This is a genomic window from Corynebacterium sp. KPL2734, from assembly GCF_040225595.1.
Taxonomy (GTDB): Bacteria; Actinomycetota; Actinomycetes; order Mycobacteriales; family Mycobacteriaceae; genus Corynebacterium; species Corynebacterium rhinophilum.
Genome location: NZ_JBEHFO010000003.1, coordinates 1 through 56548, shown reverse-complemented (window position 1 = coordinate 56548; position 56548 = coordinate 1). Strand labels below are relative to the sequence as shown.

Genomic DNA, 56548 nt, shown 5'->3' with positions numbered 1-56548 from the left:
GATTGGACGAAGCCGGGGCCGACCGCGACGCCATCGGGAAGCGAGCCCTGGTAAACAACCTCGCCGTCCTCGGATTCGCCGCGGAAGACGGTGTACATATCCGTCGAGATAATCATGAACGCCGTAGCGGAGCAGACGAAGAGGGTGTCGATGTACACGGCGAAGGACTGCACGAAACCCTGCTTAGCCGGGTGGGAGACCTCAGCGGCGGCAGCAGACTGCGGGCCGGTACCCTGACCAGCCTCGTTGGAGTAAATACCGCGCTTAACGCCCCACATGATGGCCACGCCCAGCATGCCGGAGAACCCAGCCTCGAGGTTGAAGGCAGACTTAAAGATGAGGCCAAAGACCTCTGGAATCTGCGAGTAGTTAATGAGCATCACGACGATGGAAATGCCGATGTAGATGACGGCCATAAACGGCACGACGAGGGTGGCGAAGTTAGCGATGCGCTTGACACCACCGATAATGATGATGGCCAAAATGCCAGCCAGGACAACCGCGGCCCAGGTGGAGTTAACGCCCCACGCGGTCTCAGCCGCAGCAGCAACGGCGTTAGCCTGGATGCCGGGCAGGAAGTAGCTGGTCGCCAGAATCATGGCGATGGCAAAGAGGATGCCATAGACCATCATGAATGGCGCGGCCTTGGTGTGCTTATACGCCTTTTCGATGTAGTAGGCCGGGCCACCGCGGTACTCGCCGGTGTCCTGGTCCTTTTCTTTATAAATCTGCGCCAGGGTGCACTCGATGAAGGAGGTGGACGAGCCCAAGAGGGCCACCGCCCACATCCAGAACACCGCACCAGGGCCACCGAAGGCAATGGCCGTGGACACGCCGGCGATATTACCCACGCCCACGCGGCCGGATAGCGAGACCATCAGCGATTGGAAGGAAGAAACACCGTCGTCGGATTTTTCGCCCTTAGAAATTTGTCGCAGCATATCTGGAATGCATCGGACCTGCAGGCCCCGCGTTACCACGGTGAAATAAACACCCGCACCCAAGCACAAAAAGACGAGGGCGGGCGACCAAATTATGGAATTGAGGGCATCGAGAAAGTTTGCCATCGAGAAACTCCTTAGTGATTCGCACCTCCCTTGTGAAGCACGATATAGAAAGTATGCCGTAAATCACTTCCCTGTGTCGGTAAAACGATAGGTAAATTTTTCTTGTCGCTTTGTGGGATGCAGATCGGGGCGCGCGGAGGGCCCTGTCGGCCGGGGTTAGAATGGAACGCATGTCTTCTCCCGAAATCGCCGCAAAATATGATCGCCTCGTGTGGATAGACCTGGAAATGACCGGCCTCGACCCAGAACGCCACGTCATCGTCGAGGTGGCCGCCGTCATCACGGACGGCAATCTCAACATCCTTGGCAAGGGCATCGATCTTGTCGTCCACGCCACCGAAGAGGAACTATCCCAGATGGATTCCTTCGTCACCGAGATGCACGCGAACTCCGGCCTCGATAAGGAAATCCGCCAGTCCACCACGACCATCCGCGAGGCCGAGGACGCGGTACTAGCGCTTATTAATGAGCACTGCGAGCACCCCGCTCCCCTAGCAGGCAATTCCATCGCCACCGACCGCACCTTCATCCGCGCCTATATGCCGCGGCTGGATGAGGCGCTGCATTACCGCATGATCGACGTCTCCACCATCAAGGAGCTCGCTCGGCGCTGGCACCCGCGGGCCTACTACAACCAGCCCGATAAGGGCATGGCCCACCGCGCGCTGCAAGACATCATCGAGTCCATCCGCGAGCTGGATTTTTATCGCCGCAGCGTCTTTCGCACCGACGAAGGCCCAACCTCCACCGAAGCCGAGGACCTCAAGGCCGAAACCACCGCCGATTACCAGGCGTTTTTGTAATTTACGCGGCGTGAGTTAACCTATATTTCGTTGCTTTCGCGCAACGATGGTGGCTGTAGTTCAGCTGGTAGAGCACCAGGTTGTGATCCTGGTTGTCGCGGGTTCGAGTCCCGTCAGCCACCCCAACGTCCCGAGCCTCGCGCTCGGGATTTTTTATATCTCCACCACCATTTCCTCCGAGCGGGCCCTGCCAGCGAGATCGGGCATATCTCCGGTAATCAGGAACTCCTCGACGCCCAGCCGCTTGCCGATGCCCCTCAGTTCCTCCCCCACGTCCTCCACCGTCCCCCAAACATCGTGGCTCAAGGACTCGTCGATGCGGCTCTGTTGCTGACTCGTCAGCCCCTCCAGGTCCAATTCGCGGGCCGGGCGAAGCGGCGCGAATTCCCCGGTGGACTGGGCCATGACCTTTGCATAGGACTCTGGCAGCAAAAGGTCGCGCGCTTGGTCCGCGGTATCGGCTACGGCGATATTGAGGGAGGAGATGATAGGTGGGGCATCGGCAAGCGCATGCTCGCGGTAGAGCCGCGCCGCCTTTTCCTGCATCTCTACAGGCCCGCCCAGGATGACGCCCAAGCCCAGCCGCGCGGCCACCGCAACCGACCGGAAGCCCGCAAGGATATAGATGGGCGTGCCCGCATACTCGGGCCGCACCGTCACCGCTTCCTCGCCGCGCAGGTACCGCAGCAAAGTCTCGACCTCGTTCTCGAACTGCGGCTTGAGATCTAGCGGATCGCCCTGGCGCAGCGCCTTGCGCACCGGCTCCGTAAAGCCCACCGAGGAGCCCAACCCAATATCAATCCTGCCCGGGTATAGAGCTTCCAAAAGGTTGATTTGTTCCGCGACCAGAAACGGCGGGTGGTTGAGCACCATGATGCCTGCGGTACCCACGCGAATGCGCTGCGTGTGCGCCGCCACGTGCGCAGCCAACATGCCCGGCTGGCCCGCGGGGATGCCCGGCACCCCGTGGTGCTCGGCGAGGAAAAACCTGTGAAAACCCAGCCGCTCCACATGCTGCGCATGCTCGGCTACCCCATCGAGTGTGCCTGCCGCTCCGCGGTCCAAAATAGAAAAGCGCATGGCCACCACTGTAGCCATGCGCCTAAAAATTGTACGGATTATTGATTAGCGTCCGCGTTGCCCTTGGACCATTCCTCCCAGGACATATTCCAATCGCCCAAGCCGTCCATAGGGTTGAGCGTTTCGCTATAAGTATTAAATACGTGGACGATATCGCCGCGCTTGACGGTATTCTGGAACCACTGAGCGGCCTCTGGCGTGACGTTGATGCAGCCGTGGGAGGTATTGGAATTACCCTGCGCCCACACGGACCACGGTGCAGCGTGCACGTAGATGCCCGAATAAGACATTTGGGTAGCCCAGTCCACCTCGGTGCTGTACCCGCCCGCCTCGTGCGGCAACCCGAAGGTCTCAGAATCCATCAGCAGCGACTGGTGTTGATCACCAATGACGTAACGCCCATTCGGGGTGTCAAATTGGTAATCGCGCCCCAGCGATACCGGAATGGTGCGCAAGAGCTCCTTGTTCTTGTAGACCTTCATGGTCTTGGTGGCATTATCCACCAGCGTGACGGTGCGATCCCCGATGGTGAAATCCGTCCCGGTATTTTCCCCACCGTAGATGCCGCCACCGAGATCCTTGCCATACTGATCGACCTTGACCTCAACCTTGGTGCCCGGCTCCCAATACTCCTTGGGGCGCCACCGCACCTCCTGGTTGTTCACCCAGTAGAACGCGCCTTCCACCTCTGGGTTGGTCTTGACCGTAATTGTGTCCTCTGCCGCCTTGCGGTCGGTGATATAAGTACCGAAATTGACGCCGATTACCTGGCCCACGCCCACCTCGGAGCCCGGGATAGGCGTCATCGCCACCTGGGCGACGCCCGCGGCCTGCGAGGTGGAAAAACTCAGGTTCTTCTTATTGCCGTCCTTATCGGAGGCAACGATGGAATAGGTGTGGTTATAGCCAAGATCCTCGGCCGTGGTCCACTTCTTGCCATCCTCAGAGAGTTTTTCTTCAACTTCCACGCCCAGCTCATTGGTCATAGTCACGCTCTTGAGCTCGGTGGTGGATTCCACGGTGACGGGCTTGGATGGATCGACGTCTTCTGCTCCATCCTTCACGGAGGCGGAAAGCTTAGACTTTTCTTTCTGCTCAGATTTCTCTGCTGAGCTCGAGGTAGTTTCCTGCTCCTCCGGGCGGTTTTCAGCGGCGGAATTAACGGAGCACGAGGCTACTACCAGGGAAATGCACGCAATGCTCGCAGCAGCAATGCGGCGGGAATTAGGGAGGGAGATAATCACTAAGTAGACCTTAGAAATACAGTAGTTCTTTCAAGACCAATCCAGCCTATCGTCTTGCCACTCCAAATACCAGAACCAAGCTCACCATTATCCAAACTGTTATATTCCCCCAGAAATGCACTATGAGCAGGCGATTTTACAGTTTTTCAACCGGGGTGCTAGAGTTTCTACTCGTTGCACAGAGAGCCACACGGCAGGATGTCAACACTGCGCCATTAGCTCAATTGGCAGAGCAACTGACTCTTAATCAGTGGGTTCGGGGTTCGATTCCCTGATGGCGCACAACTGCAAAATCGCGAGGCACGCACCTCGCGATTTTCTCGTTTTCAAAACTAGCAGTTCAAGGCTAGCAAAAAGGCCGAGCACTTCGCTCGGCCTTTGCTTATTTCACACGTTGGGGCGCGACGACGGGAACGCCGCGGTGCTCCACGATGTCCGCCTCTACCCCATAGACACTTTCCACCAGCTCGCGCGTGAGCACGTCTCCAGGCGTGCCCTGGGCACGAATACAGCCCGATTTGAGCACCACCAGCTGATCACACATGCGCGCAGCTAGATTGATGTCGTGGATGGCCACCAGCCCCAGGCTACCCTCGCGCTTCGCCTTCTCACGCACTTCCTCGAGGACGAAGAACTGGCGATGTAAGTCGAGCGCGGACGTCGGCTCATCCAAGAGCATCAGCCCCGGATTGCCCACCAGCATTTGCGCCACGGCCACGAGCTGACGCTGGCCGCCAGATAACTCGTTGAGGTAGCGCGAAGCAATGGCATCCAGCCCCATCGCGTGCAGCACCTCGCCGGTACGGGTAATGGGATCCTCGCATGCTTCCCGACGCGCCGCAATCAACACCGTTTCAAACGCCCGCAACGCCGCGGTACTGGGCAAATCCTGCGGGACGTAGCCAATCAGCTGGCGGCGGCGCTTGCCCCGCGGGCTCTCGCCACCCACCAGAAAATCCACCTCGCCCTTGTACCCGCGGTGCACGCCGGCCAAGGACTTAATCAGCGTGGTCTTGCCTGATGCGTTGGGACCTAAGAGGCCAACCAGTTGACCGCCTTGCAGCGTATCCACGTCTACCGCTTCGAGCACGGTGTGCTTGCCGTAGGCTGCGCTAATACCGCGCAGGGTGAGTTCTACGTCCACAGCGCCCTCCTTCGAGTCATCACGATGGCAATAAAGAACGGCACTCCCAAGAGCGAAGTCACAATGCCGATCGGAATAGCCAGCCCAGGCTTAATCATCAGGCTCGCCGCGTGCGCCGCGCACATCACGGCCGCACCGGCAGCCATGGAAGCAGGCACGAAGTAGCGCTGATCCTCGCCCACCAGCATGCGGGCGATGTGCGGGCCCACGAGGCCGATAAAGCCGATGATGCCGGCGAAGGCCACCGTCGTTGCCGCCACGAGGGAGACTACGATGAGCACCACCACGCGCAGCCGCGCGGTATTAATGCCCATGGCGGCGGCGCGGGCATCGCCAAGCCGCAAGGCGGTAAGCCGCCAAGACAGCGCCCACAAAATGGGCAGGGCAACCAGCAGCACGCCCGCCAGCACGCCGTTGGCGACCCAGTTGGCGCGCGTAAGCGAACCCATGGACCAAAAGACGATCTGCTGCAGCGCCTCGGCCGAAGACTGGTATTGGATGAGCGCGAGCATGGCCTGGAAGAAGAAGACCAAACCAATGCCAAGCAGCACCATCGTCTCTGCCTTCGCACCGCGGATAATGGCAGCCACGACGATGATCGCTGTCGCCACCGCCGCCGACAGCCACGCCACCAACGCCAGGTTGAACTGCGGCTGGGTCAGCAGCTGCCACTTCAGCACGATGGAACTTGCGCCACCGAAAGCCGCCGCGGCGGAAATTCCGAGGGTAAACGGCTCCGCCAACGGGTTATTCAAAATGGTCTGCATCTCCGCACCGGCCAGCGAGAGGCTGACGCCGATGAGCAGGGCCATGACGGCCATCGGCAAGCGCAGCTTCCACAGCACCGTATGCGTCTGGTCATCCAGGCTCGAGGGATTCACAATGCCCCTGATGACCTCGCCGGGACTGATGTCGATGGCGCCGACGAAGTTGCTGACCACAAACGCCACCGCCGCGATGAGGCACAGGCCCGCGACGATGCTAATGCGCTGCCAGGTGAGCTTTTTGTGTTGCTGCGTAAGGGCAGCTACCTCCGCGCTTACCATTAATTCGTGCTAAAGAAGGTTCCCTCGCCAGCAACCGGCGAGTACTTTTCTTGCGCTTGCATCCACTCCTTGTCGACGTCCATATCCTCATACGCCTCCGGGTTGATCCACTTCGCGATCTGCAGCAGCGCTAGGTAGTTGAACGGCGAGTTGTAGAACTGGTGCCACATACCGTGCAGCTTGTGCTCCTTGACCGCGCGGAGGTTCTCAAAGCCCGGCTGGTTGCTCGGCAGCTTAGCGATGCTTGCCTCCGCCTCATCTTCGCCGATGCCATAGCCCACCGCGGCGTAGCCGACGGGGTTGCCCTCATCGTCCTTCTTCTCGGACCAGTCGCCGCCGGTCGCAATCACCATGTCTGGGTCCGATTCGAGGACCTTTTCTGGGGTCACGGCACCGACCTCGCCCGGGATGACGCCGTCGGCTACGTTTTCGCCGCCGGCTTCGTTGACCAGCTGCGCGATATTGGAGTTATTCCAGGAGCCACAGCAGTCCATGACGCCGGCCGCGCGCCAGACGAAGGTCTTGGGCTTATCCTTTACCTTGTCCGCGCGCTCCTTGACCAGGTCCACGGTCTTTTGCCACTCTTTGTTGAATTCCTCGGCGCGCTCTTCTTTGCCGAAGATCTCACCGAAGATTTCCATGGACTTGGTGGTGTTTTCCAGCGGCTTGGCGCGGAAATCGGTCACGGCGTACTTGAGGCCCGCCTGGTCCATCTTTTCGGTCAGGCCCGCCTCTTGCGAGGCGTCATACTGGTCCTTGGACAGCACGATGAGGTCCGGGTCCAGGCTCACCAGGTTTTCCACGGTGACATCGCCCTTGCTGATGGCGCCGACTTCCGGCAGTTCAGTGACCTTGGGCAGCTTTTCTTCCAAGATGTTGTAGTAGTCCGGCACGTTCTTCTTCAGGTCAGATCCGATGCCCACGACCTTATCCAGCGGATCCTCGGTATTGAGGATGCCGGTGGCGAAGAGGGAGCGACCCTCGCCCAACAGGACGCGCTCGGGGGCCTTGTCGAGTTCTACGTCGCGGCCCGCGAGATCGGTGAAGGACAGGGCAGCATCGTCGCTACCGCCGCTATTATTAGTAGTTTCTTCGGCGGTACTGCAGCCTACAAGTGCGGTGGCGGAGGCCGCCACCACGGCCATTACCTTGGGGAATCTATATGCCATTTTGAGTCCTTGGTTAGTCGGAATCCTCGAATTGAGGATAAGTGCGAGCTTATCCTAGCCTAACCAAGTAAGGTGAATCAAACCTAAACTGCCTCCTCGGCGATTGCGTAATCTTCCGGCTCGCCCTTGGGCACCTCAGTGCCGTCCGCCATGGTGCGGTTCTCCAATTCGCCGTCCGGATCCACGATGGCGATATCGAAACCAGCCTCGCGGATGCGCCTGAGGCCTTCCTTCAGCATGCGCCGGCCCATCCGGTTGGATCCGGTGATATGGGATAACTCCAACACCACCGTGCCCTCACCGAATTCACATTCGGTGAGCTGATGCAAGATGGTCTCCGCCGCGTTGAAATTGATGAGCCCCTGCAGGAAGATCACCGTGAGATCGTCCTCGGTCTCCATCCTGCGCACGGGGTGCACGCCGTAACGCTCATCCGTGGACATCAAGTGCAGCCCCATATCCTTTGAGAGCAGGGTCAAGGCATCCACCCCGCGGACGGAATTGCCCTCTTTATTAAGCCGCGGCGAAAACGTCGCTACCCCCAATTGGCCAGGCAGCGTACCCAGCAGGCCGCCCGAAACGCCGGATTTCGCTGGGATGCCAACCTCGGCCATCCATCGCCCAGCGCCGTCGTACATGCCCGCAGAGCTCATGACAGAAAGCGTCAAGCGGCAGACATCGGCATCGAGGATCTTCTCCCCCGTTACCGGCTGCGTGCCACCATTAGCCAGGGTGGCAGACATCACGGCGAGGTCGCGCACCGTGACCTTAATCGAGCACTGCTCCACGTAGGTCGAGACCGCATCATGGGCCTCGTCCTGGATGATGTCGTAATTGCGCAGCATGTGCGCCAAAGACAGGTTCCTATCGGAGACCTGCAGCTCGGAATCGCGCACCTTTTCATCAAGTTTCAGCTCGCGGCCCGCCAGCCTTGAAAAGTAGGTGCGCAGCTGTTCCACGCGCTCGGCTGGATCCGAATCCACGCCATTAATTAGCTGCGTTACCGCGATCGCGCCCGCATTAATCATCGGATTCACCGGCCGGTGATCATCGCGGTTGAGCGAAAGCTCATTGAAGGCCTCGCCGGAAGGTTCCATGCCGACGATCTCGCGCACCGCATCCAAACCCAGTTCCTGCAGCGCTAAGGCGTATGCAAAAGGCTTCGACACGGACTGCAGGGTGAATTCCACCTCTGCATCGCCGGCGGAATACACATGCCCCGTCGTGGTGCAGATGGCCACGCCGAGATAGTCCGGTTCCGCCTTCGCGAGCTCGGGAATATAGTCCGCCACCGCGCCGCTGCGATTTCCTCGCACCCGAGTCAAAATTTCCTGCAAATAAAAAGGAATTGGAGTTTTCATCGCGACCTAGCATACGAAAAAAGCCCCCACGGCGCGCGTGGGGGGGGTAAGGCGGGGAAAATTAGTGGCGCTCAGACAGCAGGCGCTGCAATTCCTTCAGGTCGCTCTTGCGACGACGCGAGCGGAACACGGAAAAGGCAATCAGCCCAACGACGGCAGCGCCGACGCCACCTAGTACCAGCTGTACGTTGCGGTCCTGCAACTTTTCGGTGGCGGCATCCTTGGCGTCATCGACGAGGTTTTGCGGCTTGCTGCGATCCGCAATTTCATCCAGGGTGCTAGCCAGCTGGCGCCGGGTGCGTTCGATATCGCGTTGAATATCTTCAATATTGCGTGCCACGGAATTCTCCTCTTAGCTTAAGTTTCGCTCTTAACGAGCTTATCTTACCGTGCAGGGCCTCCACCGCGCAGGCCGGGGAGCACGTAAAGTGGGGTCCATGACTGAAACTCGTTTGAACGTAGGAGATACCGCCCCCGCTTTTGCGCTTGCCGATGCCACCGGCAACACCGTTTCCCTTTCCGATTACGCAGGCCAGCGCGTGCTGGTGTACTTCTACCCGCGCGCCAATACGCCAGGCTGCACCAAGGAAGCCTGCGATTTTCGCGATTCCCTAGAAGAGCTCAATGAGCTCAATATCGCGGTGGTAGGCATCTCCCCCGATAAGCCCGAGGCGCTGGCGAAGTTCCGCGATGACCACGATCTCAACTTCCCGCTGCTTTCTGATCCGGATAAGTCCGTCATGACCGCGTATGGCGCCTTCGGGGAGAAGAAGAACTACGGCAAGGTGGTCCAAGGCGTTATCCGTTCCACCTTCCTCGTGGAGCCGGATGGCACCATCGGCCAGACCCACTACAACGTGAAGGCCACTGGGCACGTCGCGCGCGTGATGAAGGGCCTCGAGTAAGCCGGTGGAGGAAATCCTCGTCCCGCGGCGTCGGCCAGCGCAGGCGCGCAGCCGGGAGCGCTTTGAGCGCATTGTGCAGGCGGCGCGCGCCGTGCTTGTCGATGTCGGCTTCGAATCCTTCACCTTCGATGAGGTCGCCCACCGTGCTGGTGTCCCCATCGGCACGCTGTATCAGTTCTTTGCCAATAAATACGTGCTTATCTGCGAGCTCGACCGGCAAGATACCGCCACCAGCCTGGCCGAAATCGAGCGCTTTTCGCGCCTCGTGCCGGCCCCGCAGTGGCCGGATGTCTTGGATGAATTCATCGACCACTTGGCGCGGATGTGGCGCGAGGATCCTTCCCGGCGCGCCGTTTGGCACGCCATCCAATCCACCCCGGCGACGCGGGCCACGGCCGCCGATACCGAGCTGCAGCTCTTGGAGCCGCTCGCCGAGATCCTCCGCCCGCTGGCCACCGAGCACAGCGATGCGCAACGCATTGAACTGGCGCGCTTCCTTATCCACACCGTGGTCTCGCTGCTTAATTACGCCATTTCGGGCGATCCCGACAAGTTCAATTCCGTGGTCATGGAGCTAAAGCGCATGCTGATTTCGTATCTCTTCGCGGTGGCCGCGGGATAACTTTGTAGACGTTTATACAAGTTATCCACAGGCCGGTGCCGCGCCCGATTGGCGCCGCGGCAGCGCGCGCCTAGATTTGCAGGCATGAACGCACTGCAGGCCTATGCCACCCAGATTTCCTCGGCGATGGATATCCTCGCCGAGGCCCACGGCATGCCTGAAAGCGCCCTCATCGAGCTCGGCCTGCCGGATGTCGAGGCCCGCGAACTGCTCAGTCTAGCGGAGGTTTATTTCGGCACCACTTCCTTTAGCCGCAAGCAGCGCCTTGCCGCCGCAGGCGCGCGCCACCACGATTTGGTGACGCTGAAACTCATCGAGAAGTATGCCGCCCGCGCGGCCACCAAACGTGCCGCGTGGAACCTGCGCGTGGAGCTGTGCCGACAGCACGGACCGGCCTCTGAGATCATTCGTCTTGCTAAAAAGCGCCTGCGCGAATGGCGCCCGCGCCGCCGGCCGCCGCGCGAGGGCGTACAGCTCCTGCGCCGCCCGGAAGGCCCGTGGACGATGCGCATTACCGCGCCCTCGTCCTTCCTCGCGGATCTCGATTCCGCCCTCGACCCCGAAAACCCACTGGCATCCTTCCGCGAACTCCTCCGCGGCGAGGGCGCTGCCACGGTGCAGACCACGACGAACGTGATTATCCCGCTCAACGCGCTGGATCAGATTTTGGATGGCGATAGCGACGAGGTCACGCTTCGGCTGACCAACGGTGCAACCATTACCGGTGCGCAGCTCGTAGAGCGCACCTTCAGCGAACACGGCCTAGCCACGCTCATCCATCCGGTGAAAGGCCCAGTCAACCTGTATCGGACCTCGCGCTTTGCCTCGGAAAAGCAGCGGCTGATGGCCGCCGCCGAAAACCCCACCTGCCCGTGGCCGCCGTGCAATCACCCGGCGGATAAGTCTCAGATCCACCACCTGCAGGCGTGGAAGCACGGTGGGATGACCAACGCGGACAACCTCACGGTGTGCTGCCCGTACCACAACGGGGTGAACCAAGACGATCCCAATGCCCCTCCCCTGCGCGGTCGCCTTGCCCGGGTAAACGGCAAGGTCCGCTGGGTCCGCTAGCGCTGCCTCATCGAGGTAGCGCTACTCGGCGTGCGCAAGCAGCTCCGCGCACACATCAGCGGGAAAGTGCGCCCCAGCCATCAGGGTGAAGTCCTCCCGGCCGAGCGCACCCGCCCCCTCTGGCACGCTACCCCACAACCGGCAGCCCGTGACCGCTGGAAGCTCGTCCACGTTCAGCCTCGTCGCCAAGTCCGGCTTCTCGGGCAAACTGCCACCGATAAGCCCCAGCACGTTAATCCCGCGCCGCTGTGCTTCCCGGACGGTGAGCTCGGCGGCGTTGAGGCTGCCGAGGCCGAGGGAGGTGACGATGAGGAGGTTGGTGGCGACATCGGCAAGCGTGTAGTCGTCTGCCAAACGCACCAGCAGCCCGCCGGCGCCTTCCACCAGCACCACACGGCCTGGTGAGTCCAACCCTGCGATCCAGTCCCGGAGCTCCTCTTTGCTCGGCGGAGTCATGCCCGCCCGGCGCGCCGAGAGGTTCGGTGCTAGCGGTTCGGGAAAGCGCGCCATCTCCGTGATCTCGACCCCGGCCAGGTCCCGCACCGTCGCCGCATCGCCGCTCTTGTCCGACTCGCCGGTCTGCAGGGGCTTGGCATAGACGACCTCGCGCCCGCTCTGGGCAAAGGCGCTGGCGAGCGCCGCCGTGGCCACCGTCTTTCCCACGTCGGTATTGGTGCCGGTGACAAAGATAATCATCGCTTTCCTCCTACCACCGCCGCGCGCACCCCGCGGCAAATCTGCGCGACCTCGTCCTCGGTGCAGATAAACGGCGGCATGGTGTAGATGAGGCGGCCAAACGGGCGCAGCCACACGCCCTGCTCCACCGCCGCATCCGTGGCGCCTGCCATGTCGACGTCGCGCTCCATCTCCACCACGCCAATAGCGCCCAGCACCCGCACGTCCGCCACGCCCGGCTCGTCCTCCAACCCGGCAAGCCCGGCGCGCAGCTGCTTCTCGATGCCCGCAACCTGCCCCCGCCACCTGCCCTCCAGGATCATGGAGGTCGCCTCGGCAGATACCGCGCAGGCCAGCGGGTTAGCCATAAAGGTCGGTCCGTGCATAAGCGCGCGGGGGTGCATATCCTCGGCTACCCGGGCAGTGGCAAGCGTGGCGGCCATCGTCATGAAACCACCGGTCATCGCCTTGCCCACGCACATGATATCTGGCACCACTCCCGCCGCCTGGGTGGTAAAGAGGTCCCCGGTGCGCCCAAACCCCGTGGCGATTTCATCCGCGATCAGGACGATTCCGTGGCGGTCACAGATTTCGCGCGCCCCGCGCACCAACTCGTGATCGTGGAAACGCATGCCGCCGGCGCCTTGGACGACGGGCTCGATGATCAAGGCCGCGACCTCGTTCGTAATGCAGCCTTCCAACTCCCGCAGGTAATCCGCGCGCATCTTCTCGCTCGCCCCGCGCGTGGGCGGTGCCGGGGCGAAAATCTGCTGCGCCAGGGTGCCGGTCCACATCGAGTGCATGCCGCCATCGGGATCGCACACGCTCATCGCGGCAAACGTATCGCCGTGATAGCCCGAGCGCCACGTCAACATCTTCGTGCGCTCTGGGTGGCCGATCCCCTGCTGGTATTGCAGGGCCATCTTGATGGCGACCTCCACCGAGACCGATCCCGAATCCGCATAAAAGACCTGCGCGAAGTCGTGGCGCGTGAGCTCCATGAGATTGGCCGTCAGCCGCGCAGCCGGTTCGTGCGTAAGCCCGCCGAACATCACGTGGCTCATGCGGTCGATCTGTTCCTTGGCAGCGGCGGTGAGCCGCGGGTGGCTGTGGCCATGGGCGGCGGCCCACCAGGAGGACATGGCGTCGATGAGCTGGGTGCCATCGGCAAGCGTGAGGTGGACGCCCGTGGCAGACTCGACCACGCGCGTGGGCGCGCCGGGTTCGGCGTAGGGGTGCCAGATGTGGTGGGCATCGATTGTCGCTATGTCTTTAGTAGAAATATCCACCAAATTAGATCTAGCACACACTCTCGGCCGCTATAGTCCTTTTTATGAAAGTTCTTGAACAGCGTTCAATTCGCCGCTTACCCGTGGTTTTGCCGGCAATTGCGGGCATCGAAATGTAGGAGCGCTTCAGCTTTTATGGCGTGCAAGCCATCCTCGCGTACTACCTCTACTCCACTTCCGGTGGGCTCGGCATGGAGCAAACTCAGGCCACCGCGCTCGTCGGCGCGTACGGCAGCCTGCTCTACCTCTTTACGTTTGTGGGCGGCTGGGTTAGCGACCGACTCTTGGGCGCCGAGCGCACCCTACTTACCGGCGCCGGGCTGTTGGTGTGCGGGCACTTTGCCCTCTCGCTCGCCCCCGGCACCGCGGGGCTCATCATCGGGCTTTTGCCGCTCGCTCTCGGCTCGGGGCTGCTCAAGACCGCCGCGATTACGATTCTGGGCGCCGCTTTTCCCGCCGAGGCCGGCGCGCGCGACGGGGCCTTCCAGATTTTCTACCTCGGCATCAATGTCGGCGCGCTCTTTGGCCCCATGCTCACTGGGTGGCTGGCCGAGGAATACGGCTACCACGCCGGATTCTTCGCCGCAGCGGTGCTCATGTGCTGCGGCTGCGCCACCTACGGCGCACTGCGGAAAAAGATAAACGTTCCGTCGCGCCCACCACACCCCACCCAGGCCCCGGGTAAGGCGGGGCTGATCGCGCTGGCGGCGCTTGTAGCCGGCGTGCTGCTCGTCATCACCGTCTCCCCAGGCACGCTGACCGTGCTGCTTCTTATCGCCACGGTAGCGGCCGCGGCCAGGCTTTTTGCCAGCATGCTGCGATCCCCGCAGGTCACCGCGGATGAGCGGCGCCGCATCCTGGATTTCATTCCGCTCTTCGCCTGCTCGACAGCCTACTGGACCCTGCAACCACAAATCTACGGCGTGCTTGCGGTCTATTCGGATCAGCGCCTCAACCGAACCATCGGCGGATTCGAGATCCCACCGGCTTGGACGCAATCGCTCAACCCGCTATTTATCCTGCTGCTCTCGCTGCCCTTGGCCGCGGGCATGACGCGCTGGGCCAACTCGCGGCGCGCGCTCATGGGGTGCGGCATCATCTTCGCCGGTGCCGGCATGTTCCTCCTGCTGCCATTCGTGGGCGGCGGAGAAAATTCCACGCCGTTTTTGGTACTAGCGGGCACCATCTTTTTGATGTCACTCGGTGAGCTCTTCATCGGCCCAGTGGGCATGGCCGCATCCGCCGCCCACGCACCGCGGGCCTATGCCACCCGCTTTTCCGCGCTGTACTTCCTCACCATGGCCATAGGCACCTCGCTGGCCGGATCGATGTCGCAGCTGTACGATCCCACCTCGGCATCCGCCGAAACGACCTACCTCCTCATCATGGGCGGCGTCCCCATCATCTTGGGGCTAATGCTCCTCCTGCGGCGCAGGTAGGCCCTTAATGCCCGGCGGACTCATCCAGCGCGCGGTCCGCCATCAGCACGTCACGCATGCCGCTGAACAGATCGCCCATTCCCTGCGGGTTGGACGGCATGTAGAGCACGGAGGCTTGGCCGTTATTCGAGACATCCACCATCGCGTCAAGGTACTGCGACACCAGCATGAGGACCTCGGGAGATTCCTGCACCCCGGCATCGCGTAGTAGCTCGTATTGCTGAGCGATGCCCTCGACGATCTCCTTGCGCTGCTCTGCAACGCCCCTACCCTGCAGCTTCTTCGCTTCTGCAGCACCCTCGGCTTCTTTGACCACGCGGATCTTTTCCGCCTCCGCCTGGGCGATGGCCGCCTCGCGCTCGCGCTGCGCCGCGTTAATGGAGTTCATGGACTCGCGCACCCGGGAATCCGGGCGGATATCGGTCACTAGCGTATTGACGAAGTTCCAGCCGTATTCGGCCATATTATCCCGCAGTGAGGCCGCCACGTTCTGCGCGATGGTGTCCTTAGAGGAAAAGGACTCGTCCAAGCCCATATTCGCCACCGACGAGCGCACATTATCTTGCACATAGGCCACGATCTGCTGCTCGTGGTTGGAGAGCATATAAAAGGCCTCGCGTTCGCGGCCTTCTACCACCTCGTACTGCACCGCGACCGGAATTTGGACGAAGACATTGTCCTTCGTCTTGGTTTCCACCATTACGTCCAGTTGGCGCACCTGCAGCGAAATCTTATCGCGCACGCGGTCAATCCAAGGCATCTTGAAGTGCAACCCCGCGTGGGCGACTGTCTGGAATTTACCCAACCGTTCCAAGATGGCCGCCTCGCGGGTACGCACGATGTAGTAGCCATCAAATACGGTGGCGAGAACCAGCAAGATGATGATTCCGATGATGATTAAGCTAAACATTCCCTCTCCCTAACTACGAGTGTGAAATTAATTTTCGCACAGGCAGAAAGCATTCGCTAGTGGTCATCGATAAGCGCAAAGAGCTTGCCCATCACCTCCGCGCCGTTCTCGCCGATACCATTGTGCTGGTACTCATTTGTCACCCACGGGCGCACATCGCCCAAATGTGCCGCGGTGGCCAAGGATTCCTCCAGCGGAACGAAGATATCGTCGAGGTAGATGGCGGCGGCGGAGGTGGGGGCATCGGCAAGCGCATAAGGCGCCGTAAATTCCCGCTCCGCCAGCCCCTGCGCTCCCTCCTTGAAGGCCTGCAGCGCCGGATCCTCATCAAACTGCCACGGGAAAATGTGCTCACCGGTCAGCCAGGTGCCGGACTCGGCAAATTCCGGGAACTCCTCCCGCACGCGGTGCGCCGACCACTGCGTCGCCGCCTGCCCGCCGCTGCCGGCATAAATGGACTCGTGGATAGCCGCATAAAGCGGCGCCTCCGCAAAGCTCACGCGCTCGCCGATGCCCCACAGGAAATCATCCCGCAGCACCTTCTCTCCCCGCACGGTGCGGAAGGGCTCTTCCAGGAGGTAGGCCAATCCGTCGAAGCCCGTGCCCCGCCCCAAATCGGTGCCGATGGTGCGAAAGCGCAGCGAGGACAGCCGCTCGCCGGTGTGCAGGCGCTCGTCGGAATTATCCAGGTGGGCGATAATTTCCTCCATGCGGTGCTGTACCCAGGGGAACTCGCGGAAGAAACGCTCCTGGCGGGCTTTGAGCTTGCTAAAAGTCGCGCGGTAAAGGTGATCTGCGCCCTGCAGCGTGGGGATGCCGCCGGTGAAAAACGCGTGCTTGACGGACTCGGGCGCCTGAGACAGGTACGCGGTGATGCAAAAGCCGCCGAAAGACTGGCCAAATAGGGACCAAGTCTCCAACCCCAGGTGTTCGCGCAGGCGCTCGGCATCGCGCACGATATTGTCCTGGCGCAGCAGGGCCAGGTGTTCTGCGCTGCGCTCTTCTGCGGGGCTCAGCCTATCGATGCGGTGCGAACGCCCCGTGCCGCGCTGGTCGAGGAGGATGACGCGATAGCGCTCGAGCGCCTTGCCGATAAGCCCCGTCGGTTTGACTGGCCGCGGGGCCGGAAAGCCAGGGCCACCTTGCAGATACAACAGCGCCGGCAGGTCCTCGCCGCCGGGCGGGATTATTTCGCGGGCGTAGAGAGCAAAAGTCCCGCGCGGATTGTCATAATCCCACGGGACTTCCAGGGTGTGTTCAATAATATCGTGGCCGAACCGGCGGCAGTGAGTCATGCCCACCCAGGTTAGTAAACCTCTAGGCCCTTCGCGCGGAAAACGTCACGGACTCTTTCCACGTCTTCCGGCTTCGGCGGCTTGGTATCTGCCAAGTGGTAGGTCATATCGAGCCCCTCCCACTTGTCCTTACCCATATTGTGGAAGGGCAAGACCTCGACGCGTTCTACATTGGACTTCCACCGCGCCACGATGGAAGCGACGTTTTCGACGTTCTCGGCTGAATCCGTCAGGCCCGGCACGACAACGAAGCGAATCCACACCGGCTTGGCCATCGCGTTGAGGCGGTCACCAAAATCGAGCGTGGGCTGCAGCTGGCGCCTCGTTACGCGCTGATAGGTTTCCTCGTCGCCCGATTTCACATCCAGCAGAACGAGATCGATATTGTCGAGGTCTTCATCGCGCAAGCGCGAGCCCAAGAAACCGGAGGTATCGATGGTGGTGTGGATGCCGGCATCGTGGACTTCCTTGAGCACGCGGCGGGTAAACGCAATCTGGAATAGGGGCTCGCCACCGGAGATGGTCAGGCCGCCACCGGAAGCCTGGAAAATGGGCTTATAGCGCTTGATGCGTTTGACCACATCGTCTACCCGCTCCAAGGTGCCGGTCTTCATCTCCATGGTGTCCGGGTTATGGCAATACTGGCAGCGCAGGGGGCAGCCGGACATGAACATGGTCATGCGGGTGCCTGGGCCGTCGACGGCGGTTACCAGCTCCCAGGAATGCACGAGGGCAATATCGCCGGTGCGGCGCGCCTCCATGAGCTCGGGACGGGTAATCTCATCGAGTTCGTGGTCGGTGCCTAGGCCCGCGGCGACGCCGCGAACGCGTTCGCCGGATTCCGGCGACAGGGTGACCACACCAGTAATGCCATCAGCCATGATTATGAACCCTGGTGGAAGGTGCGGGAGATGACGTCAAGCTGCTGCTCCTTGGTGAGCTTGACAAAGTTGACCGCGTAGCCAGAGACGCGAACGGTGAGGTTCGGGTACTTCTCTGGGTGCTCAACGGCGTCTTCCAGCGTGGACTTGTCCAGTACGTTGATATTGGCGTGGTACAGGCCAGAGTTCATCTTGTGCTCGTCGCGGCTGGCCTTCATGTCTGAAAGGCGTTCTGCAAAGGTTGGGGTTGCCATAATGGTTCTCCTTGTCGTGATTCTTATTGTTCCATGATGAAGCCGGCATCCAGCACGCCGACTAGGTTGGTGATGCGCTCTTCTGGGGTGCGGCCCAATCCGGACGGGGTGATGGTATTGGTCAGCGAGATGCCGTCTAGGGCATCCTTGTAATCCAGCTTGCCCACCGACAGCATGGAGGCGACCATGCCGTGGTTATCCGCACCGTTTTCGGGGTTAGCACCCGGGGAGAAGGGGGTGCCGGCCTTGTGGCCTGACGGGAAGGAACCTGTTGCCTTGCCGTAGACCACGTTGGAGGTAATGGTCAGCACGGACTGGGTGGGGATGGCATTGCGGTACATCGGGATGGCCTTAATCTTTTCCATCACGGTGTGCACGATGGTGGCAGCGATGTCATCGGCGCGGTCATCGTCGTTGCCGTAGAACGGGAACTCGCCCTCAGTGATGTAATCCGTAATCAGTCCGGTCTCATCGCGAACCGGGGTGACCTTGGCGTACTTGATGGCAGAAAGCGAATCGGCAACGATGGATAGTCCCGCGATGCCGCAGCCCATGGAGCGGATGATATTGGAATCATGCAGCGCCATCTCCACGGCCTCGTAGGCGTACTTATCGTGCGAGTAGTGGATGATGTTCAGGGCCTCGACGTACGTGCCAACCACCCAGTCCAGCATCTCCTCGTACTTTTGCCAGACCTCGTCGAAATCCAACGGGCCATCGCCCTGAATCGGCTCATAGCCTTCGACGACTTGCTTGCCGGAGACCTCATCCCGGCCGCCGTTCATGGCGTAGAGCAGGGCCTTGGCGGCATTGACGCGGGCGCCGAAGAACTGCATCTGCTTGCCCACTTCCATCGGAGACACGCAGCAGGCAATCGCGGCGTCATCGCCCCACTCATCGCGAATCTGGCGGTCAGACTCGTACTGGATGGAGGAGGTTTCGATGGAGATGTGCGCGCAGAATTCCTTGTAGCCTGCGGGCAACTCCGGATCCCAGAAAATGGTGATATTTGGCTCCGGTGATGGCCCCAGGTTGATTAGGGTCTGTAGGAGGCGGAAGGAGGTCTTGGTGACCATGTGGCGGCCATCGCTGCCGAAGCCGGCATCGGACCAGGTGGCCCAGTACGGGTCGCCGGAGAAGATCTGGTCATAGTCGATAGTGCGCAGGAAGCGGACAATGCGCAGCTTGAGCACGAGCGCATCGATGATTTCCTGTGCCTGCTCCTCGGTGATGATGCCAGCGGCCAAGTCGCGCTCAAAGTAGCAGTCGAAGAACGCGGACAGGCGGCCGATGGACATGGCGGCACCATCCTGGGACTTGATGGAGGCGAGGTAGCCAAAGTAGGTCCACTGCACGGCCTCGTGCGCGGTGCGCGCTGGCTCGGAGATATCGAAGCCGTAGGACTCGGCCATCGTTTTGAGCTTCTTCAGGGCCTTAATCTGCTCGGAGTGCTCCTCGCGGTAGCGGGCCCAGTGCTCGGAAAAGCCGGCATCGGCAATAGCATCGCGTGCCTCGATCTTTTCCTGGATGAGATAGTCCACGCCGTACAGCGCCACGCGGCGGTAGTCGCCGATGATGCGGCCACGGCCATAGGCATCGGGCAAGCCGGTGATGATGTGTGATGAACGGGCGGCGCGAATGCGCGGGGTGTAGATATCGAAGACCGCATCATTGTGGGTCTTGCGGTAGCGGGTGAAGATCTTCTCCACCTCGGGGTCTACCTCTTTGCCCGCCTCGCCGATGGCCTGCTTCACCATGCGCCAGCCGCCGAACGGCATCATAGCGCGCTTGAGCGGCGTATCGGTTTGCAGGCCGACGATGACGTCATCGTCTTCTGAGATATAGCCAGCCGGGAAGGCATCGATATCGGTCGGGGTGTGCGTATCGACGTCATAAATGCGCTTTTCGCGCTCGACCGACAGGTAGTTCTTTTCCAGGGTGTCCCACACGCGCAGCGTCTTATCGGTGGGTCCAGCGAGGAAGCTGGAATCGCCGTTAAAAGGCGTGTAGTTGCGCTGAATGAAATCGCGGACATTGATGCCCTCGGTCCAAGGGCCGGGCGCAAAACCTTCCCACCCTTGATACTGCTGGGGCTTAGTTGCGGTAGTCATAATTCCCTTCTTCTGGGTCAAATTTCCCGGGGCACATGCCGCCTTTTCATCCCGCAGCATCAAGCCCCGTCACCTCTTCATTGTCGGCTCGATTTGCGAAATTAACAACCATAAACATTGCCGTGAGCACCAGTTATAAACCGGTCATCATGCTTTGCTGGTAGCTCGATTCATATAAACCACCCGTACGTTTTTGTTCGGGGGCAATCCAGCCCCGATCGTGGCTTTGCTCACGTACACTTTGGCGCCGACTTGTGTCTACCTCTACTGTTAAGGCGGTCAGCTTCGCTTCCGTAACAAGGAGGACTTCGTGGCGTCCCAGCCCAAGCACCCCGTAGACATCGTTCCCCCCGCGCCGAAACTCGCCGCCCTTGGGCTGCAGCACGTCCTCGCGTTTTATGCCGGGGCGGTCATCGTCCCGCTGCTCATCGCCAGCTCGTTGAACCTGGATGCGGAAACGACCATCCACCTCATCAATGCCGACCTTTTAACCTGCGGTATTGCGACGATCATTCAGTCGGTGGGCATCGGCAAGCATATTGGCGTGCGCCTGCCCATCGTGCAGGGCGTGACCACGACGGCGGTATCGCCCATCATCGCGATTGGCCTCGGCGCCACCGATGGCGAGGGCGGGGTGGCTTCGCTGCCCACGATTTACGGCGCCATCATCGTCGCAGGCCTTTTTACCGTCTTCGCCGCGCCGGTCTTTGGCAAGGTGCTGCGCTTCTTCCCCCCCGGTGGTTACCGGTTCGGTGCTGCTGGTGATGGGTACTTCGCTGCTGGCGGTATCGGCCAATGACTTTGTCAATTATGCCGAGGGCGTGCCGGCCACGCGCGATTTGCTCTATGGCTTTGGCACGCTCGCGGTCATCATTTTGGTGCAGCGTTTTTCCTCCGGCTTCGTGGGTACGTTAGCGGTGCTCATCGGCTTGGTGCTGGGCACGGGCGTGGCGCTCGCGCTTGGCGATGCCTCCTTTAGCGAAGTCTCCTCCTCCCCCGCCCTCGGCATTACCACGCCGTTTTATTTCGGCATGCCGCAATTCGACCTCGTGGCGATTTTCTCGCTGATTATCGTCATGACCATCACCATGGTGGAAACGACTGGCGATGTGTTTGCCACCGGTGAAATCGTCAAAAAGCGCATCCGCCGCGATGACGTGGTGCGCGCCATCCGCGCCGATGGTGTCTCCACCCTGGTAGGCGGCGTGATGAATTCTTTCCCCTATACCTGCTTTGCGCAAAACGTTGGCTTGGTGCGTCTGACCAATGTGAAATCGCGCTGGGTGGCCGTGGCGGCTGCGGGGTTCATGATTGTGCTGGGCCTTTTGCCGAAGGCCGGCGCGGTCGTTGCCGCGATTCCGTCGCCGGTGCTCGGCGGCGCATCGCTGGCGCTTTTTGCCAACGTGGCGTGGGTTGGCCTGCAGACCATCGCAAAGTCGGATCTCAGCGATGGCCGCAACTCCGTCATCGTCACCTCCGCGCTGGGCCTAGCCATGCTGGTGACCTTCAAGCCGGAGGTAGCCAGTGCCTTCCCGGAGTGGGCGCAGACCTTCGTTTCTTCTGGCATGTCCATCGGCGCGATTACCGCAATCGTGCTCAACTTGTTGTTCTTCCACACCGGCAGCGCGAGCGCGCAGGTCTCGCGCGCCGATGGCAAGGGCGTGAGCCTTAACGAGCTTAATGAGGCCTCGCGTGAGGAGTTTACCGCCGCGCTGCGCCCGCTATTCAATAATGAAACCTGGCCGCTCGAGCTGGCCTGGCAGTCCCGGCCGTTTAGCGATGTCAACGAGCTGCGCGCCGCCATCCAGGTCGCCGTGCTGACCGCGGATGCGGACCGGCGCGATGCGCTCATCCACGACTACCCAGCCATGGACGAGCTGCTACTGGCCTCGTCTGATGAGGCGGCGAATATTTCCGCCGACCGCGGCTCGTTGGGGCTTAGCGAGCTCGACGACGTGCAAACCGAACGCATTACCGAGCTGTCCGCCGCCTACCGCGAGCGCTTTGGCATGCCGTTCGTCGCGTACCTCGATACCAATGACACGGTGGAGCGTGTGATCGACGCCGGCGTGCGGCGCCTCGCTAATTCCGATGCGCAGGAATACCGCATTGCGTTAAGTGAAATCGTCGAGATCGCCAATGACCGCTTCGATATCCTGCTTGCCGATGCCAACCCCGTCCGCTCCTCCTGGGACCGCAAGTTCACCGAAGTAGATTAGGATCCACAAAAGCACCGCAGTCCTTAGAACAAGTACTGCGGTGCTTTTCTTGTGCGCCCGGTGAGACTTGAACTCACACGTCATAAGACACTAGAACCTAAATCTAGCGCGTCTGCCAATTCCGCCACGGGCGCAAGCAACGTTGAATAGTGTACACGGCGCGTCGATAAACGAGAAACCAGGGTCATTCCGTATTGCGGCGGTGGATAGGTAGGGTGGGTGAAGTGAGTATGCAAGAGGAACAGAAGAAACGGCGCGTGAAGGTGCGGTGGTGGCACATCGCCCTCGTCATATTTTTCGTGGTGCTTTTCCTCTTCCTCGCCTATTGGCAGTGGACGCGCTTCCGCTCTGGCTCGGGCACCTTTCAAAACTTGGGCTACGCCTTTCAGTGGCCTCTATTTGCGGTATTCGTGGTCTATGCTTATCGCACCACCCTGCGCTATGAAAATGAGCGCCTTGCCGCAGAAAACGAAGCCCGGGAGATGGATTCGCTGCAGGCCTCAGAAAACGCCTCAGAAAACGCCCCTGAAAATATCGGCGAAACCGCCAGCGCAGGATCTGATTCGCCCGATGGTTCTGAGGTGAGGGGCTCGGCAGCTAGCTCGGCGGAGAAAACCGCCATCGATGAGGATTTCTTGCCGCAGCGCCCGCAGCTGAATGTGGAAGAGTTTAATGCGTTGAATCAGCCTCGGCGCCGCCGCGGTTCCCCCGCAGAGGGTCGCGACGAGGGCCCAACAGATAAAAGGAGAAACTAAATCATGACAAACCAGGTACACCCAGACCGCAAGGCGCGCATCCGCGGCCCGCTGAAGTTCTTTTCCATCGCGGCCACGGTGACCGGTATCTTCCTGATCATCCTGGTCATCCGCATGTTCTTCCAGTACGTCTTGGGCGCGGAGATTCCGGAGTGGGCGACCTACATCGCCATCGTGCACGGCATCGCGTACATGGCCTACCTACTGTCCATCCTGATTCTGGGCCCGCGCGCGCTGTGGCCAGCCGGCAAGCTGATTACCACCGCGCTGGCCGGCGTGGTGCCTTTCCTCTCGTTCTGGATGGAGCACAAGCGCCGCAAGGAAATCGAGGAGCAATTCCAGCTCAACGCTTAATTAGCCGGCCAGCTCCGCGATGAACGGGGCCAGCTGGGAAAGGGCGCGGCCGCGGTGCGAGACCGCGTTCTTTTCTGCGGGCGACATTTCCGCCGCAGAACGCGACTCGCCCTCTGGCTGGAAGAGCGGGTCGTATCCAAAACCATTGGCACCGCGCGGCTCGCGCAGTAGCTGGCCTTCCCAGCGGCCCTCGGCCACGCGCTCAGTGCCCTCGGGGGTGACGAGGGCACACACGGAGACGAAGGCGGCGGCACGCCGTTCGTCCGGCACATCGGTCATCTGCGCCAAGACCAGGTCATTATTGGCCTGGTCATTGCCATGTTCGCCTGACCAGCGGGCGGAGAGTACGCCTGGCATGCCGTTGAGCTCCTCGATGGCCAGCCCGGAATCATCCGCGATAGTCACCAGACCCGTGGCGGCGCCGGCGCGGGCCTTGATGAGCGCGTTATCGGCAAAGGTGCGGCCATCTTCGACGGGCTCGGGGTAGGGTTCGACCTCGGAAAGCAGGCGCAGATCCACGCCCTCAATGCCCGCCTCGGACAAGATGCGATCGAGCTCGGCCAACTTCTTCGGATTGCCGGAGGCGACGAGGATTACCATCCCAGCGCCGCTTTCTGCGCCGCGATGAGCTCGCTGCAGCCCTTCTGCGCCACATCCAGCATGCCGTTGAGCTGCTCGCGGCCGAAGAGGCCGTGCTCGCCGGTGCCCTGGATTTCTACGAAGTCGCCGGATTCCTGCATCACCACGTTGAGATCCACCTCGGCGCGGGAGTCTTCCTCATAGGGCAAATCCAGGCAGATTTCGCCGTCGATGATGCCCACGGAGACCGCAGCGATGGGATCGAGCAGCGGTTCGCCGGGGACAACACCTTCGGACTTGAGGTGGGCGATAGCATCGGCAAGCGCAACGTAGGCGCCCGTGATGGAGGCGGTGCGGGTGCCACCATCGGCCTGCAGCACATCACAGTCGAGCTGGATGGTGTTTTCTCCCAGCTGCTCCAAGTCCACAGCGGCGCGCAGGGAGCGGCCAACCAGGCGGGAAATCTCGTGGGTGCGGCCCTTCACCTTGCCACGCATGGATTCGCGCGGCATGCGGTCGTGGGTGGCGGATGGCAGCATGGCGTACTCGGCGGTCAGCCAACCCTCGCCGGAATCGCGCTTGAAACGCGGCACTCCGAGTTCGACGGAGGCGGTGCACATCACGCGGGTATTGCCAAACTCCACCAAGACGGATCCAGCCGGGTTGGTGGTGAAATTGCGGGTAATGCGGACGCTGCGCATTTGATCGAGCGCGCGCCCATCGGCACGAGTAAATTCAGTCATGCCCTCCAGCGTAACTTAGAACTGCATGCCCGCAGTACCCAGCACGATCTCGCCGTCGAATTCCTCCCGCGCCGCCGCCACGGTGGCCTCCGCATCGCCCCAGGGCTGGATGTGGATGAGCACCAGCGTACGAACGCCGGCTTCCCGCGCCGCGCGCCCCGCTTCCGCGCCCGACATGTGCATGCCAGGTGCCATGCCCTCGGAGGAAGCACCCCAGGTGGCCTCGCAGAGGAAGAGATCGGCGCCCCGGGCGGCATCGACAAGCGCGGGCGTATAGGACGTATCGCCGGAATAGGTAATGGTCTTGCCGGTCTTCGCGTGCTCGATGCGCAGCGCATAGGCCTCTACCGGGTGATTAACGGGGAAGGGGGTGATAAAGACGTCATCGACAAGCTGGCGCTCCCCCGCCACCCACGGGCTAAACGCCAAGGTATCGGACATATCGTCGATCCCATCCACTTCGTCCGAAGACAGGCGGCCCAAGTGCGTCGGCGTGGCAGACGGGCCGAAGCAGAAGTTGCGCGAGGCAGCCGGGGCGATGGGATGGAAGCGGCGCCACACCATGAGGGAGGGAAAATCCGCGCAGTGATCCGCGTGCAGGTGGCTAAAGGCCACGTGGGCATCGCACGGATCCTGCAGTTTAGCTAGCTGGCCCAGCGTGCCCGATCCCATATCCAGGATGATGGACGGTGCATTATCGAAGGACACGACATAGCCGGAGGCAGGATTGTCTGCGGTGGGTACGCTACCGGAGCAGCCTAGGATGGTCAGCTTCATGGAACCAATAGTTCCATGAATCCGGCCCAAATGCTGGTACCGCGCGCAAAAGGGGGAGGAATTTCGGCCGTCTTAGCCGATCTGCGGGCCCAAAAAGCGCGTAGCCAGCTGGGCGAAGACCTCAGGATCGCCGGTGGATTCGAAGGAATGGACCGGTTGGTTGCCCTCCGGGGCGAGCATGTCCGTTTCCGTGAGCAGGCGCATGACGTCCTTCGTGGTCTCCTCTGAGGAGGTCACCAGGGAAACGTTTTCGCCCATGGCGAGCTGGATAATTCCGGTAAGCAGCGGGTAGTGCGTACAACCCAGCACCAAGGTGTCCACGCCTTGCGCCTGCAGGGGCGCGAGGTACCCCTCGGCGACGCCGAGGATCTGGCGGCCCGCGGTAATCCCGCGCTCGACAAAGGGCACGAAGTCCGGGCAGGCGGTGGCTACCGCCTCTACATTGGGGTTGAGCGCGAAAAGATCCTGGTAAGCGCCGGATTTGATGGTGCCCTCGGTGCCGATGACGCCGATTTTGCCATTGCGCGTGGTGGACATGGCGCGGCGCACGGCGGGGCGGATGACCTCCACGATGGGGATATCGTAGCGCTCGCGGGCATCGTGCAGGAATGCCGCGGTGGCGGTATTACAGGCGATGACCAGCATCTTGCAACCGCGTTCTACCAGCTTATCGGCGATGTTCTGGGAAAAAGCCCGCACCTGCGAGATGGGCCGCGGCCCGTAGGGGCCGTGGGCGGTATCGCCCATATAGATAACGGATTCTTGCGGTAGCTGCTCCATCACCGCGCGGGCCACGGTCAGCCCGCCGACGCCCGAGTCAAAGATGCCGATGGGAGATGATGCGTTAGGCATTATTTCCTCCCTGCCTTTGCCGGATCATCGGAGGTGATGAACATGCCGGCCAGTACGCCGCCCAGGGCGCCGAAGAGGTGGCCTTGCCAGCTAATGCCCTCCGCGACGGGCAGCACGCCCCAAATCAGCCCGGAATAGGAAAAGCCCAGGATAATGCCCAAGAGGATCTGCAGCAGGGAGCGATTGAATACGCCGCGCACCACGAGGTAGGCCAGCCAGCCATAAACCAGCCCGGACGCGCCGATATGCGAGGTTCCGGCCCCGCCCAGGAACCACGTGCCAAAACCCGCTACCACGGTGGTGATCAAGGTGACCTCCCACCACACCCGGCGCCCAGACAAGCCGATCAGGAAGCAAAACAGGGCGCCCGGCAGCGAGTTGGACATCAAGTGCTCCAGGTTGCCGTGCAGCAACGGCGCCGTGATAATGCCCCACAGGCCATCCACGTCGAGCGGGCGGATGCCGTAATTGGACAGCCCGCCGCCGAAGACGACGGCGTTAATCAGGTGGACCGACCACTCCACCGCCAGGAACCCCAGGGCCAGGGATAGGCCGGTGCTGACGCGGCCGCGGCCGCGGTTGGTCGTGCTAGTCGGCACCGGCTGATTACGCGAAGTTCCACCCATAGTCATAATGGGCAATATCTTAGCCGAGCAAGTCGCGATACGCGCGAAGCCCCAGGCCAGGGCGTGCGGCGGTGACCGCGGTGACGATGGCCTCCTCCACCACGTCGGCAGCCGCCGCGCACAGCTGGACCATATCCACCTCACCCGGTTCCTGCGCCGTCGACAGGGCGAAAATGGTATCGCCATCCAGCGGTGAATGCGCGGGGCGAACGGCGCGCGCAATGCCATCGTGGGCCGTCATGGCGAGGCGTTGGGCCTGGGCGGTGGTAACGGGGGCATCGGTAAGCACGGCGCCAATCGTCGTATTCAGCTTCGCCGCAGGGTGCGGCAGGTCGCGGTAAGCGTCCGCGTTAACCGGCGTGCGGCCCGGCGCGCCGTAGAGGTGGCCGGAGTGCGGATCGATGACTTCACCCACGGGATTGGCCACCATCGCGGCGGTGACCTCGTAGTTTCCCACTTTGCGGGTGGCCAGGCCGAAGCCGCCGCGCAGCTTGCCCGCCGTGGCGCCGACGCCCGCGCCGACAGTGCCAACCGTCTCGTCGTGGCCGGCCATAGCCGCCTGCAGCGCCACCGCGCCGTCCTCCGGACCGGGGCGGGAGGGGCCCGCCAGCAGATCGAAAATCACCGCCGCAGGCACGATGGGCACGCGCGGGCCGGGCTTATCCTCGCCAAAGACGGGGAAACCGACCCCGTGCGCTTCCAATTCGCGCATGACGCCATCCGCAGCGGCCAGGCCAAAGGCGGACCCTCCCGCAAGCACGATGGCGTGGACGCGTTCCACGGTATTGTGCGGCTGCAACAGATCGGTCTCGCGCGTGCCTGGCCCGCCGCCACGCACATCCACGCTGGCTAGCGCACCCTTCGGCCCGCAGTACAGCACAGTGGCGCCGGTATCTTCGCCGGAAAAATGGCCGATGCTAATTCCGTCAATCATTAATCCATCAACACTTCCAGCAAGGAATCCTGGCAATAGGCCAGCCATTCCACCAAGGTATCGCGGTCCGTCATGAGGTTTTCGTCGGTCGCGTCCCCGGCCGCGACGTATAAGCGCAGGTCATTGAGCCCCGCCACGAAGGCCTGGGCTTCCTGCTCCGAAATGGAGACCTCTACCCCGCCGGTGGGGCCGAGCGCATTGCCGATGACCTGCAGGTTCCGCAGCTTGGCCCGCGCGATGTCATTTTCGTGCAGCGAGCGCAAAAGGGAGGCATCGCCGTCGTATTCCTCATCGCCGGGCTTTTGGAAGTCTGGGAATAACCGCGCCAAAGAGGGATCCTCTGGGGCTTCGGTATGGCCGGTGGGCATGTCCAGCATTTCCGCCAGCTCGTCTTTCGGTGCGGACTGGGCGCGGCCGATGATCGCTTCAGAGACAGTGGCGGTGAGGTTGCCAATGACCTCGCGCTCCATGGGCTCGAATACCGCCGTGATTTTGGGCCCGCGCATGAGCGATTTCTTCTTTTTCCACGGTTTCATCTATCTACCCTGCCTGTTGCATCGTCGCCCACAGACCCGCGATCTGGAGCTTTTTTACGTCCGCCTCGACCTTGTCCTTCTCGCCGCTGGACACGGCGGCTTTGCCTTCTGTGTGGACCTGCATCATCAGTTCGTTGGCCCGCTTTTTGTCGTAGCCCAAAACGGTTTGGAATACGTAGGACACGTAGCTCATCAGGTTGACGGGATCGTCCCAAACGATGCACATCCACGGCAGGTTCTCGCTCGCGGCCACATCAACTTCGATTCCTTCATCCAAGTCGGGCGTGGCCATGGGAGAGCTCATACGGACTTCGGGGTGTTGCGGCTTCATGCCTTATAGCCTAATCATTTTTCGCTGGCATTTTGGGCATAGGGTCGCCCCGCAGCTCACCAAGGTGGTGGCTAGGCATGCTGAAAGCTTCTTAAGCTGTGAGTAGTATCAGGCTCATGAATGACATAGCACGCCCTATCGATCGCTCCACCGCCTTGCTCACGGATAAATACGAGCTCACCATGCTGCAAGCCGCGCTTCGCGATGGCACCGCCCACCGCAACGTGACCTGCGAGGTCTTTTCCCGCCGCCTGCCCAATGAGCGTCGCTACGGTGTCGTCGCCGGCACAGACCGCGTGCTGCGCGCCGTGGAAGATTTCCGCTTCTCCCCTGAGCAGCTAGAACAGATGGATTTCCTGGATGAAGATACCCGTCAGTACCTGCGCGACTGGCGCTTTTCCGGGCAGATCGATGGCTACCGCGAGGGCGAGCTGTACTTTCCCAACTCACCCATTTTGACGGTGCGCGGCACCTTTGGTGAGTGCGTGGTGCTAGAAACCATCGTGCTGTCCATCTTGAATGCCGATTCCGCCGTCGCCTCTGCCGCATCCCGCATGGTCACTGCCGCCGACGGCCGTCCCATTTTGGAGATGGGTAGCCGCCGCACCCACGAGTACGCCGCTGTGACCGCCGCTCGCGCCGCCTACCTCGCCGGTTTTACCGCCACCTCCAATTTGGAGGCAGGCTTCCGCTACGGCATCCCGGTATCTGGCACCGCCGCCCACGCCTGGACCTTGGCGCACACGAACCCGGATGGCACGAGCAATGAGGAGGCGGCCTTCCGCGCGCAAATCGATACCCTGGGCATCGATACCACCCTGCTGGTGGATACGTATGACATCACCAAGGGCGTCGAAACCGCGGTCAAGGTCGGCGGACCAGAGCTTGGCGGGGTGCGCATCGATTCCGGTGACCTAGGCGCGGTGACCCGCCGCGTGCGCAAGCAGCTCGATGAGCTGGGCAATCACAATACCAATATCGTGGTTTCCTCCGATTTGGATGAGTTCGCCATCGCGGGCCTGCGCGGTGATCCCGTTGATGTCTACGGCGTAGGTACCTCCGTGGTCACCGGCTCAGGTGCCCCAACCGCGGGCATGGTCTACAAGGTCGTTGAGGTTGACGGCGTGCCGGTGGCCAAGCGCTCGTCGTCCAAGCAATCGGTGGGCGGGGCAAAGCGCGCGCTGCGCACCTACCGGTCTTCCGGCGTGGCGGTCGAGGAAGTCGTCTACCCCTTTGCCGCAGACGCGCCGGATACAGGCCAGCTCACCACCCGCGAATTGACCATTCCCTTGATGCGCGATGGGCACATCGTGGAGGACCTGCCGGATTTGGAGGCCTCTCGCACCTACTTGGACGAGGCCCGCAAGACCCTGCCGTGGGAGGGACTGGCGCTTTCGCGCGATGACGCCGCCGTGCCCACGCGAATGGTGGGCTTTAAGGACTAGGTCGCTAGACTGTGTGGGGTGAGTGACCCCGCAGATGAGCCCCTAAACCACGACACGGAAACGCTGCTAAGCGCGGCGGTGGACGCGCTCGGCGGCTCCCGCCGCGAGGGCCAGGTTCGCATGGCCAACGCGGTATCTAAGGCCTTAGAAAAGGAGCGCCACCTCGCCGTCCAGGCGGGCACGGGTACGGGTAAATCCTTGGCCTACCTGGTTCCGGCCATCCGGCATGCGATGAACTCGGGTTCCACCGTCGTCGTCTCCACGGCCACGCTGGCGCTGCAGCGCCAGTTGGTGGAGCGCGACCTCCCGCGGCTAACGGAGGCGCTAGCCGATGTCATGGAGCGCACCCCCACCTTCGCCATCATGAAGGGCCGCAATAATTACGTATGCCTGAATAAGATTGCGGCTACCCCGGATGACCCGGAGGCTCTTATCGATGAATCCGATATCTCCTACCGCGGCAAGGCCGTGCGCCGCATCCACGACTGGGCGCAGGAGACCGAGACCGGCGACAGGGACGATTTAGAGCCCGGCGTTCCGGATCTGGTGTGGCGGGCGGTATCGGTGACCTCAAATGAATGCTTGGGAGCCGGGCGCTGCCCGCATGGTGCGGATTGCTTCGCCGAAGAGGCCCGCAGGGCTGCTGCCGATGTCGATATCATCGTCACCAACCACGCCATGCTCGCCATCGATGCCATCTCTGAGGCCAGTATCCTGCCCGAACATGATGTGGCGATCATCGATGAGGCACACGAGCTCGATGGGCGCATTACCTCCGTTTCCACCGCGGAGATTACCTCCCGCGCCATTAAAATGGCGGCGAACCGCGCAAAGTCACTGGGCAATGCCGGAAACCTAGCGGAGTTGGCCGATGAATTCGATGATCTGCTGCGCGTCCAGGAGCCCGGCCGGTGGACGGATTTGGATGAGACCTCCCAGGCGCACTTGCGCGCGCTTGCCGATGAGTTCTTGCGCGTTAAATCCCTCATCTCCCGCGCCCCAGAAGGCGAGGCCAACGATGACCCCGAAAAGAACGCCGAGCGCCAAAATTTAAGTAATCACCTCACGGACTTGGCCGAGGCGATCCGGCGGATCCTGGAAGTCTTCGCCACCGACGACCCCGCCGCGCAAGACGATGTGGTGTGGCTGGAAGGCACCGATACCCTCGCCGTCGCGCCGCTGTCTATCGCGCACATGCTGCGCGAGAACCTATTTGGGGAGCAAACGGTGGTGCTTACCTCGGCCACGCTGGCGCTGGGCGGGCGTTTCGACGCCATGGCGGCACAATGGGGCCTGCCGTCCGGTACGTATGACACGCTCGATGCAGGAACGCCCTTTGACCCGGCGAAGGCCGGCATCTTGTATACCGCGAAACACCTCCCCGCGCCGGGGCGGGATGGCCTGTCCTCCGAAACCTTGGAAGAAATATACGAGCTCATCATGGCCGCCGGCGGGCGCACGCTGGGGTTATTCTCCTCGCGCCGGGCGGCGGAAGAGGCCGCGGAGGCCCTGGCGCCGCGTTTGCCGTTTGACCTGTATGTGCAGGGCGAAGATGCCATCGGCACGCTGGTAGATAAGTTCTCCACGAAGGAGAACTCCTGTCTCTTTGGCACCTTGACGCTTTGGCAAGGCGTGGATGTGCCGGGGCCATCGTGCTCGCTAGTCCTCATTGACCGCATCCCCTTTCCGCGACCCGATAACCCACTGCTGCAGGCCCGCTCCCAGGCAGCCGACGCCGCCGGCCGCTCCGGGTTCATGGAGGTCTCCGCCAATCACGCGGCGCTCCTCATGGCGCAGGGATCCGGGCGGCTTTTGCGCCACGTAACGGACCGTGGGGTCGTCGCCGTGCTGGATAACCGGCTGGAATACAAGCGCTACGGCGCATTCCTCAAGGCATCCATGCCGCGGTTCTGGCAAACCACGAACCCAGAAACGGTGCGCGGTGCCCTTAAGCGATTGGTCGCCGCAGCGCACACACGGTAGCCGAATCCGGGGCGATCTCAGTAAACCCGGCATCGATGATGACTACCGCGTCCTCCTGCGCGCAGGCGGTGCGAAATGTCTCTGCGTCCGCCTCGCGGACAGAGAGCGGAAAACCTTCTGCCGCCCAAGCCGCAGCCTCCTCTTGGCTCATGGCGGCGGCGAGCATCATCGAGCCGTGGCCCACTTGGGCGGCGGCCTTGCCCGCGGTCATGGCGAGGCTGCGGTCGACGTAGATAATGGGGGCATCGGCAAGCGGAGGCCCTGACTCGTCCATCGCGAGGTCGGTGTGGCCGATCTGCAGCTTGCTAATGAGCGGGTCCACCTCCCCCACCGCTGAAGGTGCAAAGGCACGCGCGCGGTCATCCACGGTGACACCAGGCAGCAGCTGCACATCGCGCCACGCCTTATTGCGCGCCCGGCGGGCAATCTTGCGGATGCGGTGGCCGTACCACTGCGCGAGCGCCGCGGCGAAGGCACCGTCCTCGCCGGCGCGGTCATCTAGACAGGCGGCCACCACGGCGCGGGCGGCCGCGGTAAGCACCTCGCTGCGCGCCGGGGGATCCTGCTTGGGGAGGTGGAGGGCTATCTGCATCGCCTGCACGGTCGACGGATCCGCGGGGTCCTCGTGGGAATCCCGAGCGGTACAGGCGGCAACGAGGCGTTGGTGCGCTATCTCGAACTTAGACATTGGCAATTCCCAACATCGGTAGGACGGCGTCGAGGCGGCGCGGTGTGATGCAGGCATCGGCGGCCTCGCGCAGCGCCGGCTTCGCATCAAAAGCGACGCCCAGCCCGGCGGCGGTGACCATGGCGATGTCATTGGCGCCATCGCCCACCGCAACGGTGGACTCCATCCCGATTCCGGAATCCGCGGCGAATTCGCGCAGAAAGTCTTCCTTGGCCTGGCGGTCGACCACCTTCCCAATGACCTTACCGGTCAGCTTGCCATCGCGGATTTCCAGAGTATTGGCCCGCACGTAGTCGAGCTGGAGGTCTGTGGCCAAGCCCTCGAGCACCTGAATAAAGCCACCCGAGACCACGGCGGTGCGGTGGCCCAGACGGTGGAGGGTTCCGATCGCTTCCTTAGCGCCGGGTGTCAGCTCGATATCGCGGGCGACCTCATCGATAATCGAGGCATCCAGGCCCTCCAGCACCGCGACGCGCTCGCGCAGGGACTCCTCAAAGTCCAATTCGCCGCGCATGGCGCGCTCGGTTACGGCGGCCACTTCTGCTTCCTTGCCTGCGTGGGCGGCGAGCATCTCGATGACCTCACCTTCAATCAGGGTCGAATCGCAGTCGAAGCACACCAAACGCTTGCCGCGATGGCCTAGGCCCTCGAGGGAGATATCGATACCGCGTTCAGCGGCAATCTCCCGCAGAGCCCGCCGCGCCGCGGCGGCATCTTCTAGTGCCACGGTAAGTTCCACGGCGAAAAGGGAATCCAGCGCTATCCGGCGCATGCGGACCGTCTCCCCATTCACGGCGCTCTGCACCGCGCTAATATCCCCCGCGTTTATCTCCTCACCAATAATGGCAACAGCATAGCTTTGTGCAATAGACACCTCATGCTCGAACGGCGCCATGGCCTCGCGCACGCGATCCCCTAGTGCTGCGGTATCGGTGCTGGACAGATCGCACTGCGCGGTGAGGGCGAGGTGGTTGGAGGCGGTGGCGAGGTGGACATCGGCAAGCGGGACGGGAAAATCAGCCAACGCAGTAAAGAAAGCGGCGGCCGCTCCGGGAGCGTCTGGTCCGAGACTAGTAATGGTCGTGGTGTCAGCTTGAGTATTCACAACGACCATTATCCCACACGCGCCAAAGCCGCCCTCCCTACCTCTAAGAGGCTGGGGAAGGCGGCTGTAGTCAGGAGTTAAAGTGCGGCTTTAGTGCTTGCCCACGTGAGCTTCCTCGCGCATGCGCTCAACCATGTGCGGGTAGTGCAGCTCGAATGCCGGACGCTCGGAACGGATGCGTGGCAAGGAGGTGAAGTTGTGGCCCGGAGGCGGGCAGGAGGTTGCCCACTCCAGAGAGTTGCCGTAGCCCCATGGGTCATCCACGGTAACGACCTCACCGTAGCGCCAGGACTTGAAGACGTTCCAGACCAGCGGGATAACGGAAGCGCCGAGGACGAAGGAGAAGATGGTGGAAATCTGGTTGAAGACCGTGAAGCCATCGGACTCCAGGTAGTCGGCGTAGCGACGCGGCATACCCATGTTGCCGACCCAGTGCTGAATCAGGAAGGTGCCGTGGAAGCCGATGAAGGTCAGCCAGAAGTGAATCTTGCCCAAGCGCTCGTCCAGCATGCGGCCGGTCATCTTCGGGAACCAGAAGTACAGGCCACCGAAGGCGGAGAACACAACCGTACCGAACAGGGTGTAGTGGAAGTGCGCAATCAGGAAGTAGGACTCAGCCAAGTGGAAGTCCAGCGCCGGAGAAGCGAGCATAACACCGGTCATACCACCGAAAAGGAAGGTAGCCATGAAGCCCATGACCCAAATCATCGGGGTATCCCAGGTGATGTGGCCCTTCCACATGGTGCCGACCCAGTTGAAGAACTTCACACCGGTAGGCACCGCAATAAGGAACGTCATGAACGAGAAGAACGGCAGCAGGATGGCGCCGGTGACGAACAGGTGGTGTGCCCACACGGCCATGGACAGCGAGCCGATGGCCAGAATGGCGAAGACCAAGCCGATGTAGCCGAAGACCGGCTTGCGGGAGAAGACCGGAACGATTTCGGAGACAACGCCGAAGAACGGCAGTGCGAGGACGTAGACCTCAGGGTGGCCGAAGAACCAAAACAGGTGCTGCCACAGGATGGCACCGCCGTTAGCTGAATCGTAGATGTGGCCGCCCAGCTTGCGGTCATACAGCACGCCCAAGGCGGCTGCGGTCAGCAGCGGGAAGATCATCAGCACGATGGCGGAGGCGGTGAAGATGCCCCAGCAGAAGACCGGCATGCGGAACATGGTCATGCCCGGTGCGCGCAGGGTCAAGATGGTGGTGATCATGTTGATGGCGGAGGCAATGGTACCGACACCGGTAGCGCCCACACCGACGATCCACATATCGGCGCCGATGCCGGGGGTGTGTACGCCATCGGCAAGCGGCATGTACATGGTCCAGCCGAAGTCAGCCGCACCACCAGGAGTGATAAAGCCCAGCAGCATGACGACACCGCCGAGCAGGGTTACCCAGAAACCAAAGGAGTTCAGACGTGGGAAGGCCACGTCCGGCGCGCCGATCTGCAGAGGCAGGATGTAGTTACCAAAGCCCCAAACAACTGGCGTAGCGAACAGCAGCAGCATCACGGTGCCGTGCATAGTGAACAGCTGGTTGAACTGCTCATTGGACAGGAACTGCAGACCCGGGGTGAAAAGCTCCGCACGGATCAGCAATGCCATAAAGCCACCAAGGAAGAAGAAGCTGAAGGCCATGATCAAGTACATGATGCCGAGCTGCTTGTGGTCGGTGGTGGTTAAAAATACCCAAGCCTTTGAACCGGTCTTTTCCCTACCGGTTGGCTCTGGACGTGTGGGAGCGACGTAATCGTCGACCCGTGGCGCCACAGCGGTCATAGAATCCTCCTGAATAACAAAGTGTCAGCGGACTGGGTCCACCTACACCTAGGTTTACTTCGATTATATTAGGACATTTCCCCCGTTCTTGCCAGCTTCTCTTAATGGTCCTCCAGCTTGGGGGTATTCCCTCAATAACCACAACCGTCACATACCCCCTGCACGTGGGGCGGGCACGATTTAAGGTTTAAATTCTTTAGGGCAGGCAGGGGTGTCATATGTCACAACGCCTGCGAGATGTGCAGGTCAAAAACCGAAAAACGCACCCCCCGCTCGTTATCAACCTTTCGGTTGAGTCCGAAGCGAAGGTGCGCGGGGACTAAGAACGGCTAGAAGTCCCAGTCATCGTCCGTGGTGTCCTCGGCCTTGCCAATGACATAGGACGAACCCGAGCCCGAGAAGAAGTCGTGGTTCTCGTCGGCGTTGGGAGAAAGAGAGGACAGGATAGCCGGCGAGACGCGGGTCTCATCGGCTGGGAAGAGGCCCTCAAAGCCCAAGTTATTCAGGGCCTTATTGGCGTTATAGCGCAAGAAGCGCTTGACGTCTTCGGTCCAGCCCAGCTCGTCGTAGAGGTCCTCGGTGTAGTCGATCTCGTTGTCATAGAGCTCAAAGGCCAGATCAAAGGTGTAGTCCTTCAATTCTTCCTGGCGCTTTTCATCCAGCTTCTTGTATTCCTGCTGGAACTTATAGCCAATGTAATACCCGTGCACGGCCTCATCGCGGATGATCAGGCGGATGATATCGGCAGTATTGGTCAGCTTCGCCCGGGAAGAGAAGTACATCGGCAGATAGAAGCCGGAGTAGAACAAGAAGGACTCCAGCAGCGTAGAGGCCACCTTCTTCTTCAACGGATCATCACCGTTGTAGTAGGCCAAGATGATCTTCGCCTTCTTCTGCAGGTTCTCGTTTTCCTCGGACCAGCGGAAGGCATCATTGATCATCGGGGTGGAAGCCAAGGTCATAAAGATATTGGAATAGGACTTGGCGTGCACCGACTCCATGAAGGCGATATTGGTATACACCGCCTCCTCGTGCAGGGTCTGCGAATCCGGAAGCAGGGAGATCGCACCGACCGTGCCCTGGATGGTATCCAGCAACGTCAGGCCAGTAAAGACCCGCATGGTGGTTTCTTTTTCCTTTTCCGTCAGCGTCTTCCAGCTGGGGAGATCATTAGAGACTGGGACCTTTTCCGGGAGCCAGAAGTTACCGGTCAACCGCTCCCATACCTCGAGGTCTTTGTCATCGGGGATGGTATTCCAGTTGATAGCTTTTACCGGGCTGTCATGACTAGCAACGTAGTCATCGTATTCGTGCGACACGCGATGTCACTCCAATGCTTCACTGTGTAGAATTTCGAGTCCCAGCATACCCAATGCCAACCCGCATCATCCCGCCGCACCGCACCTATAATAAAAGCGCAGTACACAGCCAGGAAAGGACGCCCGCGCCATGGCAGAAACCACTCCCCTTTTAGGCCCTGTAGTAGACCAGCTGGGCACGGATATCGTCAGCGGGGAAATGGCGGAGGGCACGCGGTTTCGCCTTGGGGACATCGAAAAGCGCTTTGGCATCTCCCGCACCGTAGCGCGCGAGGCCATGCGTACCCTCGAGCATCTGGGGATGGTTTCCTCCGGGCGCCGAGTGGGGCTCAAGGTGCTGCCGCGCAGCAGTTGGGCGGTCTATGATCCCGCCGTTATTTCGTGGCGGCTGGCGCACGATAAGACGCGCGCGGAACAGGTGGCGCGACTCAACGAGCTGCGCCTTGGTATCGAGCCGGTGGCGGCGCAGCTTGCCGCGCGCAATGCCAGCCCACAGCAGCGCCGCGAATTGCTGCGACTGGCGGGCCGGCTCAGCGAGCTCGAGACCACCCCTTCCCCCCGGGTAGGCGAAGAACTCGAAACCGACCTGCAATTTCATACCCTTATCTTGGAGGCCTCCGGCAATGAGATGATCGCGGCGCTGGCACCGGCGTTGCTGACTATCTTGAAGGGCAAATCCGTTTTTGGCTCCCGCAAACGGGATCCAATTCGCGGCACCACTCAGCTACATATGGATTTAGCGCGGGAGATTGACGCCGGCGAGGCCGAAGCCGCCGAGCGCACCTCCCGCGCTATCCTGGACCGCGCCCGCGCTTAGAGCATGCAGGAAACGCAGCCCTCGATCTCGGTGCCTTCCAGCGCCATCTGGCGCACGCGGATGTAGTACAAGGTCTTAATGCCCTTGCGCCAAGCGTAAATCTGCGCCTTATTCACATCGCGGGTGGTAGCGGTGTCCTTGAAGAACAGCGTCAGCGATAGCCCCTGGTCCACGTACTTGGTGGCCTCAGCATAGGTATCAACGATCTTCTCGTAACCAATTTCGTACGAGTCCTTGAAGTACTCCAAGTTGTCGTTATCCATATGCGCAGCCGGGTAGTATACGCGGCCGATCTTGCCTTCCTTGCGGATTTCAATCTTGGAGGCAATCGGGTGAATGGACGAGGTGGAATTGTTGATATAGGAAATCGAGCCCGTCGGCGGCACCGCCTGCAGGTTGCGGTTGTAGAGGCCGTGCTTGGCAACGTCCTCCTTCAACTCCGCCCAGTCCTCTGCGGTGGGAGTGTAGATGGAGGAGGCATCGAAAAGAGCCTTGACCTTCTCCGTGCGCGGCTGGAACTCCGCCGGATCGTAGGAGTCAAAGAACTCGCCACTGGCGTAATCGGATTCGGGGAACTCGGTAAAGGTCGTGCCGCGCTCGCGGGCAATCTTATTGGAGGCGCGCAGGGCTGCGTACATGATGGCGGCGAAGTAGGCGTTGGTGAAGTCCAACCCCTCCTCGGATCCGTACTCGATGTTCTCGCGACCCAAGTAACCGTGCAGGTTCATCTGGCCCAAGCCGATGGCGTGTGAGTCATCGTTGCCCTTGCGCACGGATGGAACGGAATCGATGGAGGTCTTATCCGCCACCGAGGTCAGCCCCCGAATCGCGGTCTCCACCGTTTGGGAGAAGTCCGGCGAGTCCATGGTCATGGCGATATTCAGCGAACCCAGGTTGCAGGAAATATCGTTGCCCACCTGGTCATAAGAAAGATCCGCGTTGAGCTCGGAAGCGGAGTTGACCTGCAATATCTCCGAGCACAGGTTGGACATATTGATGCGGGAGGTCTTGACCGGGTTGGCGCGGTTTACCGTATCTTCATACATGATGTACGGGTAGCCGGACTCGAACTGCAGCTCCGCCACGGTTTGGAAGAAGTGGCGCGCGTTGATCTTCTTCTTCCGGATGCGCGGATCCTCCACCATTTCTTCGTAATGCTCGGTAACGGAGATATCGCCGAAGGCCTTGCCGTAGACGCGCTCGACGTCGTACGGCGAGAACAGGTACATGTCGTCGTTGTTCTTGGCCAGCTCGAAGGTGATATCCGGGATCACCACGCCCAAGGACAGGGTCTTAATGCGGATCTTTTCATCCGCGTTCTCGCGCTTGGTGTCGAGGAAGTTCATGATGTCCGGGTGGTGGGCGTTGAGGTACACCGCGCCCGCACCCTGGCGCGCACCGAGCTGGTTAGCGTAGGAGAATGCATCCTCCAGCATCTTCATCACAGGGATGACGCCAGAAGACTGGTTCTCAATGTGCTTAATCGGCGCGCCGGATTCGCGGATATTGGACAGCAGCAGGGCCACGCCGCCGCCGCGCTTGGACAGTTGCAGCGCGGAGTTGATGGAACGACCGATGGATTCCATATTGTCTTCGATGCGGAGCAGGAAGCAGGAAACCAATTCGCCGCGCTGCTGCTTGCCGGCATTCAGGAAGGTTGGCGTAGCCGGCTGGAAGCGGCCGGTCATGATCTCATCGACGAGGCGCTCTGCCAGCTCACCATCGCCATCACCAAGGAAAAGCGCCGTCATGGAGACGCGGTCCTCAAAGCGCTCCAGGTACCGGCGGCCGTCGAAGGTCTTCAGCGTATAGCTGGTGTAGTACTTATAGGCGCCAAGGAAGGACTTGAAGCGGAACTTATAAGAGTAGGCGCGCTTGAATAGGGACTTGATGAACTCGAAGTCATAAGCCTCAATGACCGCTGGGTCATAGTACTTATTGCGCACCAGGTAATCGATCTTCTCTTCCAAGTCGTGGAAGTAGACCGTGTTCTGATTAACGTGCTGCAAGAAGAACTGATTGGCGGCCTCGCGGTCCTTATCAAATTGAATCTTGCCGTCTCCGTCGTAGAGATTCAGCATTGCGTTGAGCGCGTGGTAATCCAGCTGCTCTTCCTGCGATACTGGCTCTGCTACGGTCTTTCCCAATTGCGTACTCACAGCTGACGCGACCTTTCTTAAAATCAGGATTCTATTAGGTGTGTCGCACCGCGGCTAGGCTGCCCCATCCAGTCCCAACTGGGAAGCATTAGCCAGCAGGCCTTCGCGACAAATTTTTATATCTTCATCGTTTCCGAGCAATTCGAAACGATATACATAGGGCACCTTACATTTGGCGCTGATGACGTCACCAGCCTTGCCAAAATCGGCGCCGAAGTTGCTATTTCCTCCGGCGATAACCGCCCGAATAAAACTGCGGTTGTGCTCATTATTAAGGAATCTAATTACCTGCACCGGTACGGGCCGGGAGTTTTGGTGGCTAATGGAAGCTCCTCCGCCGTAGGTGGGACACACCAAGACGAAAGGCTCGTTGACCACTAGCGGCTCATCGGTGCGGCGCAGGGGGATTCGCGCGCTAGGGAAACCTAGCTTCTGCACGAACCGGTGCGTATTTTCCGTAGTAGAGGAAAAATACACGACCAACATGACGGCACCTCCCTCCTCGGCTACTTACGCAGAGGCGGCTAGCTCGGCAAGGTTCTTGATGCGGTCGGGGCGGAAGCCGGACCAGTGCCCGCCGTTGGCTTCTACGACGGGTGCTTGGACGTAGCCCAGAGCCATAATGTAGTCACGGGCCTCATCGTCCACGGTGACATCTACCACGTTGTAATCCAGACCCGCGCGGTCAAGGGCCTTCTTGGTGGCATTGCACTGAACGCAAGCAGGCTTGGTGTAGACGGTGATAGACATAATAACTCCCTAAAATCCTTTTGCGAGATAGCTTTTGCTCGTAGAAAGCGGAGGTTCTGACCCCTTTTCAGGCCACTTCCTGCACCGCTCTGAGCGACACCAACGACACTATACTTTGGGGGAATTGACCGCAACTAACACAACATATAGTAGTTACACCCATGATATTCCCAGGAGGGCCAGGGGCGAGACCCCACATGTTGACCGCCCCGGCACCCAACCGTGAAACTACACGCCTGACATTCCTGCGGGTTTACCTTCTATTCACCTAAACATGTGGCAAAGTTCACATTCTGGCGTCGAAGCGTAGAAATAAAAAATCCGCCCCGCTCCAAATTCTCGGAGGAGGCGGACTTTCTTAAGTTTCAATTAGCCCTGACGGGCCTTGAAACGGGGATCCTTCTTGTTGATCACGAAGACCTTACCGTGGCGGCGAATAACCTGGGCGCCCGGCTTCTTCTTCAGCGACCGAAGGGACTTACGGACCTTCATCGGGCGCTCCTTTCGTTATGCGCAATCTACATGCGGTTGAGTAAATAAAGCACGGACTGGGAATCCCCAGCCATGACACGAGGAATAATTTTACCTCACGCGGCCATTAAGACCAAAACACTAGGACTTAATGGGGCGCGGATTCCCGCGAGTAGCGGGATTTCATCTCCTCGCCTACCTCATCCAGGCTACGTCCCATGGTCTCTGGTACCAAAATGCGGGTGTAGCCGATGGCGATGAGCCCCAGCACGCCAAAGACTCCAAAGGCCACCGGGCCGGTGAGCCACTCCACCAGCGGCAGGAAGTACTGGGCCACGGCCCAGTTGGTGGCCCACAGCGAGAGCCCGGCGATGCCCATGCCCAAGCCGCGTACCTGCAGGGGCACGAGCTCCGAGATGAGCAGCCAGGTCGTCGGCGAGACCGCTGCTTGCTGGAAGGCAATGAACGAGGCCATGAATACCAGTGAGACCATCGCCATCGTGGTGGAATCGGCTGCGTGCGAGTACGCCACGGACAAGATGAATAGCGAAATCACGTTGCCGGTCAGGCCGATAAGCAGCAGGCGCTTGCGGCCAATACGGTCGACCACCTTGAGGCCCACCCAGCAGGCGATGACGGAGACCACACCAATGACAATCGAGGTATAGACCGAGTTGGTGGTGGAAATTCCTACCTGGCTCATCATGGTGGGCGCGAAGTAGACGATGGCATTAACGCCAGTAATCTGCTGGGTCAGGCCCATCAGCATGGCGAGCAATACCGTCACTTGCATCCAGCGATTGGCCTTCAGCGCCTTCCACTCGGAGCCGCTGGAACGACGCGCCGTCTCCTGGGAGGTAAGCTCCGCCAGATCCATCCCGGCGCGGCTTGCGACCTCGCGGGCCCGCGACATCTTATTGTGCGTGGCCAACCAGACTGGGGTTTCTGGCAAGAAGATCATCCCCACAGCCAGGGCCGCACCCGGTACGGCCGCAAGTCCCAGCATCCATTCCCAGCTTTCAGTGGGCGCGAGGGCCGAGTTCACCAGGTAGGCCAGCAACTGGCCTACCACGATCAACAGGGTATTCAGGGAGACCATGCGTCCGCGGATCTTGGCTGGCACCATCTCCGAGATATACATGGGCGAAACAATGGATACCGCACCGACGGCAAAGCCCAGGAAGGTACGGGCCGTGGCTAGCATGGTCACCGAGCCCGCCAGTGCACACCAGATGGAGCCCAAAACAAAGATGATGCCGCCGGCAATCAGCGTAAAGCGGCGGCCAAACCGGTCCGCAATGTGGCCTGCGGTCAAAGCACCTACCGCGGCACCTACCAGCAGCATGGAGGTCACCCACCCCTCTTGGTGGGCTGTCATATTAAATTCCGGGGTGATATACAGCAAAGCACCGGACATCACGCCGGTGTCGTATCCAAATAATAAACCGCCAAGGGCGGCAATTGCTGCAACTACCTTGACATAACTTTCTTTATTCACAGCACGCAATTGTGTCAGGAGACTACGATGAACGTCATGTCACCCGATGCCGAAAACTTGCAACAATCCATCATAAAACAGCTGGATGTACGCCCCTTTATCGATCCAGAAGAGGAAGTTGCCCGCCGCGTAGATTTCCTCGCGGAATACTTGGAACTGACCCGTGCCAAAGGCTACGTGCTAGGCATTTCCGGCGGCCAGGATTCCACCTTGGCGGGAAAGCTCGCCCAGATGGCAGTAGAGCGGGTAGAAGGCGCCGATTTTTGGGCCGTACGCCTGCCCCACGGCACGCAGGCCGATGAGGACGATGCCCAGATCGCCCTTGATTTCATCCACCCCGATCACCGGGTCACCGTTGATATTCAGCCGGCCACCGCGGCGCTGAGCCAAGAAGTGGCGCGCGCGGTGAACCAAGATTCCTTGAATGATTTCAATCGCGGCAATGCCAAGGCGCGCCTGCGCATGACCGCGCAATATGCCATCGCCGGCGAGGTGGGCGCGCTGGTTGTAGGTACGGATCACGCAGCCGAAAACGTCACCGCGTTCTATACCAAGTGGGGCGATGGCGCAGCGGATCTCCTCCCTTTGGCCGGGCTAAATAAGCGCCAAGGCGCGGCATTGCTCAAGCACTTAGGTGCGCCAGAGTCCACGTGGTCCAAGGTCCCTACCGCGGATTTGGAAGACGATAAACCGCAGCTTCCCGATGAAGAGGCGCTCGGCGTCACCTACGCCCACATCGATGACTACTTAGAGGGCAAGGCGGTTCCCGATGCCTCCCGCGAACGCATCGAAACCTTGTGGCACCGAGGTGGCCATAAGCGCCAGATGCCACAGGGTCCAACCAGCTAAGCCAGCGCCTCTAGCGTGGCGAGCGCCGCGCGCTCTAGCGGCCGGTTATACGCCGAGCCGTGGGTGAGCGCGTGTACTGCCAGTGGGTGCAGTTGGTGCATGGGAATCCAGGTCTCAATATCCTGCGGCGCCCCATAGCCGCGGAAGATTTCCTCTATATAGGGCGCGCCGAATAGCGCCAACATGCCCAAATCCGTGTGGGGATGTCCGCCGTGAGCGGCGGGGTCGATCATGATGCCACCCTGGGCATCGAAAAGCAGGTTGCCCGCCCACAGGTCACCGTGGATGCGTGCGGGGGCCACATCCCAGCTGCGGGCGGCGATCGCATCGCAAGCGCGCTTAACCAAGTCCCTTTGCGCGGTACTTATTCCGGCCGGCTCCGCAAAGGGCAGCACGCGCTGCTGGGCATAGAATTCACCCCAGTTATCGGTGGGCGTGCACTCCTGCTCGATGGTGCCGATGAAGTTTTTGCCTTCCCACCCCTCCGGCGCACTGCCAAAGGCCGGCGCCCCAGCGCGGTGCACGCGCGCGAGCTCTGCACCAAATTTTCGCGCGGCCTCTGAAGTGGGCACTACCTCGTTGATGCGTTCTGTAACGATTTCCTTGTCGTCGGCGCTAATTACTGTGGCTACCGCATCCGTGGCTTCACCCAACCACCGGAGGCCGGCAGCCTCAGCACCAGCTTGGTCTTTATCGCTTACTTGCTTCGCAAAGGTCTGCATATTGACCAGCATAACCGCTTCAGTAGCACACCAGGTTAGGACGGAAAAGTGATTACATATCCCACACCCTAATTGACAGCTTTTACCATTTAGTTTATTGGCCTACGGCGCACTAAGATGCTGCATATAAAGCATTTACCGAATGGTAAATTGTCTCTCTCGAATTGAAAAGGATAACTATGATCGGAATTAACAGTATTAAAAAGAAGATCGCCGGTGGTCTCCTCGCACTTGGTGCCGCCTTGACGATGGCCCAGTCTGCCAACGCAGCAGAGCCCCACGGAAAGGAAATGGTCACTTTCGGCGACTCTTTTTCCGCTAACGGCGGCGCCCCTGGGGACCGCGCAGCAGTCAGCCCCTTCTCTATCCCTGGTATTCCAGTCCACACGTGTGGCAATGACACCCACAACTGGCCACACCAAACCGCCCGGAATCTCGGCCACAGCCTTGCGGACTACACATGCAACGGAACCAGTTATTGGGTAGCTGCCCACGTCGAACACGCGATCCGTACCGGAAATATCGGCCCCGATACGAAAGAAGTCGCCTTCATGTATGGCGGCTTACAGCCTGGCTCCTATGTCGATGCACTGGCTAACGCCGCCGCCCCAAATATCCCTAAGGGCTCAACCTACCGCGGATTACTGACCGCACAATTCGATAAAATTCGGTCCGTCGCCCCGAATGCCCGCATCACAATGGTCAACTACATCCCGATGACGGTTAATGACACCCTCTGTGTGATCAATGACGACCGGATGCAGCTGCCACTGTCCATCCCTGGTGTTACTGGCGCCGAAGAAGAGTTCAACCGCGAAATCGGACGTGCCGCAGACTCCCTTGGCGTGAACTTCATCGATCTACACAACCAAGCGAAAACGCACGATCCTTGCCAGCCGGATACCAACCACCGGTGGGCTGTCATTGCTAAGACCCCCACGGCTCCTTCCGTGATGCCTATGCACCCAACTGATGTAGGGCACACAGGAATGGCAGGTATTATTACCAATGGTCTAAGGAACTAGGCCCTACCCCTCCCCTATTCCCAGAAAATAAACGCGGAGTAAAAGTGAAGCGTATTAATAAGCTCGCCGCAGCTGCTACTTTCATCACAGCGCTTGTGGGCACGAGTACCGTTGGCACAGCTGCAGTCCCAGGAAACACTGTTCTCGTTGGTGACAGTATTGTAGCCAACCCAACCTTCACCGACCATGCACTGAACAAGGCACATAAGAAGGCCAATACCGGAGTAGGTTGCGTTACCGATAACGCCATTGCCACTGAGATGAACAATGTTTCCGGTGCACACGTTGACCAGTACCAATGCGCAGGTGCCTCTTTAGCCACTGGCGGTATTCACGTCGATAATTCTCTCCGAAAGGCAGCAGAAGACGGCAACCTCAACCACGAGACCAAAAATGTCGTCATCGTTGCCGGCGCAAATGACACTTACCCCTACAAATCGGATATCGAGGCTTCCGACCGTGCGATTCGCGGTGGTCTCCGCAGTGCACTCGATATAGCCCACCAACATGCGCCAAATGCCAAGGTGACTGTCGTAGGTTACCCGCACATTACCCGGGAGAACACCACTTGCCTGACCTCTTCGATCATTCCCCTGCCTATCGCAGCCGTCTCTGATACAGAGCAGCGCCTGCAAAACACCCTGCGCGAAGTGTCCGAGCAAAACGGCGCAACATTCTTAGATGCACAGCCCATATCTGAAGGACATGACATGTGCTCCCCAGACCGCTGGTGGGTTAACCTCGTTGACCCAGTACCACCAGCTCCCGGCAACCTACCACTGCACCTTAATGCCCACGGCACCGCAGCTTATGGCCAGTTCATCGGCCACGCTCTGCAGTAAGTAGGAAGAAAATATCCCGCATAGTTTTGAACTATGCGGGATATTTTTATGAGTTTTCTGGTTAGTGGTTATTGATCCAATCGATGCCTGCCTGAAATTCAGCACCACCGTACTGCAGGTGCGCAAGTTGTCCGCGCAACAGGTTTATATTATCCATTGGGCCATGCTGCGCAGCCTCACCTACGATCTGCTGCAGAGGAAGCTTGCCGTGTACCGCGTCCACTTCCATGGACGGGGATACCAATCCCAGATATTCCTGTGGGTAGTTACAAATAATATCCTGCGGGTTGCAAACCTCAAGCACGTCAGCCCCCAGTTCGCCGTACCCACCGTCGAGGTGGCCTAGCGCGCCGGTCGCATTGGACATGTCATCGTGATACTGCGCAGCACCATTACCGCCTTGATACGGGTTGGCATAGAGGGCTGCAGATGCAAACCTATCTTTATCAAGTGGTCCGCGCCCGTGCGCTGCATCGTTGATGATGCGTGCGGAAATATCTGCTCCCTCGGAGTAGCCGACCAAGGAAATCTTACTATTCGGGCAATCATTCTGGATTTGCTGGATCTTAGCTGCCGTGCGGTTATATCCTTCGTTAGAAGAGTCAGAATATTTCGACACAGCAAATGGGAAGGCCTGGTAGCCCACAAAGGTGGCGTTCGTATCCGGCTGGAGTCCGAGCTTTACGCCCATCTGTCCGGTAATCAGACCGTGCGGAACATCCGAAGGTGCTGACGGAATAGTATTCGCTCCGCCAGGAACAAAAACGACCTGCTGATTAGCACACGTCGGAGCAGACATTGGGTTCCCAGGAATCGCCGCAGTGGCGGCGGGAGCAGAAAGTGCAAGTGCGGCTGCAGAGATTGCGCCAGCAGCCGCAGCTTTCACAGTAAGATCCATATGATTTCCCATTTTCAAAAAGGTTCCAACGGTTTACACGGGTTACATTACATGATTCTTTGTTAACAGGCGACACCACCAACACACGGTGAACCAGACGTGTTTTCGCATAAAAAATCCCGAGTCACCGTTCTTCAACGATGCCTCGGGACACTATATTGTGGAGCTAACGGGATTCGAACCCGTGACCCCCACACTGCCAGTGTGGTGCGCTACCAGCTGCGCCATAGCCCCATATACGAGGTGCAACCCTGTGGGCCGCAACTCGTATGAATATACATGGCGAGTATTTAACTCACCAAATCGCCTGCTACTTGGTGGCGACGTCTACCCAGTCATTCAAAGACTGACCAGAATCCTTATCCGGAATATCCTTGCCGTTTTGGACAACGCGCGGCGAGGAAACGGAGTCGGTTTCCTTTTTCAGCTTGTCTGAGTTTGCCTTGCCAACCTTATTACCTTGCTCGATATCCACGTTCTTGATGGAATCAACCACGGCATCCTCGGCGCCGAGCTCCTTCGCTTGGTCAGCGATGTCCTCGATGTCCCACTTGGTGGCAACGCTCTGCTGGTTCTGCATCATGTAGTCGCGCAAATTCCAGTAGGTCTTCACATCGCCGGACTTAGCTAGTTCCGACAAGGCTGCCGCAGCCTTAGTGGAGTAGCCATCATTGTTTTCATCACGCACCTTGTCCAAGAAATTCAGTGTGCGCACGTGGACGACCAGCTTGCCATCCTCAATCGCCTGCTTCATCTCCTCATCGGTGCTTTCCGCCAACTCCGCGCAGTGGGGGCAGGAGAAGTCTTCGTAGAGATCTACTTCTGGAGTATCGTCATTGGCCGCATCGGACTTCAGGGTAATCGCGTTGTCCTTATAGTCCATGGACATATTGACCTCGATTTCATTGGCTTGCTTGCCATTCCACACGATGTAGCCAATGACCACGGCGATAATAACGAGGAGGACGCCGACGCCCCAGATGAAACCATTGCCAGACTTGGCATTTGGGTCACTTACTTTGCTCATTTAAACCTTGCCTGTTGATACTTTCGGACTCTTTCAACCTACTGTGCCCACCACTACGGGTGGAGCGCAAATTTCGTGAACGGGCGTTTGATGGTCCATGCGGTAAGGGCGAGGAAGGCGGCATCGCGAAGCAGCGTCAGCCCGTAGTTCATGCCGGGCTCCGCAGCAGCATCACCAGCACCAAAGCACCCGCAATCGATGTCCAGCCCACGCAGCCATGCCTGGAGAATGCCGACCATGAAAAGCACCATGACCACGGCCGCAACTTTGGAGGACTCGCGGAGGAAAATCCCCAGCAGAAGGAGCATTCCGCCCACCAGCTCTAGCGGGCCAATGAGCTGGACCAAATACCCAGACCATTCGGGCGTGAAAATCTCATAGGCCTCGATAGATTGCATGGTGTCCAGCGGGTGGGCCATCTTCTCTACGCCGGCGATGATCCACACCGCGGCCATGCCAAAGCGAGCAATAAAGCTCACCACATCAAACGTCTTGTTCACGCCAGTTAGTTTAGCGTTTAACCTCCCTTTTTCAGATACAATGCCCTGTGCTTTTCCTGAGACTTCGCCCACTATGATGGGCCCCATGCCGCACTTCCTCATCGCCGGGTCCGGTGCCGCGCTCGGCGCCGGTGCCCGCTATCTCTTAACTATCGCGCTCGGCGGCGGGCTGATCCCGCTGCTTATCCTCAACATCGTCGGCAGCGCGCTGATGGGATATACCCGCCCCGGGCCTTTCTGGGGCACCGGATTCTTGGGCGGTTTTACCAGCTTTGCTGGCTTTGCTTTCTTCACCGCAGATTCCCACTGGAGCATCGCCCTGGCCTATGTCGCGGCCACGCTCGTGGGCTGCACCGCCGCCTACCTCGCTGGGGATAAGCTGCGATGAACCTGCTCTTCGTCCTTATCGGCGGTTTTCTCGGCGGCGCGGCGCGCTACGGTTTTACCCGCCTGCTGCCCTCGCCGTATTGCACCTTCGTATCCAATATCCTGGGCTCCTTGGTTTTTGGCTTGGCGGTGGGCTTTTCGCAGCTTGCCGATGCCCCCTTCACCCATCCCCTCTTCGCCCTCGGCCTCGCCGGTGGACTTTCCACCTGGTCCACCATGGCGAAAGAGCTAGGGGAAATGGTCAAACAGCGGCAATGGTGGCCCCTATGCAAATACCTCTTTTGGACCATCGGGATCGGAGTGGTTTTAGCCTGGCGCGGGGTGATGTGGGCTGGACTTATCTATCACGGGATCTAGGTACGCAATTCCCAGCTCGCTCCTAGATAGATTGGACCAGCGCAGGCCTACGATTTCTCTGTGTGAACTTCTTTATGAACCTGCCATTGGCCGAGCCCGTCAACGGCGTCATATTCCTCCTCATCCTCGCGGTAGCGGCGATCGTTGTTATCACCCAAAAGAAAATCTGGCCGATACTTTTCGCCCTCGTCCTCTGCGCCATTGGGTGGTTCTTCCTCCGGCACTGGGAAGTACCCTGGCACATCTATCTAGCCGCGGTAGTTCCCTTGGCCGCACTCCTGCGCAGGCCCAAGGTGATCACGGTCGTGGTGGGAATCTTTTCCCTCTTGGCCACCGTCGGGCTAGTCAATATGGAATATCAAACCTATCCAGACGTCGGCTCCCTCGACCCGCGCCCTGTGGCGAAGGAAATGGACTATGACGAGTTCACCACCACCCATTCCGGCGCCGCCCTCGTCCACGTCGATCTGCCCAGCGCAACGTCCCACTTCTCCGCGCGCACCGCCACCGCGTATATCCCGCCTGCATACTGGACGGATCACAACCTCCCGGTTCTGGTCCTTCTCCACGGCAACCCCGGCGGCCCGGATCAATGGTTTGGTTCGGGCGAAGCGGACGAAACCGCCGATCAATTCCAAGCGGCCAATGGCGGGCGCAGCCCCATCGTCATCGCCGTCGATGCCACCGGTTCCGAGACCGCGAACCCCATCTGCGCCGATAGCGATGTCGCCCAAGTCATGACCTACCTCACCCGCGATGTTCCCAAAGATATAAAGTCAAAGTTCCAAGTCAACAACGATCAGCACACCTGGACCGTTGGCGGGCTAAGTTACGGCGGCACCTGCGCGCTGCAAATAGCTACCACCCATCCGAATGCCTACGGCTCCGTTATCGATATCTCCGGCGAGGCCGAGCCGACCATTGGCAACCATTCCGCCACCGTTAATAAGTTTTTCCACGGCGATGAATCCGCCTATAACAACCAAGACCCCGCCTACCTCTTGGAGCGCAACCGCTACGACAACCTTCAGGCCATCTTCATCGCCGGTGATGACGATGCCGCATCCGTCAACGCCCTGCGCTCGCTATCAGATAAAGCTCGGGCAGCCGGAATGAAAACCTATTACGGCACGCGGCCGGGTGGGCACTCCTTCCAGGTCTGGCGCCCCGCGCTACGCGAATCCTTTGCTTGGGCCGCTGCCCGCGGCGGCATCAAGGTAGAAACAGATCCGTTCGATGGGATTAACAATGTCCATTCTTAAAAAGCTTCCCGTTTCCATCGCTCTGCTGGCCATCATGTGGTCGCTACACCTCGTCGATTTTCCCCTCAAACCGTGGCTTGCGCTCACCACCGCTCACCCGGGTGCTTCCATCATCATTACCGTGCTCATCGCCACCTGGCTCGCCCCGGCCGAGTGGCTCCTCGGTTCCACCTATACCCTCACCACCGGGCTGGCGGCGACGGCGATTGGAGTGCCGATAACGCTGGGCATCGCCAAGCACTGGCCCAATAGCACCGACTTCCTCAGTCCGATTGGATTCATCGTAGGCGCGGCCGGGTTCGCCTCCGCGTTCATGCCCCGCCTGTGGCGCCGCCGCCTCCGAATTTCCATTCTTTCCCTGACCGCCACGTACGTGCTGTACGCGGGCGCGCTTTCCGATGTCCTCGGTATCACTACCGCCGCCCTATCCATCGCCGCCGGCCAGCTGCTCGCCAAACCCGCACCCGGTACGCCGACCGTCCGCGAACAACGCGTGCTCATCGCCGTCTGCGTCGCCTGCGTTGCGATAGGCCCCGCCTTCATCGCCCTGGATCCGTTGGCGCAAGGCCCATTTTCCGATGTCACGCGCCTGCTCTGGCAAGATAGCCGCGGAATCGGGCCCGTGGTAGCCAACCTGCTGCCGCTCATCCTGCAACTTGTCTTTTGCTTCGGCCTCGTGCGCGGGCGCATCACCGCCTGGTGGCTCGCAGTCTTATCGCAGGTAGCGGCCCTTGCCCTGCTCACCTATAGGCTGTCTTTCCTCCCCGAGCTCATCCCCGTCATGCTGCCTTGGCTTACCGTGCTCGCAATCCTGCTCATTAACCGGCGGCTATTTCCCACCCACGAAAACCGCGCCTACCTCCTGCGTACAGCTCTTTTAAGCGCCGGCATCGCCGCATGCGGATCGGTGCTTTGGATTCTCATCGCTCAGCTGCACGCCCCGCTGCCGAACGTGCTCGCGGAAACCCCGCTGCGCTTCCTGCCCACCGTGGTGGCCTTGATACTTCCCCACCACGTAATCCCCACGTCCTCCCTCGCCTGGTTCTTCTACGAGTGGATAGGAAATACCTTCTGGATCTTTGTCGCTTTCCGCCTGTATCGCGGCTTCTCCCGGCCCACCGATCCAGCGAACGAGGCAGATCTCCGCATAGCGCGCCGCTTGCTCGAATCCGGCACGGGCGACCACCTCTCCTTTATGACCCTGTGGAAATCCAACCGCTACTTCTTCCACGGCGATTCCTACGTGGCCTACCGCGTCTCCAACGGCGTCGCCCTCACCCTAGGCACACCCGTGGGCCGCGATATCAGCACCGAATTCGCCACCTTCGCCTCCAACCAGGGTTGGTCCGTGGCTTGGTATTCCGTCAACGCGGACTTCGCCGCCGCCCACCCAGAACTCAAGCGCGTCCACGTTGCCGAAGAGGCCGTCTTGCCCTGCCGCACAGAGTTCAAGGGAAAGAAATTCCAGAACGTGCGCACCGCCCGCAATAAAGCAACCAAGGAAGGAATTCGCACCCGCTGGACCAGTTGGGCTGAACTCGACCTGACCACCATCGCCAAGATCACCGCGCTCAGCGAGGAATGGGTAGCAGAAAAGGCGCTGCCCGAAATGGGATTTACCTTAGGCGGGCTAGAAGAGATGAAGGTCCCCGGCACTCGCCTGCTGCTTGCCGAAGCCCAGGACGGCACCCTCCACGGCGTCACCAGCTGGATGCCTGTCTTCGAAAACGGCTCCATCGCGGGCTATACCCTCGACGTCATGCGCCGCAACGAGCACGGTTTCAAGGGAGTTATGGAACTGCTCATCTCAGAAGCCTTGCTCATCGCACACTCCGAGGGCTCTACCTGGATCTCCTTATCCGGCGCCCCTCTGGCCGGGCAAGCACCGTCGCCCTCCTGGCTCGACAATCTCTTGCAGCGCCTAGGCAATGAGGTCGAGCCCTTCTACGGATTCCACAGCCTGGCGGCAAGCAAAAAGAAGTTCCAGCCCGAAGAGCACCCATGGTTCCTGTGCTACGACGACGAGCTGAAACTTCCTAATATCGGTCTAGCGACGATGCACGCCTACCTTCCAGACCTCAAGACCACGGATGCGGTCAAGGCCTGGATATCCAGGCATTAATCCGCAATCGCCTCCAGCGGCGGCGTCTTTGCCGCGCGTTGCGATGGCCATACCGCTGCAATGATGCCCACAACTGCGGATCCCAGCAGCATGGTTACCAACATGCCCCACGGAACCTCGGCGCCGCCAAGGCCCTGATCATTCAAGATCTCAATGAAGGACCACCCCAAGCCGAGGCCAATGAGAATGCCCATGATTGCGCCGAAAAGCGAAATCTGGACCGACTCCAGAGTGATCATCCTGCGAATTTGGCGGCGCTGCGTACCCACCGCACGCAACATGCCGATCTCCTGGCGGCGCTCGATAACGCCCAAGGTCAAGGTATTGACAATGCCCAGTACCGCGATGATCACGGCTAGTGCAAGAAGACCGTAGAGAATGGCCAGCATCTGGTCAATGAAGCCAGCAGCCTGACCCGCATATTCCTTACCGGTATTGACCTGTACCACCACGAGATCCTTGACAGCATCCTCGAGGTTCTGGCGCAACTCTTCCTTGTCATAGCCTTCTTGGCCTAATACGCCCACCATCTGCACGGAGAATTCACCGTCAGCGGCGACCTGTTCTGCCACGTCCTGCGAAACCACCATATTTTGAATGGTCTCGATGGGCTCAAAGGTACCGACCAGTTTCGCTTCCGCGGTCTTGCCTGGTTCGCTTCCGGTGACCTCGTAGGTTTCTCCTACCTTCCAGCCATTTTCTTTGGCGAAGTCTTCTGTGGCGGCAAAGCCACCTTCAATATTGGCATCGCCTTCCACCATGTTCATCGCCAGCATCGCGGTCGGGTCAGCATCTACCGTCACGGTGAACAAACCGCCGGCGCCAAAGTCCAAGGAGGCCTGACCGTCCACGGCAACCGGGGCCGAGCCAACGGTAATGACCTTATCCACACCGTCTGCCTCTGCGGCACGCGCACCGGTTTCCTTCGGCGTCGGGAAGCTTCCGGAGCTTGGACCGGACAAAATATAGTCCGATGTAATAGTTTGGTCCACCGTATCCGAGATGGAAGCCTTCATCGTCTGCCCCAGCATGCCGATGCTCGTGACCAATGCCACACCCAGGGTTAGGGCAAAGGCCGTAGCGGCGGTGCGGCGCGGGTTACGCCGCGAGTTAGTAGCAGCCAGCTTGCCGATGGACCCGAAAGGCGCACCAATAGCCTTGCCCAGTGTTGGCACCAGTGGCAAAGAGAGCGCGGGCCCAGCCAGGAAGAAACCAATAATTACTCCGACGGCGCCGAGGCCGACGAGAATGGCGCGGACGTTCGTTTCGGCATCGCTAAGCACGCCCGCAAACGCCGCAATAATACCGCCGATCATGAGGATCGCACCGAAAATCGTGCGGACCTTTAAAGAAGAGCCGGAGGCAGACTCCGTCGTGCGCATCGCCTCGACCGGTTCCACAGCACCCGCGCGCCGCGCAGGAGCCCACGCGGAGACCACGGTGACAATCGTGCCCAAAATAATGGGGACCACCACGGCCGCAACACTCAAGCCCAAGCCGCCGCCGATGTCCATACCGTTGGCGCCCATAATTGCCTTGATAACAGCGACTAATCCCACGCCGGCAAGAACACCGACGATGGAACCCAGTACGCCAACGATGACAGATTCCACCACAACAGAATTGGTGATCTGGCGACGCGAAGCGCCCAAAGCGCGCAGCAGAGCAAACTCCTTAATGCGCTGGGCCACGATCATGGAAAACGTATTGGCAATAATAAAGGTACCCACCAACAAGGCGATAAGACCAAAGGCAACGAGGAAGTAGTTCACAAACTTCAAGGCCTCAGTCATTGCTTCACTGGTTTGCTCTGCCAGACGCTCGCCGGACTCGGCTTTGATGTCGAACTTGTCATTGAGGTCATCGACAAGCGCATTCGCATCTACGCCATCAGCGGCAGAGACCTTCAGCTGGGAGGGATCACCAAATCGTCCTAGGTAATCAACCTCGCCCATCCGCAGCTCGATGCTATCGCCCTGCTCCACCGGCGGCTCCACGATGCCTGTGACCCTAACCTCATCCTGGCTATCCGGATGAACCACCAAAAGCTTCTGGCCAACGGAAATATCGTATTTCTCCGCAGCAGAGGAATTGATCGTTACCTCATCTATGGCTTTTGGCTCATCGCCTTCAACCAGCTCACTAGATCCACCGACGGTTTTATCCGCGGGGTAATACGGCACAACGCTCGCAGTACCACTTTGGGTTTGGAAAGCCTCCGAATTTTCATCGGCAACAACCACGGTCTGCGAGTCAGCGACGTTGATGTTTTTAACCGCGGGATCATCAAGCAGCTGTTGGCGCAGCACTTCATCCAGCTTCTGGTCACTATCATCGTTCTCACTAACTACTGCGTCTACACCGCGGAATTGGTTATCCACCGCGGAATCAAAAGTAGCCTTCAAAGAGTTAGTGAACATGAAAGAGCCAGCAATAAAGGCGGTGCCTAAAACCACCGCCAAAATTGTCAGCCCAAGGCGCAACTTATGCGCCAAAATATTGCGCACGGACACCCTGCGCATTGCGTTTCCGCGTGCCATTTAACCCTCAATCTCTGCCATTACATTGTGAATGGCCTCCATCGTCGGATCCTGCAGTTCGTTAACGAGCTTGCCGTCAGCAAGGAAAACTACGCGATCAGCATAAGACGCCGCCTTGGCATCATGCGTCACAATAACCACAGTCTGGTCATCCTGATCCACCGCAGTGCGCAGAATATCCAGCACCTCAGCCGAAGAATTGGAGTCCAAGTTACCCGTAGGCTCATCTCCAAAAATAATCTCCGGCCGCGACACTAAAGCGCGAGCACATGCCACACGCTGCTGCTGACCACCAGACAATTCCGCCGGACGGTGCTCCAAACGCTCCGCCAGCCCCAAGCGGCGGGTGACTTCTTCAAACCATTGCTTGTCGACGTCCTTACCTGCAATGTCCGTCGGCAGCGAAATGTTTTCCGCAGCCGTCAAGGTAGGAACCAAGTTGAAAGACTGGAAAATGAATCCCAGGCGATCACGGCGCAGCGCCGTAATGTCTTTGTCATTGAGATGAGACATATCGGTATCCCCGATGAACGCCGAACCAGAAGTAGCAGAGTCTAAGCCTGCCATCGTGTGCATCAACGTCGACTTGCCCGAACCCGAGGGGCCCATAATGGCCGTGAATTGGTTCTTTCCAAACTCGATGGACACGTGATCAAGGGCGATAACGGCTGTGTCATCGCTTCCGTATTGTTTAAACAAGTCAACGGCGCGTGCCGCGGCATCAGTCATAAAGCGTGTTCTCCTTGTAAATGGGAAATTACCTTTCTACATAGTAACCCGCTCATTCGCTGCGTCCCATCATCCCATGGGCTGAATTGGGCGCACTGGTGTGGTGGTGCTGGGTTGGTGGTTCTTATTTTTTGTTGTTGTGTTTGTTTCTTTTGTGTGTGAGGAATTGTTTCCAGGTGTAGTGCCAGTGTGTGTT

55 protein-coding genes, 4 tRNA genes and 1 pseudogene (1 of these 60 cut by a window edge) are annotated in these 56548 nt (G+C 60.0%); 20 read left to right on the top strand and 40 right to left on the bottom strand.

Translation table 11 applies throughout. The annotated features are described in order from the left end of the window. A protein-coding gene (locus ABRP88_RS02890) for an alanine/glycine:cation symporter family protein (RefSeq protein ID WP_349836080.1) crosses the window boundary here: on the bottom strand, positions 1–1067 show its 5' portion. 478 nt of this gene lie to the left of the window's left edge; only the first 1067 of its 1545 coding nucleotides appear in the window; it begins with the start codon at positions 1065–1067; the stop codon falls past the left edge of the window. Positions 1068–1228: 161 nt separating this feature from the next. On the opposite strand from ABRP88_RS02890, the gene orn reads away from it, so the two are divergent. Beyond that, the gene (gene orn, locus ABRP88_RS02885) at positions 1229–1870 is read left to right on the top strand and encodes an oligoribonuclease (protein ID WP_005284470.1); all 642 of its coding nucleotides are present in this window, start codon (positions 1229–1231) and stop codon (positions 1868–1870) included. A gap of 49 nt (positions 1871–1919) precedes the next feature. Beyond that, positions 1920–1995, top strand: a tRNA-His gene (locus tag ABRP88_RS02880). A gap of 28 nt (positions 1996–2023) precedes the next feature. On the opposite strand, the gene ABRP88_RS02875 is transcribed toward ABRP88_RS02880, so the two are convergent. Further along, positions 2024–2968 (bottom strand): MsnO8 family LLM class oxidoreductase, encoded by a 945-nt coding sequence (locus ABRP88_RS02875; RefSeq protein ID WP_349836079.1) that lies wholly within the window; start codon positions 2966–2968, stop codon positions 2024–2026. 20 nt (positions 2969–2988) lie between these two features. Continuing rightward, the gene (locus ABRP88_RS02870; protein ID WP_349836077.1) at positions 2989–4194 is read right to left on the bottom strand and encodes a L,D-transpeptidase; all 1206 of its coding nucleotides are present in this window, start codon (positions 4192–4194) and stop codon (positions 2989–2991) included. A gap of 209 nt (positions 4195–4403) precedes the next feature. Here ABRP88_RS02870 and ABRP88_RS02865 point away from each other — a divergent pair. Further along, positions 4404–4476 (top strand) — tRNA-Lys (locus tag ABRP88_RS02865). 100 nt (positions 4477–4576) lie between these two features. Here ABRP88_RS02865 and ABRP88_RS02860 read toward each other — a convergent pair. The 5 genes from ABRP88_RS02860 to ABRP88_RS02840 all read right to left on the bottom strand — a co-directional run bounded on the left by ABRP88_RS02860 (position 4577) and on the right by ABRP88_RS02840 (position 9254). Next, entirely contained in the window at positions 4577–5338 is a 762-nt protein-coding gene (locus tag ABRP88_RS02860; protein WP_349836075.1) for an ABC transporter ATP-binding protein, read from the bottom strand. Then, a complete protein-coding gene (locus tag ABRP88_RS02855) occupies positions 5329–6384 on the bottom strand; it encodes a FecCD family ABC transporter permease (protein WP_005284482.1) in 1056 nt (351 codons plus the stop codon). The genes ABRP88_RS02860 and ABRP88_RS02855 overlap by 10 nt, the downstream gene beginning before the upstream one ends. Continuing rightward, on the bottom strand, positions 6384–7553 hold the full coding sequence (locus ABRP88_RS02850) for an ABC transporter substrate-binding protein (protein ID WP_349836073.1): 1170 nt from the start codon (positions 7551–7553) through the stop codon (positions 6384–6386). The genes ABRP88_RS02855 and ABRP88_RS02850 overlap by 1 nt, the downstream gene beginning before the upstream one ends. 83 nt (positions 7554–7636) lie before the next feature. Beyond that, positions 7637–8914: a glutaminase gene (locus ABRP88_RS02845; RefSeq protein WP_349836072.1), complete on the bottom strand. Its 1278-nt coding sequence runs from the start codon at positions 8912–8914 to the stop codon at positions 7637–7639. A gap of 61 nt (positions 8915–8975) precedes the next feature. Further along, the gene (locus tag ABRP88_RS02840) at positions 8976–9254 is read right to left on the bottom strand and encodes a DUF3618 domain-containing protein (RefSeq protein ID WP_239269889.1); all 279 of its coding nucleotides are present in this window, start codon (positions 9252–9254) and stop codon (positions 8976–8978) included. Between the two features lie 97 nt (positions 9255–9351). On the opposite strand from ABRP88_RS02840, the gene bcp reads away from it, so the two are divergent. The 3 genes from bcp (at position 9352) to ABRP88_RS02825 (ending at position 11512) form a co-directional block, all read left to right on the top strand. After that, entirely contained in the window at positions 9352–9819 is a 468-nt protein-coding gene (bcp, locus tag ABRP88_RS02835) for a thioredoxin-dependent thiol peroxidase (protein WP_349836070.1), read from the top strand. A 4-nt stretch (positions 9820–9823) separates the two neighbouring features. Continuing rightward, a complete protein-coding gene (locus ABRP88_RS02830; protein WP_349836069.1) occupies positions 9824–10441 on the top strand; it encodes a TetR/AcrR family transcriptional regulator in 618 nt (205 codons plus the stop codon). A gap of 84 nt (positions 10442–10525) precedes the next feature. Continuing rightward, positions 10526–11512, top strand: coding sequence for an HNH endonuclease signature motif containing protein (locus ABRP88_RS02825; RefSeq protein ID WP_349836068.1), 987 nt, complete (start codon positions 10526–10528; stop codon positions 11510–11512). Positions 11513–11533: 21 nt separating this feature from the next. On the opposite strand, the gene bioD is transcribed toward ABRP88_RS02825, so the two are convergent. Then, complete coding sequence (gene bioD, locus ABRP88_RS02820) at positions 11534–12208, bottom strand: dethiobiotin synthase (protein ID WP_349836067.1); 675 nt, start codon at positions 12206–12208, stop codon at positions 11534–11536. Continuing rightward, positions 12205–13479, bottom strand: coding sequence for an adenosylmethionine--8-amino-7-oxononanoate transaminase (locus ABRP88_RS02815; protein ID WP_349836195.1), 1275 nt, complete (start codon positions 13477–13479; stop codon positions 12205–12207). The genes bioD and ABRP88_RS02815 overlap by 4 nt, the downstream gene beginning before the upstream one ends. A 137-nt stretch (positions 13480–13616) precedes the next feature. Between ABRP88_RS02815 and ABRP88_RS02810 the strand changes: the two genes are divergently transcribed. Further along, positions 13617–14915, top strand: a complete 1299-nt coding sequence (locus tag ABRP88_RS02810) for a peptide MFS transporter (RefSeq protein ID WP_349836065.1) — start codon at positions 13617–13619, stop codon at positions 14913–14915. A 4-nt stretch (positions 14916–14919) separates the two neighbouring features. On the opposite strand, the gene ABRP88_RS02805 is transcribed toward ABRP88_RS02810, so the two are convergent. The 5 genes from ABRP88_RS02805 to pflB are packed head-to-tail and all read right to left on the bottom strand — an operon-like array spanning position 14920 to position 20366. Next, complete coding sequence (locus tag ABRP88_RS02805; protein WP_284771057.1) at positions 14920–15825, bottom strand: SPFH domain-containing protein; 906 nt, start codon at positions 15823–15825, stop codon at positions 14920–14922. A 56-nt stretch (positions 15826–15881) separates the two neighbouring features. Then, on the bottom strand, positions 15882–17120 hold the full coding sequence (locus ABRP88_RS02800; RefSeq protein WP_349836064.1) for an alpha/beta fold hydrolase: 1239 nt from the start codon (positions 17118–17120) through the stop codon (positions 15882–15884). An 11-nt stretch (positions 17121–17131) separates the two neighbouring features. Further along, a complete protein-coding gene (pflA, locus tag ABRP88_RS02795) occupies positions 17132–18001 on the bottom strand; it encodes a pyruvate formate-lyase-activating protein (protein ID WP_349836063.1) in 870 nt (289 codons plus the stop codon). Between the two features lie 2 nt (positions 18002–18003). Further along, positions 18004–18255, bottom strand: coding sequence for an autonomous glycyl radical cofactor GrcA2 (gene grcA2 / locus ABRP88_RS02790; RefSeq protein ID WP_255716700.1), 252 nt, complete (start codon positions 18253–18255; stop codon positions 18004–18006). Between the two features lie 23 nt (positions 18256–18278). Beyond that, positions 18279–20366 carry a formate C-acetyltransferase gene (gene pflB / locus ABRP88_RS02785; protein ID WP_284864797.1) on the bottom strand — a complete coding sequence of 696 codons (2088 nt, stop codon included), beginning with the start codon at positions 20364–20366 and terminating at the stop codon, positions 18279–18281. A 310-nt stretch (positions 20367–20676) separates the two neighbouring features. On the opposite strand from pflB, the pseudogene ABRP88_RS02780 reads away from it, so the two are divergent. Further along, positions 20677–22585, top strand: a pseudogene (locus ABRP88_RS02780) (solute carrier family 23 protein). 52 nt (positions 22586–22637) lie between these two features. Here ABRP88_RS02780 and ABRP88_RS02775 read toward each other — a convergent pair. Then, positions 22638–22719 (bottom strand) — tRNA-Leu (locus tag ABRP88_RS02775). A gap of 96 nt (positions 22720–22815) precedes the next feature. Between ABRP88_RS02775 and ABRP88_RS02770 the strand changes: the two genes are divergently transcribed. Together ABRP88_RS02770 and ABRP88_RS02765 are read left to right on the top strand one after the other, a co-directional pair. Then, positions 22816–23340 (top strand): MreC domain-containing protein, encoded by a 525-nt coding sequence (locus ABRP88_RS02770; RefSeq protein ID WP_284852513.1) that lies wholly within the window; start codon positions 22816–22818, stop codon positions 23338–23340. 3 nt (positions 23341–23343) lie between these two features. Next, a complete protein-coding gene (locus tag ABRP88_RS02765) occupies positions 23344–23694 on the top strand; it encodes a DUF3817 domain-containing protein (protein WP_284783350.1) in 351 nt (116 codons plus the stop codon). Here the strand turns inward: ABRP88_RS02765 and rdgB are convergent, their stop codons facing one another. The 8 genes from rdgB to clpS all read right to left on the bottom strand — a co-directional run bounded on the left by rdgB (position 23695) and on the right by clpS (position 29045). Next, entirely contained in the window at positions 23695–24294 is a 600-nt protein-coding gene (gene rdgB / locus ABRP88_RS02760; protein WP_349836062.1) for an RdgB/HAM1 family non-canonical purine NTP pyrophosphatase, read from the bottom strand. Next, positions 24288–25016 (bottom strand): ribonuclease PH, encoded by a 729-nt coding sequence (rph, locus tag ABRP88_RS02755; protein ID WP_237801525.1) that lies wholly within the window; start codon positions 25014–25016, stop codon positions 24288–24290. Before rph ends, rdgB begins: the two co-directional genes overlap by 7 nt. A 15-nt stretch (positions 25017–25031) precedes the next feature. Then, the gene (locus ABRP88_RS02750; protein ID WP_349836060.1) at positions 25032–25793 is read right to left on the bottom strand and encodes an MBL fold metallo-hydrolase; all 762 of its coding nucleotides are present in this window, start codon (positions 25791–25793) and stop codon (positions 25032–25034) included. A gap of 72 nt (positions 25794–25865) precedes the next feature. Then, entirely contained in the window at positions 25866–26645 is a 780-nt protein-coding gene (murI, locus tag ABRP88_RS02745) for a glutamate racemase (protein ID WP_349836058.1), read from the bottom strand. Continuing rightward, entirely contained in the window at positions 26645–27277 is a 633-nt protein-coding gene (locus tag ABRP88_RS02740) for a rhomboid family intramembrane serine protease (protein WP_349836056.1), read from the bottom strand. The genes murI and ABRP88_RS02740 overlap by 1 nt, the downstream gene beginning before the upstream one ends. A gap of 13 nt (positions 27278–27290) precedes the next feature. After that, complete coding sequence (locus ABRP88_RS02735; protein WP_349836055.1) at positions 27291–28205, bottom strand: P1 family peptidase; 915 nt, start codon at positions 28203–28205, stop codon at positions 27291–27293. Then, positions 28205–28741 carry a DUF2017 domain-containing protein gene (locus ABRP88_RS02730; protein WP_284783340.1) on the bottom strand — a complete coding sequence of 179 codons (537 nt, stop codon included), beginning with the start codon at positions 28739–28741 and terminating at the stop codon, positions 28205–28207. Before ABRP88_RS02730 ends, ABRP88_RS02735 begins: the two co-directional genes overlap by 1 nt. 4 nt (positions 28742–28745) lie before the next feature. Continuing rightward, entirely contained in the window at positions 28746–29045 is a 300-nt protein-coding gene (clpS, locus tag ABRP88_RS02725; RefSeq protein ID WP_034654354.1) for an ATP-dependent Clp protease adapter ClpS, read from the bottom strand. A gap of 143 nt (positions 29046–29188) precedes the next feature. Between clpS and ABRP88_RS02720 the strand changes: the two genes are divergently transcribed. Beyond that, positions 29189–30517 carry a nicotinate phosphoribosyltransferase gene (locus tag ABRP88_RS02720; RefSeq protein ID WP_284783339.1) on the top strand — a complete coding sequence of 443 codons (1329 nt, stop codon included), beginning with the start codon at positions 29189–29191 and terminating at the stop codon, positions 30515–30517. Between the two features lie 18 nt (positions 30518–30535). Continuing rightward, a complete protein-coding gene (locus ABRP88_RS02715) occupies positions 30536–32500 on the top strand; it encodes an ATP-dependent DNA helicase (protein ID WP_284785549.1) in 1965 nt (654 codons plus the stop codon). Here the strand turns inward: ABRP88_RS02715 and ABRP88_RS02710 are convergent. The 4 genes from ABRP88_RS02710 to nrdF form a co-directional block, all read right to left on the bottom strand. Beyond that, positions 32466–33188, bottom strand: coding sequence for a peptidyl-tRNA hydrolase (locus tag ABRP88_RS02710; protein ID WP_284783334.1), 723 nt, complete (start codon positions 33186–33188; stop codon positions 32466–32468). The two genes, ABRP88_RS02715 and ABRP88_RS02710, sit on opposite strands and share 35 nt — an antisense overlap. After that, on the bottom strand, positions 33181–34302 hold the full coding sequence (gene serB, locus ABRP88_RS02705) for a phosphoserine phosphatase SerB (protein WP_284771048.1): 1122 nt from the start codon (positions 34300–34302) through the stop codon (positions 33181–33183). The genes ABRP88_RS02710 and serB overlap by 8 nt, the downstream gene beginning before the upstream one ends. A gap of 81 nt (positions 34303–34383) precedes the next feature. Next, the gene (gene ctaD / locus ABRP88_RS02700) at positions 34384–36078 is read right to left on the bottom strand and encodes an aa3-type cytochrome oxidase subunit I (protein WP_284771047.1); all 1695 of its coding nucleotides are present in this window, start codon (positions 36076–36078) and stop codon (positions 34384–34386) included. A 329-nt stretch (positions 36079–36407) separates the two neighbouring features. Then, positions 36408–37397 (bottom strand): class 1b ribonucleoside-diphosphate reductase subunit beta, encoded by a 990-nt coding sequence (nrdF, locus tag ABRP88_RS02695; protein WP_239269910.1) that lies wholly within the window; start codon positions 37395–37397, stop codon positions 36408–36410. Between the two features lie 130 nt (positions 37398–37527). Between nrdF and ABRP88_RS02690 the strand changes: the two genes are divergently transcribed. Continuing rightward, the gene (locus tag ABRP88_RS02690) at positions 37528–38214 is read left to right on the top strand and encodes a FadR/GntR family transcriptional regulator (RefSeq protein ID WP_284771046.1); all 687 of its coding nucleotides are present in this window, start codon (positions 37528–37530) and stop codon (positions 38212–38214) included. On the opposite strand, the gene nrdE is transcribed toward ABRP88_RS02690, so the two are convergent. The 5 genes from nrdE to ABRP88_RS02665 form a co-directional block, all read right to left on the bottom strand. Then, positions 38211–40373 carry a class 1b ribonucleoside-diphosphate reductase subunit alpha gene (nrdE, locus tag ABRP88_RS02685; protein ID WP_284771045.1) on the bottom strand — a complete coding sequence of 721 codons (2163 nt, stop codon included), beginning with the start codon at positions 40371–40373 and terminating at the stop codon, positions 38211–38213. The two genes, ABRP88_RS02690 and nrdE, sit on opposite strands and share 4 nt — an antisense overlap. Positions 40374–40427: 54 nt before the next feature. Continuing rightward, positions 40428–40859, bottom strand: coding sequence for a class Ib ribonucleoside-diphosphate reductase assembly flavoprotein NrdI (gene nrdI / locus ABRP88_RS02680; protein ID WP_284771044.1), 432 nt, complete (start codon positions 40857–40859; stop codon positions 40428–40430). A gap of 24 nt (positions 40860–40883) precedes the next feature. Continuing rightward, on the bottom strand, positions 40884–41123 hold the full coding sequence (gene nrdH, locus ABRP88_RS02675; protein WP_284771043.1) for a glutaredoxin-like protein NrdH: 240 nt from the start codon (positions 41121–41123) through the stop codon (positions 40884–40886). Positions 41124–41492: 369 nt separating this feature from the next. Further along, on the bottom strand, positions 41493–41615 hold the full coding sequence (ykgO, locus tag ABRP88_RS02670; RefSeq protein WP_003847162.1) for a type B 50S ribosomal protein L36: 123 nt from the start codon (positions 41613–41615) through the stop codon (positions 41493–41495). A 127-nt stretch (positions 41616–41742) separates the two neighbouring features. Beyond that, positions 41743–43092 (bottom strand): sugar porter family MFS transporter, encoded by a 1350-nt coding sequence (locus ABRP88_RS02665; protein ID WP_349836051.1) that lies wholly within the window; start codon positions 43090–43092, stop codon positions 41743–41745. Positions 43093–43119: 27 nt separating this feature from the next. Here ABRP88_RS02665 and nadE point away from each other — a divergent pair, with 27 nt between their 5' ends. Beyond that, entirely contained in the window at positions 43120–43941 is an 822-nt protein-coding gene (gene nadE, locus ABRP88_RS02660) for an NAD(+) synthase (protein ID WP_349836050.1), read from the top strand. Here nadE and ABRP88_RS02655 read toward each other — a convergent pair. Further along, positions 43938–44675: a fructosamine kinase family protein gene (locus ABRP88_RS02655; RefSeq protein WP_284771040.1), complete on the bottom strand. Its 738-nt coding sequence runs from the start codon at positions 44673–44675 to the stop codon at positions 43938–43940. The genes nadE and ABRP88_RS02655 overlap by 4 nt on opposite strands. A gap of 167 nt (positions 44676–44842) precedes the next feature. Between ABRP88_RS02655 and ABRP88_RS02650 the strand changes: the two genes are divergently transcribed. Beyond that, a complete protein-coding gene (locus tag ABRP88_RS02650) occupies positions 44843–45688 on the top strand; it encodes a GDSL-type esterase/lipase family protein (RefSeq protein ID WP_284771039.1) in 846 nt (281 codons plus the stop codon). A 44-nt stretch (positions 45689–45732) separates the two neighbouring features. Then, the gene (locus ABRP88_RS02645; protein ID WP_284783333.1) at positions 45733–46530 is read left to right on the top strand and encodes a GDSL-type esterase/lipase family protein; all 798 of its coding nucleotides are present in this window, start codon (positions 45733–45735) and stop codon (positions 46528–46530) included. 61 nt (positions 46531–46591) lie between these two features. On the opposite strand, the gene ABRP88_RS02640 is transcribed toward ABRP88_RS02645, so the two are convergent. The 4 genes from ABRP88_RS02640 to ABRP88_RS02625 all read right to left on the bottom strand — a co-directional run bounded on the left by ABRP88_RS02640 (position 46592) and on the right by ABRP88_RS02625 (position 48955). Next, positions 46592–47428, bottom strand: coding sequence for a cutinase family protein (locus ABRP88_RS02640; protein ID WP_284783332.1), 837 nt, complete (start codon positions 47426–47428; stop codon positions 46592–46594). Between the two features lie 161 nt (positions 47429–47589). Continuing rightward, positions 47590–47662, bottom strand: a tRNA-Ala gene (locus ABRP88_RS02635). Between the two features lie 76 nt (positions 47663–47738). After that, the gene (locus ABRP88_RS02630) at positions 47739–48455 is read right to left on the bottom strand and encodes a DsbA family protein (RefSeq protein WP_284771036.1); all 717 of its coding nucleotides are present in this window, start codon (positions 48453–48455) and stop codon (positions 47739–47741) included. Between the two features lie 53 nt (positions 48456–48508). After that, positions 48509–48955: a MauE/DoxX family redox-associated membrane protein gene (locus tag ABRP88_RS02625; RefSeq protein ID WP_284771035.1), complete on the bottom strand. Its 447-nt coding sequence runs from the start codon at positions 48953–48955 to the stop codon at positions 48509–48511. 85 nt (positions 48956–49040) lie between these two features. On the opposite strand from ABRP88_RS02625, the gene ABRP88_RS02620 reads away from it, so the two are divergent. The 4 genes from ABRP88_RS02620 to ABRP88_RS02605 all read left to right on the top strand — a co-directional run bounded on the left by ABRP88_RS02620 (position 49041) and on the right by ABRP88_RS02605 (position 53083). After that, positions 49041–49343, top strand: a complete 303-nt coding sequence (locus tag ABRP88_RS02620; RefSeq protein ID WP_239270137.1) for a fluoride efflux transporter family protein — start codon at positions 49041–49043, stop codon at positions 49341–49343. Beyond that, a complete protein-coding gene (locus tag ABRP88_RS02615) occupies positions 49340–49699 on the top strand; it encodes a fluoride efflux transporter FluC (RefSeq protein WP_239270136.1) in 360 nt (119 codons plus the stop codon). Before ABRP88_RS02620 ends, ABRP88_RS02615 begins: the two co-directional genes overlap by 4 nt. A 62-nt stretch (positions 49700–49761) precedes the next feature. Further along, entirely contained in the window at positions 49762–50961 is a 1200-nt protein-coding gene (locus ABRP88_RS02610; RefSeq protein WP_284771034.1) for an alpha/beta hydrolase, read from the top strand. Further along, positions 50948–53083: a bifunctional lysylphosphatidylglycerol flippase/synthetase MprF gene (locus ABRP88_RS02605; protein ID WP_349836048.1), complete on the top strand. Its 2136-nt coding sequence runs from the start codon at positions 50948–50950 to the stop codon at positions 53081–53083. The genes ABRP88_RS02610 and ABRP88_RS02605 overlap by 14 nt, the downstream gene beginning before the upstream one ends. Here the strand turns inward: ABRP88_RS02605 and ABRP88_RS02600 are convergent. Together ABRP88_RS02600 and ABRP88_RS02595 are read right to left on the bottom strand one after the other, a co-directional pair. Next, on the bottom strand, positions 53080–55623 hold the full coding sequence (locus ABRP88_RS02600) for an ABC transporter permease (RefSeq protein WP_349836046.1): 2544 nt from the start codon (positions 55621–55623) through the stop codon (positions 53080–53082). The two genes, ABRP88_RS02605 and ABRP88_RS02600, sit on opposite strands and share 4 nt — an antisense overlap. Further along, positions 55624–56352 carry an ABC transporter ATP-binding protein gene (locus ABRP88_RS02595; protein ID WP_284771031.1) on the bottom strand — a complete coding sequence of 243 codons (729 nt, stop codon included), beginning with the start codon at positions 56350–56352 and terminating at the stop codon, positions 55624–55626. Positions 56353–56548: the final 196 nt, after the last annotated feature.

Bases quoted from the DNA above. Each gene is read 5' to 3' on its own strand.
- ABRP88_RS02620 (WP_239270137.1), top strand. From the start codon at position 49,041: ATGCCGCACTTCCTCATCGCCGGGTCCGGTGCCGCGCTCGGCGCCGGT.
- ABRP88_RS02720 (WP_284783339.1), top strand. From the start codon at position 29,189: ATGAATGACATAGCACGCCCTATCGATCGCTCCACCGCCTTGCTCACG.
- ABRP88_RS02740 (WP_349836056.1), bottom strand. From the start codon at position 27,277: ATGACTATGGGTGGAACTTCGCGTAATCAGCCGGTGCCGACTAGCACG.
- murI (WP_349836058.1), bottom strand. From the start codon at position 26,645: ATGCCTAACGCATCATCTCCCATCGGCATCTTTGACTCGGGCGTCGGC.
- ykgO (WP_003847162.1), bottom strand. From the start codon at position 41,615: ATGAAGGTCCGTAAGTCCCTTCGGTCGCTGAAGAAGAAGCCGGGCGCC.
- ABRP88_RS02770 (WP_284852513.1), top strand. From the start codon at position 22,816: ATGCAAGAGGAACAGAAGAAACGGCGCGTGAAGGTGCGGTGGTGGCAC.
- ctaD (WP_284771047.1), bottom strand. From the start codon at position 36,078: ATGACCGCTGTGGCGCCACGGGTCGACGATTACGTCGCTCCCACACGT.
- serB (WP_284771048.1), bottom strand. From the start codon at position 34,302: ATGGTCGTTGTGAATACTCAAGCTGACACCACGACCATTACTAGTCTC.
- ABRP88_RS02805 (WP_284771057.1), bottom strand. From the start codon at position 15,825: ATGTTTAGCTTAATCATCATCGGAATCATCATCTTGCTGGTTCTCGCC.
- ABRP88_RS02765 (WP_284783350.1), top strand. From the start codon at position 23,344: ATGACAAACCAGGTACACCCAGACCGCAAGGCGCGCATCCGCGGCCCG.
- nrdI (WP_284771044.1), bottom strand. From the start codon at position 40,859: ATGTTGGTCGTGTATTTTTCCTCTACTACGGAAAATACGCACCGGTTC.
- ABRP88_RS02750 (WP_349836060.1), bottom strand. From the start codon at position 25,793: ATGAAGCTGACCATCCTAGGCTGCTCCGGTAGCGTACCCACCGCAGAC.
- bcp (WP_349836070.1), top strand. From the start codon at position 9,352: ATGACTGAAACTCGTTTGAACGTAGGAGATACCGCCCCCGCTTTTGCG.
- bioD (WP_349836067.1), bottom strand. From the start codon at position 12,208: ATGATTATCTTTGTCACCGGCACCAATACCGACGTGGGAAAGACGGTG.
- ABRP88_RS02630 (WP_284771036.1), bottom strand. From the start codon at position 48,455: ATGAGCAAAGTAAGTGACCCAAATGCCAAGTCTGGCAATGGTTTCATC.
- rph (WP_237801525.1), bottom strand. From the start codon at position 25,016: ATGACTGAATTTACTCGTGCCGATGGGCGCGCGCTCGATCAAATGCGC.
- ABRP88_RS02875 (WP_349836079.1), bottom strand. From the start codon at position 2,968: ATGGCTACAGTGGTGGCCATGCGCTTTTCTATTTTGGACCGCGGAGCG.
- orn (WP_005284470.1), top strand. From the start codon at position 1,229: ATGGAACGCATGTCTTCTCCCGAAATCGCCGCAAAATATGATCGCCTC.
- ABRP88_RS02825 (WP_349836068.1), top strand. From the start codon at position 10,526: ATGAACGCACTGCAGGCCTATGCCACCCAGATTTCCTCGGCGATGGAT.
- ABRP88_RS02600 (WP_349836046.1), bottom strand. From the start codon at position 55,623: ATGGCACGCGGAAACGCAATGCGCAGGGTGTCCGTGCGCAATATTTTG.
- ABRP88_RS02735 (WP_349836055.1), bottom strand. From the start codon at position 28,205: ATGATTGACGGAATTAGCATCGGCCATTTTTCCGGCGAAGATACCGGC.
- pflB (WP_284864797.1), bottom strand. From the start codon at position 20,366: ATGACTACCGCAACTAAGCCCCAGCAGTATCAAGGGTGGGAAGGTTTT.
- clpS (WP_034654354.1), bottom strand. From the start codon at position 29,045: ATGAGCTCTCCCATGGCCACGCCCGACTTGGATGAAGGAATCGAAGTT.
- ABRP88_RS02640 (WP_284783332.1), bottom strand. From the start codon at position 47,428: ATGGATCTTACTGTGAAAGCTGCGGCTGCTGGCGCAATCTCTGCAGCC.
- ABRP88_RS02850 (WP_349836073.1), bottom strand. From the start codon at position 7,553: ATGGCATATAGATTCCCCAAGGTAATGGCCGTGGTGGCGGCCTCCGCC.
- ABRP88_RS02800 (WP_349836064.1), bottom strand. From the start codon at position 17,120: ATGACTCACTGCCGCCGGTTCGGCCACGATATTATTGAACACACCCTG.
- ABRP88_RS02690 (WP_284771046.1), top strand. From the start codon at position 37,528: ATGGCAGAAACCACTCCCCTTTTAGGCCCTGTAGTAGACCAGCTGGGC.
- grcA2 (WP_255716700.1), bottom strand. From the start codon at position 18,255: ATGGCAACCCCAACCTTTGCAGAACGCCTTTCAGACATGAAGGCCAGC.
- nadE (WP_349836050.1), top strand. From the start codon at position 43,120: ATGAACGTCATGTCACCCGATGCCGAAAACTTGCAACAATCCATCATA.
- rdgB (WP_349836062.1), bottom strand. From the start codon at position 24,294: ATGGTAATCCTCGTCGCCTCCGGCAATCCGAAGAAGTTGGCCGAGCTC.
- ABRP88_RS02650 (WP_284771039.1), top strand. From the start codon at position 44,843: ATGATCGGAATTAACAGTATTAAAAAGAAGATCGCCGGTGGTCTCCTC.
- ABRP88_RS02710 (WP_284783334.1), bottom strand. From the start codon at position 33,188: ATGTCTAAGTTCGAGATAGCGCACCAACGCCTCGTTGCCGCCTGTACC.
- ABRP88_RS02855 (WP_005284482.1), bottom strand. From the start codon at position 6,384: ATGGTAAGCGCGGAGGTAGCTGCCCTTACGCAGCAACACAAAAAGCTC.
- ABRP88_RS02655 (WP_284771040.1), bottom strand. From the start codon at position 44,675: ATGCTGGTCAATATGCAGACCTTTGCGAAGCAAGTAAGCGATAAAGAC.
- ABRP88_RS02730 (WP_284783340.1), bottom strand. From the start codon at position 28,741: ATGAAACCGTGGAAAAAGAAGAAATCGCTCATGCGCGGGCCCAAAATC.
- pflA (WP_349836063.1), bottom strand. From the start codon at position 18,001: ATGGCTGATGGCATTACTGGTGTGGTCACCCTGTCGCCGGAATCCGGC.
- nrdH (WP_284771043.1), bottom strand. From the start codon at position 41,123: ATGTCTATCACCGTCTACACCAAGCCTGCTTGCGTTCAGTGCAATGCC.
- ABRP88_RS02605 (WP_349836048.1), top strand. From the start codon at position 50,948: ATGTCCATTCTTAAAAAGCTTCCCGTTTCCATCGCTCTGCTGGCCATC.
- ABRP88_RS02845 (WP_349836072.1), bottom strand. From the start codon at position 8,914: ATGAAAACTCCAATTCCTTTTTATTTGCAGGAAATTTTGACTCGGGTG.
- ABRP88_RS02615 (WP_239270136.1), top strand. From the start codon at position 49,340: ATGAACCTGCTCTTCGTCCTTATCGGCGGTTTTCTCGGCGGCGCGGCG.
- ABRP88_RS02595 (WP_284771031.1), bottom strand. From the start codon at position 56,352: ATGACTGATGCCGCGGCACGCGCCGTTGACTTGTTTAAACAATACGGA.